The 41,136-nt window shown below is 64.6% G+C and carries 43 protein-coding genes and 1 pseudogene; 17 read left to right on the top strand and 27 right to left on the bottom strand.

What is annotated here, in order from left to right; translation table 11 throughout:
• Positions 1-270 precede the first annotated feature (270 nt).
• The 5 genes and pseudogenes from Q7T45_RS12785 to Q7T45_RS12805 form a co-directional block, all read right to left on the bottom strand.
• Positions 271-1,179: pseudogene (locus tag Q7T45_RS12785) on the bottom strand (YifB family Mg chelatase-like AAA ATPase); the annotation flags it as partial.
• A gap of 232 nt (positions 1,180-1,411) precedes the next feature.
• The gene (locus Q7T45_RS12790; RefSeq protein WP_304871264.1) at positions 1,412-1,924 is read right to left on the bottom strand and encodes a DUF2442 domain-containing protein; all 513 of its coding nucleotides are present in this window, start codon (positions 1,922-1,924) and stop codon (positions 1,412-1,414) included.
• Complete coding sequence (locus Q7T45_RS12795; protein WP_304871266.1) at positions 1,911-2,153, bottom strand: DUF4160 domain-containing protein; 243 nt, start codon at positions 2,151-2,153, stop codon at positions 1,911-1,913. The genes Q7T45_RS12790 and Q7T45_RS12795 overlap by 14 nt, the downstream gene beginning before the upstream one ends.
• A 179-nt stretch (positions 2,154-2,332) precedes the next feature.
• The gene (locus Q7T45_RS12800; protein WP_304871268.1) at positions 2,333-2,671 is read right to left on the bottom strand and encodes a KTSC domain-containing protein; all 339 of its coding nucleotides are present in this window, start codon (positions 2,669-2,671) and stop codon (positions 2,333-2,335) included.
• Positions 2,672-2,748: 77 nt separating this feature from the next.
• Complete coding sequence (locus tag Q7T45_RS12805; protein ID WP_304871270.1) at positions 2,749-3,720, bottom strand: MBL fold metallo-hydrolase; 972 nt, start codon at positions 3,718-3,720, stop codon at positions 2,749-2,751.
• A 228-nt stretch (positions 3,721-3,948) separates the two neighbouring features.
• On the opposite strand from Q7T45_RS12805, the gene Q7T45_RS12810 reads away from it, so the two are divergent.
• On the top strand, positions 3,949-4,356 hold the full coding sequence (locus Q7T45_RS12810) for a hypothetical protein (protein WP_304871272.1): 408 nt from the start codon (positions 3,949-3,951) through the stop codon (positions 4,354-4,356).
• A 44-nt stretch (positions 4,357-4,400) separates the two neighbouring features.
• On the opposite strand, the gene Q7T45_RS12815 is transcribed toward Q7T45_RS12810, so the two are convergent.
• The 4 genes from Q7T45_RS12815 to rsmI form a co-directional block, all read right to left on the bottom strand.
• Entirely contained in the window at positions 4,401-4,715 is a 315-nt protein-coding gene (locus tag Q7T45_RS12815; protein ID WP_304871273.1) for a hypothetical protein, read from the bottom strand.
• A gap of 68 nt (positions 4,716-4,783) precedes the next feature.
• A complete protein-coding gene (gene gshB / locus Q7T45_RS12820; RefSeq protein WP_304871274.1) occupies positions 4,784-5,725 on the bottom strand; it encodes a glutathione synthase in 942 nt (313 codons plus the stop codon).
• Between the two features lie 47 nt (positions 5,726-5,772).
• Positions 5,773-6,186 (bottom strand): YraN family protein, encoded by a 414-nt coding sequence (locus Q7T45_RS12825; RefSeq protein ID WP_304871275.1) that lies wholly within the window; start codon positions 6,184-6,186, stop codon positions 5,773-5,775.
• Entirely contained in the window at positions 6,173-7,138 is a 966-nt protein-coding gene (gene rsmI / locus Q7T45_RS12830) for a 16S rRNA (cytidine(1402)-2'-O)-methyltransferase (protein WP_304871276.1), read from the bottom strand. The genes Q7T45_RS12825 and rsmI overlap by 14 nt, the downstream gene beginning before the upstream one ends.
• Positions 7,139-7,376: 238 nt before the next feature.
• Here rsmI and Q7T45_RS12835 point away from each other — a divergent pair, with 238 nt between their 5' ends.
• Complete coding sequence (locus tag Q7T45_RS12835; RefSeq protein WP_304871277.1) at positions 7,377-8,588, top strand: penicillin-binding protein activator; 1,212 nt, start codon at positions 7,377-7,379, stop codon at positions 8,586-8,588.
• 156 nt (positions 8,589-8,744) lie between these two features.
• Here the strand turns inward: Q7T45_RS12835 and hemW are convergent, their stop codons facing one another.
• From hemW to rph, 3 genes are read right to left on the bottom strand one after another with little or no spacing between them, the layout of a single operon-like run.
• Complete coding sequence (gene hemW / locus Q7T45_RS12840) at positions 8,745-9,905, bottom strand: radical SAM family heme chaperone HemW (protein ID WP_304871278.1); 1,161 nt, start codon at positions 9,903-9,905, stop codon at positions 8,745-8,747.
• A complete protein-coding gene (gene rdgB / locus Q7T45_RS12845; protein WP_304871279.1) occupies positions 9,898-10,527 on the bottom strand; it encodes an RdgB/HAM1 family non-canonical purine NTP pyrophosphatase in 630 nt (209 codons plus the stop codon). Before rdgB ends, hemW begins: the two co-directional genes overlap by 8 nt.
• Positions 10,528-10,562: 35 nt before the next feature.
• The gene (gene rph / locus Q7T45_RS12850) at positions 10,563-11,276 is read right to left on the bottom strand and encodes a ribonuclease PH (protein ID WP_304871281.1); all 714 of its coding nucleotides are present in this window, start codon (positions 11,274-11,276) and stop codon (positions 10,563-10,565) included.
• A 167-nt stretch (positions 11,277-11,443) separates the two neighbouring features.
• On the opposite strand from rph, the gene hrcA reads away from it, so the two are divergent.
• Positions 11,444-12,532, top strand: a complete 1,089-nt coding sequence (gene hrcA / locus Q7T45_RS12855; protein WP_304871282.1) for a heat-inducible transcriptional repressor HrcA — start codon at positions 11,444-11,446, stop codon at positions 12,530-12,532.
• A 167-nt stretch (positions 12,533-12,699) separates the two neighbouring features.
• Positions 12,700-13,305, top strand: coding sequence for a nucleotide exchange factor GrpE (gene grpE / locus Q7T45_RS12860; RefSeq protein ID WP_304871283.1), 606 nt, complete (start codon positions 12,700-12,702; stop codon positions 13,303-13,305).
• Positions 13,306-13,551: 246 nt separating this feature from the next.
• Here grpE and Q7T45_RS12865 read toward each other — a convergent pair whose 3' ends face one another.
• The 5 genes from Q7T45_RS12865 to Q7T45_RS12885 all read right to left on the bottom strand — a co-directional run bounded on the left by Q7T45_RS12865 (position 13,552) and on the right by Q7T45_RS12885 (position 19,314).
• A complete protein-coding gene (locus Q7T45_RS12865) occupies positions 13,552-15,627 on the bottom strand; it encodes a hypothetical protein (protein ID WP_304871284.1) in 2,076 nt (691 codons plus the stop codon).
• Between the two features lie 540 nt (positions 15,628-16,167).
• Positions 16,168-16,605, bottom strand: a complete 438-nt coding sequence (locus Q7T45_RS12870) for a VOC family protein (RefSeq protein ID WP_304871285.1) — start codon at positions 16,603-16,605, stop codon at positions 16,168-16,170.
• A gap of 71 nt (positions 16,606-16,676) precedes the next feature.
• Complete coding sequence (locus tag Q7T45_RS12875) at positions 16,677-17,531, bottom strand: AraC family transcriptional regulator (protein WP_304871286.1); 855 nt, start codon at positions 17,529-17,531, stop codon at positions 16,677-16,679.
• 8 nt (positions 17,532-17,539) lie between these two features.
• Positions 17,540-18,268 carry a bifunctional nicotinamidase/pyrazinamidase gene (gene pncA / locus Q7T45_RS12880; RefSeq protein WP_304871287.1) on the bottom strand — a complete coding sequence of 243 codons (729 nt, stop codon included), beginning with the start codon at positions 18,266-18,268 and terminating at the stop codon, positions 17,540-17,542.
• Positions 18,269-18,378: 110 nt separating this feature from the next.
• Positions 18,379-19,314 (bottom strand): hypothetical protein, encoded by a 936-nt coding sequence (locus Q7T45_RS12885; RefSeq protein WP_304871289.1) that lies wholly within the window; start codon positions 19,312-19,314, stop codon positions 18,379-18,381.
• A gap of 412 nt (positions 19,315-19,726) precedes the next feature.
• Here Q7T45_RS12885 and dnaK point away from each other — a divergent pair, with 412 nt between their 5' ends.
• The 7 genes from dnaK to dapB all read left to right on the top strand — a co-directional run bounded on the left by dnaK (position 19,727) and on the right by dapB (position 26,162).
• Entirely contained in the window at positions 19,727-21,628 is a 1,902-nt protein-coding gene (gene dnaK / locus Q7T45_RS12890) for a molecular chaperone DnaK (protein ID WP_304871291.1), read from the top strand.
• Positions 21,629-21,775: 147 nt separating this feature from the next.
• On the top strand, positions 21,776-22,909 hold the full coding sequence (gene dnaJ, locus Q7T45_RS12895; RefSeq protein ID WP_304871293.1) for a molecular chaperone DnaJ: 1,134 nt from the start codon (positions 21,776-21,778) through the stop codon (positions 22,907-22,909).
• A gap of 96 nt (positions 22,910-23,005) precedes the next feature.
• Positions 23,006-23,608, top strand: coding sequence for a class I SAM-dependent methyltransferase (locus tag Q7T45_RS12900; protein ID WP_304871294.1), 603 nt, complete (start codon positions 23,006-23,008; stop codon positions 23,606-23,608).
• A 49-nt stretch (positions 23,609-23,657) separates the two neighbouring features.
• The gene (locus Q7T45_RS12905) at positions 23,658-24,236 is read left to right on the top strand and encodes an NADPH-dependent FMN reductase (protein WP_304871295.1); all 579 of its coding nucleotides are present in this window, start codon (positions 23,658-23,660) and stop codon (positions 24,234-24,236) included.
• A 6-nt stretch (positions 24,237-24,242) separates the two neighbouring features.
• Positions 24,243-24,953 (top strand): orotidine-5'-phosphate decarboxylase, encoded by a 711-nt coding sequence (gene pyrF, locus Q7T45_RS12910; RefSeq protein WP_304871296.1) that lies wholly within the window; start codon positions 24,243-24,245, stop codon positions 24,951-24,953.
• Positions 24,954-24,977: 24 nt separating this feature from the next.
• Positions 24,978-25,280, top strand: coding sequence for a DUF1330 domain-containing protein (locus Q7T45_RS12915; RefSeq protein WP_304871297.1), 303 nt, complete (start codon positions 24,978-24,980; stop codon positions 25,278-25,280).
• A gap of 66 nt (positions 25,281-25,346) precedes the next feature.
• Positions 25,347-26,162 (top strand): 4-hydroxy-tetrahydrodipicolinate reductase, encoded by an 816-nt coding sequence (gene dapB / locus Q7T45_RS12920; protein WP_304871298.1) that lies wholly within the window; start codon positions 25,347-25,349, stop codon positions 26,160-26,162.
• Between the two features lie 52 nt (positions 26,163-26,214).
• On the opposite strand, the gene gpmI is transcribed toward dapB, so the two are convergent.
• From gpmI to Q7T45_RS12935, 3 genes are all read right to left on the bottom strand, one after another.
• Positions 26,215-27,744, bottom strand: a complete 1,530-nt coding sequence (gpmI, locus tag Q7T45_RS12925; RefSeq protein WP_304871299.1) for a 2,3-bisphosphoglycerate-independent phosphoglycerate mutase — start codon at positions 27,742-27,744, stop codon at positions 26,215-26,217.
• 204 nt (positions 27,745-27,948) lie between these two features.
• Positions 27,949-28,830 carry a methylated-DNA--[protein]-cysteine S-methyltransferase gene (locus tag Q7T45_RS12930; RefSeq protein ID WP_370691263.1) on the bottom strand — a complete coding sequence of 294 codons (882 nt, stop codon included), beginning with the start codon at positions 28,828-28,830 and terminating at the stop codon, positions 27,949-27,951.
• A 69-nt stretch (positions 28,831-28,899) separates the two neighbouring features.
• Positions 28,900-29,412, bottom strand: coding sequence for a DUF2244 domain-containing protein (locus Q7T45_RS12935; protein ID WP_304871300.1), 513 nt, complete (start codon positions 29,410-29,412; stop codon positions 28,900-28,902).
• Between the two features lie 22 nt (positions 29,413-29,434).
• Here Q7T45_RS12935 and nth point away from each other — a divergent pair, with 22 nt between their 5' ends.
• Positions 29,435-30,250 carry an endonuclease III gene (gene nth / locus Q7T45_RS12940; RefSeq protein WP_304871315.1) on the top strand — a complete coding sequence of 272 codons (816 nt, stop codon included), beginning with the start codon at positions 29,435-29,437 and terminating at the stop codon, positions 30,248-30,250.
• A 186-nt stretch (positions 30,251-30,436) separates the two neighbouring features.
• Here the strand turns inward: nth and Q7T45_RS12945 are convergent, their stop codons facing one another.
• On the bottom strand, positions 30,437-31,189 hold the full coding sequence (locus tag Q7T45_RS12945) for a sulfate transporter family protein (RefSeq protein ID WP_304871301.1): 753 nt from the start codon (positions 31,187-31,189) through the stop codon (positions 30,437-30,439).
• Between the two features lie 162 nt (positions 31,190-31,351).
• Between Q7T45_RS12945 and Q7T45_RS12950 the strand changes: the two genes are divergently transcribed.
• Both Q7T45_RS12950 and Q7T45_RS12955 read left to right on the top strand, forming a co-directional pair.
• Positions 31,352-32,299 carry a hydroxymethylglutaryl-CoA lyase gene (locus Q7T45_RS12950; RefSeq protein WP_304871302.1) on the top strand — a complete coding sequence of 316 codons (948 nt, stop codon included), beginning with the start codon at positions 31,352-31,354 and terminating at the stop codon, positions 32,297-32,299.
• A 99-nt stretch (positions 32,300-32,398) separates the two neighbouring features.
• A complete protein-coding gene (locus Q7T45_RS12955) occupies positions 32,399-32,674 on the top strand; it encodes a hypothetical protein (protein WP_304871303.1) in 276 nt (91 codons plus the stop codon).
• A gap of 311 nt (positions 32,675-32,985) precedes the next feature.
• On the opposite strand, the gene Q7T45_RS12960 is transcribed toward Q7T45_RS12955, so the two are convergent.
• From Q7T45_RS12960 to Q7T45_RS12970, 3 genes are read right to left on the bottom strand one after another with little or no spacing between them, the layout of a single operon-like run.
• Positions 32,986-33,189 (bottom strand): DUF2892 domain-containing protein, encoded by a 204-nt coding sequence (locus Q7T45_RS12960; protein WP_304871304.1) that lies wholly within the window; start codon positions 33,187-33,189, stop codon positions 32,986-32,988.
• Positions 33,190-33,220: 31 nt separating this feature from the next.
• Positions 33,221-33,664 carry a thioredoxin TrxC gene (trxC, locus tag Q7T45_RS12965; RefSeq protein ID WP_304871305.1) on the bottom strand — a complete coding sequence of 148 codons (444 nt, stop codon included), beginning with the start codon at positions 33,662-33,664 and terminating at the stop codon, positions 33,221-33,223.
• On the bottom strand, positions 33,661-34,947 hold the full coding sequence (locus tag Q7T45_RS12970; protein WP_304871306.1) for an NAD(P)/FAD-dependent oxidoreductase: 1,287 nt from the start codon (positions 34,945-34,947) through the stop codon (positions 33,661-33,663). The genes trxC and Q7T45_RS12970 overlap by 4 nt, the downstream gene beginning before the upstream one ends.
• A gap of 128 nt (positions 34,948-35,075) precedes the next feature.
• Between Q7T45_RS12970 and Q7T45_RS12975 the strand changes: the two genes are divergently transcribed.
• From Q7T45_RS12975 to Q7T45_RS12985, 3 genes are all read left to right on the top strand, one after another.
• Positions 35,076-35,387 carry a helix-turn-helix transcriptional regulator gene (locus Q7T45_RS12975; protein WP_304871307.1) on the top strand — a complete coding sequence of 104 codons (312 nt, stop codon included), beginning with the start codon at positions 35,076-35,078 and terminating at the stop codon, positions 35,385-35,387.
• Between the two features lie 112 nt (positions 35,388-35,499).
• A complete protein-coding gene (locus Q7T45_RS12980) occupies positions 35,500-36,489 on the top strand; it encodes an efflux RND transporter periplasmic adaptor subunit (protein ID WP_304871308.1) in 990 nt (329 codons plus the stop codon).
• The gene (locus Q7T45_RS12985; RefSeq protein ID WP_304871309.1) at positions 36,486-39,716 is read left to right on the top strand and encodes an efflux RND transporter permease subunit; all 3,231 of its coding nucleotides are present in this window, start codon (positions 36,486-36,488) and stop codon (positions 39,714-39,716) included. The genes Q7T45_RS12980 and Q7T45_RS12985 overlap by 4 nt, the downstream gene beginning before the upstream one ends.
• 5 nt (positions 39,717-39,721) lie before the next feature.
• Here the strand turns inward: Q7T45_RS12985 and Q7T45_RS12990 are convergent, their stop codons facing one another.
• From Q7T45_RS12990 to Q7T45_RS13000, 3 genes are all read right to left on the bottom strand, one after another.
• Positions 39,722-40,177: a YeeE/YedE family protein gene (locus tag Q7T45_RS12990; protein WP_304871310.1), complete on the bottom strand. Its 456-nt coding sequence runs from the start codon at positions 40,175-40,177 to the stop codon at positions 39,722-39,724.
• A 3-nt stretch (positions 40,178-40,180) separates the two neighbouring features.
• Positions 40,181-40,606: a YeeE/YedE family protein gene (locus tag Q7T45_RS12995; protein WP_304871311.1), complete on the bottom strand. Its 426-nt coding sequence runs from the start codon at positions 40,604-40,606 to the stop codon at positions 40,181-40,183.
• Between the two features lie 53 nt (positions 40,607-40,659).
• A partial coding sequence (locus Q7T45_RS13000; RefSeq protein WP_304871312.1) for an HAD-IC family P-type ATPase occupies positions 40,660-41,136 on the bottom strand: 477 nt, incomplete at its 5' end.

Here is a 41,136-nt window from a genome sequence, read left to right on the forward strand (position 1 = left end):
CCGTTCGTCCGCGCGCCGGAAAATCGCTCACGGAGATCAATCCGCCCTGCGGTCCCTTGCGCGCCCGACGCTGTCGCGTCCATCGCATCCCACCGCGCGTTCGTGACGTGCGCAACGCCCCTTGTCGGGTGAGACGGGCGAATCACTAAAGGTGATTTGCCCGACGTGTTAAGCGAAATATTTTTGCTTTGAGGGCTTGACACGACTTCTGAAAATCAGAAGTGATTTGCCCGTCGGGTAGATCGGGGCGGCCGAATTGCCTTCCCGATGTCACGCCGCGCTGCGCAGATCCTCCGCCAGCGCCCGGTACGACAGCGCTTCGGCCAGATGCAGCCGGCCGATCTTGTCTGACCCGTCGAGATCGGCCAGCGTGCGCGCGACGCGCAGCACGCGGTGATAGCCGCGCGCCGACAGCCGCATGGTTTCGGACGCATCGCGCAGCAGCTTTGTGCCTTGCGCGTCCGGCTGCGCGATTTGCTCCAGCACCGAGGCCGGGGCTTCGGCATTGGTGCGGACGTTCGGCAGGCCGGCGGCGGCATAGCGCGCCAGCTGAATGTCGCGCGCGGCGGCGACGCGTGCCGCCACTTCCGCCGAGCCTTCCGCCGGCGGCGGCAGGATCAAATCGGCGGCGGTCACCTGGGGCACCTCGATGCGCAGGTCGATGCGGTCCATCAGCGGGCCGGAGATGCGTGCCTGGTAGTCGGACGTGCAGCGGTCGACGCGTCCGCGCTTGCAGGCGTAACCGGGTTCATAGGCGTGGCCGCAGCGGCACGGGTTCATCGCGGCGATCAGCATGAAGCGCGCGGGGTAAGTGACGCGGTGATTGGCGCGCGACACCGCGACCTCGCCGTTCTCCAGGGGTTGGCGCAGCGAATCCAGCACGCGGGCGTCGAACTCCGGCAACTCGTCGAGGAACAGCACGCCCTGATGCGCCAGCGAGATCTCGCCGGGTTTTGCGCGGATGCCGCCGCCGGTCAGCGCCGCCATGCTAGCGGAATGATGCGGAGATCGAAACGGCCGTCGCGCGGTCAGCGCACCGTCGCGGATTTCGCCGGCCACCGAGGCGATCATGGATACTTCCAACAGCTCGGACGGCGACAGCGGCGGCAGGATCGAGGGCAGCCGCGCCGCCAGCATTGACTTGCCGGCGCCGGGCGAGCCGATCATCAGGATAGTATGTACAATTAACCCAATGCATTGTGGTTAATTGTCTACAATACCAAAATGATATGTACAATTAACCTCCGCAAGGGTATGGGTTTCCTGTGAAGCCTACACGCCTGAACCCGCTGGACCATGTCTCATCCTCTGGCAACGCAGGGTAGCGGAAAGGTAGAGACTCATCAAGAACATTAAGGGAACACGAGCGGTGGCTCGTCGGGAAGCCAGTGGGATGGCTTTGCTGGACCACTCAGGCGGCGGCAACCCCACCCTCGGCGGCGGGGTCCTTGGCAATGGTCGCATCGCGCTGGCGTGCTTCGAATCCGTAGCAGGCCAGCGCGACAACACGCGGTATCGGGCCGACCGACACATAATTCGCGATCTGTCTGCGGCTCCTGCCAAGAACGGCCGCCGCAGCTTCCTGCGTCAGCCTGTTTTTCGCCAGGAATAGGGAAAAGTCTTTCGGCGTCATGGCCTGTTCGGCCAGCGATTGAATCATGTCCGCCGACATTTCAAGGTCCTCGCCATCCCAGGCCACGGCATCGCCGTCATCCGCCAGACGTCCGGTGGCGAACAGGGCTTCGTCTCTCAGCGGCTTATAGATTTTGTAGCTGTAGATGACCGACCGAAGGTCGACCAAATCCTCCCGGCCCGCGCGACGACCTTCGGCCCACTCGACCCGAAGCGTGAACGGGGGAAGAGGCTCGACGGCTGCCATCCGGGGCAACTCGATGCCGCTATCAATGATCTCATTCTCGCTCATTGAGCCTTCTCCACTCTGATACCAGCAACGCCAGATTTTCTTCTTTACGGGCCCATTCCCGGGCTTCCTCCAGATCCTTCTTCGATGCCTTTCCGGCAATAACCTCCAGCGTGACGATCGCCACCAGCGCCCTTGAATCGGGGCCCCTGAGATGAAAGTGCGGAGGGTTGTGATCTCCCGGATAGATGTAAATTTTACAGTTGCTTAGCGAGGCCTTCAGACTTGCCATGCAGCCCTCGACAACAAATTTAGTGCAATGGTTGCACAATTTCAATAAGGCAATGTGAAGCCATTGCACAAATCCATGGACTCCGAATGCGGTACGAGGGTAACGGAACCCGGAGACAAGATCGCGAACATCCCGGGAACATTGGTGGGGCGCTGTGTCGTGTGCAACCCGGCTCCACCTTATTTGTTCGGCGCTGGCCCGAACCGGCAGCCATAGCGGCTGTCCGCACCGCCCGCAAAATTCCGCTTGAAAAACTGTCCCATCGACGGCGCGGCCATCAGGCCCGCGAACGTCGCCGGCGGCAGATCGCAATACTGGAAGTAGGCGCCCTTGACGCTGACGATCATGCTGGCCTGCGCGGGATCGTAACAGGCGCGCTGGATCAGCGTGCTGCGCGGCGTGTCCCGGCATTCGTAGCTCGTGAGATCGACGGAGCCGCGATCCCTGACCTCGACCGTCTCGGAACCGAATTCGGCCGTCAGCAGCAGTGCGATGACGGTGGTGGCTGCTCCGATCATGTCGCGCGCCTGGTCTTCGTTGGTTGCGCCACGCGGGGGTCGGCCATTGGCCCACCCCCGCACGCACTGCGCATGGTTCAGAGCTGCATGTTCATCGCTTCGGGGTAGTAATGAAATCCCTCTGCGGTCTTGGCGATGTGGCCGAAGCCGGGCCAGGCGAAGTGATAGGACATCACGGGGATCTTGTTGGTGGCGATCATGTCCAGCAACTTCACCCGCGTTTCCGCGGCCTGTTTCGGGTCGGTGTCGTAGGAGAATTGCATCCGCGGCTTCTCCAAGAGCAGGATCGGATGGTGGGTGAGGTCGCCGAGGAAACAGAAGGATTTGCCGTTCGAGGTCACCATGAAGATGGTATGGCCGACGGTATGTCCCGGCGCCGCGATCGCCTGCACACCGGGCAGGAATTCCTGGCCGTCCTTGAAGAACACCAGCCGGTCCTTGACCGGCAACAGGTTCTTGCGGGCGTGGATCACGAAGTCCTTCAGCGGGCCTCCGAGCTTGCCTTCATCGGTCCAGAAATCGAAATCGCTCTGGGCGATGTAGACCTGCGCATTGGGGAACAGCGGCTTGCCGTCTTCACCGACGATGCCGCCGATATGATCGATATGGGCGTGCGAGCAGACCACCGCGTCGATGTCGCCGGGCTTGATGCCGGCCTCCGCCATGCTCTTCTGCTGCCGGCCGGTGGTCGGGCCGAACGCCTTCGAGGTGCCCATGCCGGTGTCGAACAGCACGAGCTTGTCGCCCATGTTGACGATCGGCGAGTTCTGTTCGAGCACGACATTGTCCGGCGAGAGGAAATTGTCGCTCAGCATCTTCTTCACTTCTTCATCAGGCACGCCGATGAAGGTGCCCTTGGGAGGGCCGAGCGGCAGCGGGCCGTCGGACACCACGCTGACTTCGGCGTTGCCTAAATTGAAGCGGTAGAAATATTGCGACTGGGTGCCGAGCTTCGGCGCTTTTGCGAGCGCGCTGCCGCCGAGCATGGCCGATGCGCCCAAGCCGGCGCCGAGTGCGAGCAGGGAGCGTCGCGAAACATCCTGTGTCATGCGTTGTCCTCCGTTTGTTTTTATGGAAATTGTGCGTTGCAGCCCCGGACTGACCTGTCCGCTTGATGGAGCGGGCATCTGCTTAAGTTGCACCCGCTGTCAAAGGCTGGCAAGGGGGCTGGTCTTTTGTAAGGCGAGCTGTCGGCGGGTGACGAAGCGAGAATCATTGTGCAAAGCCCGCATGACAAACCAGCCTGGCGACGCCTTTGCCGGACATCAGGAGTTGGCTTGATATCGTTCCTGAAGCGATGGACCAGAGCCAACCTCTCCGTTCGCGCAGACGACAGCGCCGTCGGCCAGGAGATCATTGCCGAGATACAGGTCCTGTATCGAGCGGCGATCGACGAGGAGGCCGCGCTTGCGTTGGCTCACCAATCGGATCCGTATTACACTTCCTGGCGCGGCCACAATGTCGGCCAGGATGAAATGGTCGCGGCGACCTACGCGGAGCGAGTCATCCTGGCGCCGAGCGTGGCCGAACGCGGGGATCCCGCCGCCTATGTCCGTCGCCTGCTCGACAATCTTGAATCCATCAAGGCGGATTATCGGATATCCGAGGACGATCCGGACGGCTACGGCATCGGATCGTTGCACAGTATTTCGAGGAAGCTGGAATCGTTCACGCGGCGGCTTTAGGGCTCTCGGACCAGAAGCGAGCAACGCGCCGACCGGCGTTGCGCTCAATTCATCCTGGAGGCCGCCACCGGATCGGGTTGCGGCTGCGGCGCTTCCAGCATTTTCAGCGCGGCATCGATCGCGTTGCGCAGATTGGCGGCGGCGGTCGGACTGCAGCGCAACCGCCCCGACGACAGGAATTTGACGTCGGTGAGGCCGTTGGCCGTGGGAACGAGAATGCGGGTCGCGAGCTCGATCTCGACCGTGCCGTTCATGATGCCATAGGCGCCGACGATATCGAAATAGACCAGCGCGGCCGCAGCGCCGGTGTCCTCGTAAGCGAGAGCGGCGGGCGGTTGCGGATTGTCCTGGTCAGCCATGCGGCCTCTCCTCGCGTGATTCGATCGCCCGCAAGGTAGGCTGATCGGCGTATCAGCAACAGCGCTGATTACCCGCGCTTCTTCTCGATCACGTCCCAGATCTTCGCCGCCACATCCGGCCCGCCCAGCCGCGCGATGGCGCGGATGCCGGTGGGCGAGGTGACGTTGATCTCGGTCAGAAAGCCGTCGATGACGTCGATGCCGACGAACAGCAGGCCGCGCTCGCGCAGTTTGGGGCCGAGCGTCGCGCAGATTTCGCGCTCGCGCGGGGTGAGGTCGGTGGCCTTTGCGGCGCCGCCGCGCACCATGTTGGAGCGCAGATCGTCGGCCGCCGGCACGCGGTTGACGGCGCCGGCGAATTCGCCGTCGACCAGGATGATGCGCTTGTCGCCGTGCTCGACCTCGGGCAGGAAGCGCTGGATCACCCAGGGCTCCCGGAACGTCACCGAAAACATGTCGAACAGCGAGCCGAAATTCATGTCCTGCGGCATGACGCGAAACACCGCGGCGCCGCCATGGCCGTGCAGCGGCTTCATCACCACGGCGCCGTGCTCGGCGCGGAAGGCGTTGATCTCGTCGAGGTTGCGCGAGATCAGCGTCGGCGGCATCAACTGCGGAAAATCCATCACGAAGACTTTTTCCGGCGCGTTGCGCACGCTGGCGGGATCGTTCACCACCAGCGTCCTGGGATGGATCCGCTCCAGCAAATGCGTCGAGGTGATGTAGGCGAGGTCGAACGGCGGGTCCTGGCGCAGCAGCACGACGTCGAAGCCCGCCAGCGGCTGTCGCTTCGGCTCGCCGAGGGTGCAGTGATCGCCGACCTCGTCGCGCACGGTGAGCGCTTGCACCGGGGCTATCACCTCCTCGCCGCGCAGCGAGATCTTGTCGGGCGTGTAATAGGACAGCGCATGGCCGCGCTTCTGCGCCTCCAGCAGCAGCGCAAAGGTCGAATCGCCACGGATGTTGATGCGCTCGATGGGGTCCATCTGGACGGCGACGTTCAATTTCATGTAAGGGGTCCGCAAGTTGGTGGGGTGTCGGTGACGGGTCGGAAGGATCAGGTACTGGCGTCGAACGCCGCTAACAGATGGCGCGGCAGGCGCCTCGGCGCAATCAGCACGGCGTCGAAACGCAGCTCGAATTCCGCATGCTCGGGATGCGCCATCAGCCAGGCTTCGGCTGCGGCGATGATGCGCGCCTGCTGCCGCGGCGTCACCGCATAGGCGGCCTCATCCAGGCTGGCGCGTGCCTTGACCTCGACGAACGCCACCAGATTGCGCTTGCGCGCCACCAGGTCGATCTCGCCATGCGGCGTGCGAAACCGTTTTGCCAGGATGCGATAGCCCTTCGCCATCAGATAAGCACCGGCGCGGGCTTCCGCCGACAGCCCGGTGCGAAACGCCGCGACCCGTTCGGGCGAGGCGATCTTTGCCGTTCTGTCGGGCGGCGCTGCGCCGTCAGTCTTCGCCATCGCCGTCCGTTGCTTGCTGGTGCGTCTCTTTGGCGAGTTTGAGCGCGCGGGCATAGATCTCGCGGCGCGGCCGGCCTGATAGTTCGACCGCATGCGCCACCGCATCCTTGACGCTGTCGCGCTGCAGCGAGCTGCGCAACAGATCATCCAGCGCCTGCTCGGTCATCGCCAAAGCGCGGGCCGCCGGCGGGCCGATCACCAGCACGAATTCGCCGCGGGTCTCCAGCGTGTCGGCTTTGGCGGCGAGTTCGGCGACCGGCCCGCGCAAAATCTCTTCATGCAGCTTGGTCATTTCGCGACAGATCGCGGCATCGCGCGTGCCCATGATGCCGGCGAGATCGGCCAGCGTGTCCTGCACGCGGTTGCCGGAGTCGAACATGACCAGCGTGGCGTCGATCCGCGACAGCTCGGTCAGCCGCGCGCGGCGCGCGGTGCCGCGCGACGGCAAAAAACCTTCGAAGAAAAACCGGTCGGTCGGGAGTGCCGCCACGCACAGCGCGGCCAGCACCGAGGAGGGGCCCGGCAGCGCGATCACGGCATGGCCGGCGGCGCAGACCTCGCGCACCAGCTTGAAGCCGGGATCGGAAATCAAGGGGGTGCCGGCATCCGAGACCAGCGCGATCGAGGCGCCCTGCGCCAGCTTTTGCAGGATGACGGGGCGGGCCTGCGCGGCGTTGTGCTCGTGGTAGGGTTTCAGCAGCGCCGAAATCCCGTAGCGCTCGGTCAGCCGGCGGGTCATGCGGGTGTCTTCGCAGGCGATGATGTCGACGCCGGCCAGGGTTTCCAGCGCGCGGATCGTAATGTCGCCGAGATTGCCGATCGGGGTGGCCACCAGATGCAGGCCCGGAACCGCCTTCGGCGCGGTCAGGACGTGGCCGCCCAACGAAAATGTGCGGCTGGCGGGATCCGCGGGGCCATCAGATGTATTTATGGAAGCTGCTTTTGGGCGCATAATGCCAATCTAGAGGGGACGGGGCGCGGACGCCACAAGGCTGGCGCAAGGCGGCTGCCGGAGGGTATGTCGCGGCGCGCGGGAAGGAAGCAGGGGCCTGCAACCGGCGGCCGGGCGGCGCCGCCACAATCCTTTTGATTTGGTTAACTATTCGTCGACAATATGCCTGAATCCACCCCCCTGATCACTGGGAGGTCGAAGTGCCGGCCGCAACAGGCCGGTCAAGAGAAGAGATGCGATGCTGGGGCCACTCGAACCCAAATCTTGGCCTTTCAAGCCGCCGTCGGGGGCCACCCGGCGCACAGCACTCGGCCTGATTCTGGGCGCGCCGCTGCTCGGGGCCTGCGCGGGCGGCTCGATTTCAAATCCGTTCAGTTCGGGACCCGATGCCGGTCCGGCGGGACCGCCGCAGCAGCCGCAGGCCGTCGGCACCGGCGGGGTCAAGGTCGGGCTGGTGCTGCCGCTGTCAGCGTCCGGCAATGCCGGCGTCGCGGCGCAGTCGATGAAGAATGCCGCCGAGATGGCGCTGGCGGAATTCCAGAACCCCAATATCCAGCTCCTGATCAAGGATGACGCCGGCTCCCCGCAGGGCGCGAGCCAGGGAACCCAGCAGGCGCTCGACGAAGGCGCGGAGATTATTCTCGGTCCGCTGTTTGCGGCGTCGGTGCCGTCGACGGCCGCGCTGACCCGCGCCCGCGGCGTCTCCGTGATAGCGTTCTCGACCGATTCGAGCGTCGCCGGCCGCGGCGTCTACCTGCTCAGCTTCCTGCCCGAGTCCGACGTCAACCGGATCATCGAATACGCCGCCAGCACCGGCAAGCGATCATTCGCGGCGCTGCTGCCCGACAATGCCTATGGCAACGTCGTCGAAGCCGCGTTCAAGCAGGCAGTCGGCCGCAAGAACGGGCGCATTGTCGCGTTCGAAAAATACGGCGCCGACCGCGCCACCGCGGCGCGCACCGTGGCGCAGGCGCTGGGTTCGGCCGATGCGCTGTTCATCGCCGACGACGGCGACTCCGTGGTTCAGGTCGCCGACGCGCTGACCGCGGCGGGCGCGAATCTGAAGAACATCCAGCTGCTCGGCACCGGTCTGTGGGACAATCCGCGGGTGTTCGCGAGCCCGGCGCTGCAAGGCGGGCTCTATGCCGCGCCGGATCCGTCCGGCTTCCGCGCATTCTCCGGCCGCTACCGGGCCAAGTTCGGCGCCGATCCGGTGCGCACCGCCACCTTGGCCTATGACGCGGTGGCGCTGGTCGCCGCCCTGGCGCGTACGCAAGGCGGCGCGCGGTTCTCGCCGGAAGTGCTGACCAATCCGTCGGGCTTTGCCGGCATCGATGGCCTGTTCCGGTTCCGCGCCGACGGCACCAACGAACGCGGCCTCGCCGTCATGAAGGTGGGATCGGGCGGCGGCACGCCGGTCGCGGGCTCGCCGAAGAGTTTTGGGGCGTAGCATCGTCGTGCCTGCGAACGCAGGCACCCATACGCCGCGGCGGTTATTATTGAAAAGAGCCGTCTGACGTTTTGCCTTAACGATAGGCTGCGGCGTATGGGTCCCGGATCGGCGCTCGCGTTGCTCGCTTGTCCGGGACGACAGCGCAGAAAAATCTTACGCCGCCAAATCCGCCACCACGGCGTCGAGCACCGGAAATCCGGCCTGCGTCACCCGCAGCCGGCCGTTGGCGTCGACGGTGATGGCGCCTTCTTCGCGCAGGATGGCGATGCGGCCGGGATCGAGCGTGCGGCCGGACAGCGCCGCGTAGCGCTGCGGGTCGATGCCCTCGGTGAGCCGCAGGCCCATCAACAAGAATTCATCGGCGCGCTCTTCGCTGTTGAGATGGTCGTCGACCACGACGCCATGGCCATTGGCCTCGACGCGCATCAGCCACGCCTCGGGGCGCTTTTCGGTGGCGATGGCGTGCCTGGTGCCATCGATATCGAGCCGGCCGTGGGCGCCGGGACCGATGCCGGCATATTCCTCGCCGCGCCAGTAGACGAGGTTATGTTTGCACTCGGCGCCTGATCGCGCGTGGTTGGAAATCTCGTAGGACGGCAATCCGTGTTGGGCGCAGACTTCCTGGGTGACGTCGTAGAGCGCGCGCGCCACCGCTTCGTCCGGCGTCTTCAGCTTGCCGGCGGCGTGCAGGCCGAAGAACGGCGTGCCCTCTTCGATGGTGAGTTGATAGAGCGACAGATGCTCGGCGGCTTCCGAGATCGCGAGCTTGAGTTCATCCGCCCACATCTGCGGGGTCTGGTCGGGGCGGGCATAAATCAGATCGAACGAATAGCGGTCGAACGCGGTGCGCGCGATCGCGACCGCGTCCAGCGCCTCGCGCGCGGTATGCAGCCGGCCGAGCGCTTTCAGCGAGGCATCGTCGAGCGCCTGCACGCCGAGCGAAACCCGGTTGACGCCGGCTGCGCGGTAGCCGCGAAACCGCGTTGCCTCGACGCTGGTCGGGTTGGCCTCCAGCGTGACCTCGGCATCGGGCGCGACGCGCCAGTGTTTGCCGATCGCATCGAGAATGGCGCCGACGGTCTTCGGCTGCATCAGTGACGGCGTACCGCCGCCGAGAAAGATCGAGGAGACCTCGCGGCCCGGTGCGCGCGCGGCGGTGGTTTCGATCTCGCGGGCAAAGGCCTTGGCAAACCGTTCTTCGTCGATCGGCGCATGCCGGACATGGCTGTTGAAATCGCAATACGGGCATTTCGACAGGCAGAACGGCCAGTGCACGTAGACGCCGAACGCTTTTTCTCTGTCAGCGCTAGTCAAGGCAGATCTCCGCGAGTTTGACGAAGGCGCGGGCGCGGTGCGACAGGCCGAGCCCGAGCGGCGGCAGGCCGTGCTTTTCGAGGCTGGTCATCTCGCCGAAAGTGCGCGTGTGTCCATCGGGCAGAAACGCCGGGTCGTAGCCGAACCCGGCGCTACCGCGCGGCGGCCAAACCAGCGTGCCGTCGGCGCGCGCCTCGACCTCCTCGAGGTGGCCGTCGGGCCAGGCCACGCACAGCGCGGAAACGAAATGCGCTGTGCGCCGGTCCGGCGTGGTGGCGCCGCGCTCCTGCAGCAGGCGCTCGATCCGCGCCATCGCGGCGGTGAAATCCTTGTTCGGTCCGGCCCAGCGCGCCGAGAGAATGCCGGGGGCGCCGTCGAGCGCGTCGACCACCAATCCCGAATCGTCGGCGAAGGCCGGCAATTGCGCGGCGCGGGCCGCCGCCACCGCCTTGATCACCGCATTGGCGCGAAACGTATCGCCGGTTTCGTCGGGCTCGCCGAGGCCGAGTTCGCCGGCCGAGATCGCCTCGACGCCGTGCGGCGCCAGCAGTTCGCGCATCTCGGCGAGCTTGCCGGGATTGTGGGTCGCGATCACGAGCTTGCCGGTGATTCGACGATGCATGGTGCCAGTCTACGCCAGTCGGTCCGCGATCTGAATCACGCCACCGCCATTTTCTGCAGGTCCACCAGCCGCGCCACGCCTTTGCGCGCGAGATCCATCAGCGCCAGGAACTCATCTTGCGAGAACGGCGTCTTCTCGGCCGTGCCCTGCACCTCGATGATGCGACCATCCCCGGTCATCACGAAATTGGCGTCGGTGTCGGCCTCGGAATCCTCGGCGTAATCGAGATCGAGCACCGGGGTGCCGTTGTAGATGCCGCAGGAGATCGCCGCCACATTGTCGCGCAGCGGGTTGGTCTTGATCATGTTGCGCGTCTTCATCCAGGAGATGCAGTCGGCCAGCGCCACCCAGGCGCCGGTGATCGAGGCGGTGCGGGTGCCGCCATCGGCCTGGATGACGTCGCAATCCACCGTGATCTGGCGCTCGCCGAGGGCTTCCAGGTCGACAGCCGCGCGCAAACTGCGGCCGATCAGGCGCTGGATTTCGACGGTGCGGCCGCCCTGCTTGCCGGCGGCGGCCTCGCGGCGGGTACGTTCCAGCGTGGCGCGCGGCAGCATGCCGTATTCGGCGGTGACCCAGCCCCGGCCCTGGCCCTTCAGCCATGGCGGCAGCCGCTCTTCCAGGGTGGCCGTGACAAGCACATGAGTGTCGCCAAATTTGACCATGCAGGAACCCTCGGCGTATTTGACCACACCCCGTTCCAGTGACACGGCGCGCAGTTCATCGGGCGCACGGCGGCTTGGCCGCATGAGAAATCCTCCGAAAAATCAATAAAGACAGGTTCGCGGTGCTTGTAGGAGGGGGAAGCGGCAGCGGCAAGGCTTTTGGGCCTCCGATGCCCGCCTATGGGGACTAATACCTGCTTGTCTCCGGTCGCTGTGATAGACAGATTAGGCTGAGTTCAGGGGAGTATTCTGTGGCCCACCACGATCCGATCGGCCTGATCGCGCCGCATGCCGGGCTTGCCCAGCTCAATGAGCGTTCGCGGGATATTTTCCGTCAAATCGTCGAGAGTTACCTCGCCACCGGCGAACCCGTCGGTTCCCGCAACATTTCGCGCCTGATCGCGACGCCGCTGTCGCCGGCCTCGGTGCGCAACGTGATGTCCGACCTCGAACATCTCGGGCTGATCTATGCGCCGCATACCTCGGCCGGCCGACTGCCGACCGAGCTCGGCCTGCGGTTTTTCGTCGACGCCCTGATGCAGGTCGGCGACCTCACCGAGCCGGAGCGGGAGTCGATCCAGAACCAGCTCGCCTCCGTCGGCAAGGCGCAATCGGTCGAGGCGGCGCTGGGCGAAGCCCTGACCCGGCTGTCCGGCCTGACCCGGGCCGCGGCCGTGGTGCTGACCGCCAAATCCAATTCGCGGCTGAAACACATCGAATTCGTGCGGCTGGAGCCGGAACGGGCGCTGGTGGTGCTGGTCGGCGAGGACGGCCAGGTCGAGAACCGGGTGCTGACGCTGCCGCCGGGCGTTCCCTCCTCGGCGCTGATCGAAGCCACCAATTTTCTCAATGCGCGGATCAGGGGGCGGACGCTGGCCGAGGCCCGGCTGGAGCTGGAAACCGCGCTGACGGAAAGCCGGACCGAACTCGATGCGCTGACGCAGAAGGTGATATCAGCGGGGATCGCGAGCTGGTCCGGCGGCACCAGCGACGACCGGCAATTGATCGTGCGCGGTCACGCCAATCTGCTGGAAGACCTTCACGCGCTGGAAGATCTGGAGCGGGTGAAATCGCTGTTCGACGATCTCGAGACCAAGCGCGGCGTGATCGACCTGTTGGGCCGCGCCGAGCGCGCCGAAGGCGTGCGGATCTTCATCGGTTCGGAGAACAAGCTGTTTTCGCTGTCCGGCTCGTCCACCATCATCGCGCCCTATAGCGATGCCGCAGGGCACATTGTCGGCGTTCTCGGCGTGATCGGGCCGACCCGGCTCAACTATGCCCGCGTGATCCCGACGGTGGACTATGCGGCGCGCATCGTCAGCCGGATGCTGGGCGGCTGATCCGGCCGAAATGGTTGTTTTTTGACGCGTTTTCTTCACGCGAACCGGTACCCGCTTCGCTCGAAAATGCTATGTCGCGCTTGATTTTCCCCGCCTAAAGCACGATATCCGGGCCAGCAAATCCCCCATTGCCCCGGTTCCAAGCGATTTTTTCGAGAAGGCAAGCCATGACTGATCCCAACTGGCAGAAGGACAATCCGGCCGATCCGGCGAAGGCCGCCGAGCCCGTGGTTTCCAAGCCATACATCATGCCCGACGATCCCGAGGAAGGCTCGGTCGAAGCCCTGACCAGGGAAATCGCCGAAACGCGCGACAAGATGCTGCGCACGCTGGCGGAAATGGAAAACCTGCGCAAGCGCACCGCGAAGGAAGTGGCCGACGCGCGGGCCTATGGCATCACCGGTTTCGCGCGCGACGTGCTCGATATCGCCGACAATCTGCAGCGCGCGCTCGATGCGGTTCCGGCCGAGGCCAAGGCCAATGCCGATCCCGGCCTGAAATCGCTGATCGAGGGTGTCGAGCTGACCGAGCGCTCGCTGCTCAACACGCTGGAGAAAAACGGCGTCAAGAAATTCGATCCCGCGGGCGAGAAGTTCGATCCGAATTTCCAGCAGGCGATGTACGAGGTCCCCGACACGTCGGTGCCGGCGGGCACCGTGGTGCAGGTCGTGCAGGCCGGCTACACCATCGGCGAGCGCGTGCTGCGCCCGGCGCTGGTCGCGGTCTCCAAGGGCGGCGCGAAGGCGGCGCCGACACCGAGCGAGCAAGCCTAGAAAAGTTCGGAGCTTGGGCTTCATCCTTCGAGACGCCGCGCGAAGAGCGCGCGGCTCCTCAGGATGAGGACCTACTACTCTCTCATGGTGAGGAGGCGCTTCTTCAGCGCCGTCTCGAACCATCTGGCACCCTGATCGCTCAGGGCACGCCGCTCTATCCCGCCAGCGCATTCTCGGTGACCTTCGGCCAGGAGGTGCCAAAACTCCAGAGATTGCCTTCGGGATCGCGGCAGGCGAAGTCGCGGGTCAACCCAGAAATTCGCGCAGCTTGGCCACGACGCGGCGGTCGACCCAATAGTTCGTGTGCCCATTCGGTGAAACAGGAAATTCTCGGGGCCACGCGCCCTTGCCGATGTGTGTGCCGACGAAATCGTCGATACGGAAGATGTTCAGCCAATCGCGTAGCAGGCCACCATCTTTCTTGTTCGCCAGATTCGGGCGGTTCCCGACCCGCCGAAATGACGACGGGAAATAGTTGCCGTAGAGATGCGTGTAGGGCGAGCCCATCGTTACCAGCCCTATGCCGCCGCTTCCTGCGGGTAGTCCCTTCAGCCACTGCTCGCCCCGAAGGTCGATGAGATCGATCGCAATCATCGTTCCCTGGGAATGCGACACGATGTCGAGCCGGTCAGGCTTCTCGTCGCGGATCAGGTCTCGAATGAGCACGCCCAGCCGGTCGTGGATACGACGACGCAGCCAGTAGCCGCGCGGACTTGCTTTGAATGGAAGGCTGGATTTGTTTTCGAAGAGCAATCCTTCCAGCCATGTTTGCCGCGGCGGCTCGTTGCTCTTGTAGGGATCGTCGGCATTGCCGGACATCCAGGAACCGTTGTTCAGATAGGCCAACACATCGGCGAGGATGCCGAGCCCGGCGGCAAACTCCGCTCTGAAAGAATAGACGAACGCCGAACCGGCGGCCAGAATTGCGAAGATGATCGTGATGGTCCAGTTTTCCAGCAATGCCTTGATCTTGCCGACCCAGGCGACTTCGGGTGAAAAAGAGACGAGCGCGAAAGTTGCAAAGACGAGGGGCAGGAAGATGCTCAGCGCCGTCAGCATCTTCGATGCGATCAACAATCTATAGCGGTTGGCATATTCGTCGGCACTTGCCCCGCTATTCTCCATATAGAACGCCGGCTCTGCAAATTGCCCTCGCGTAAGTTCCAACTTGCGACGGAAAACCAAGGCCGCCACCACGGCGAGCCAGACAAGCACGATGACGGCCGCACCGATTGCAACTAACGCCGCTGCGACAGCTTCCGTTCTGAGACCGAGGTTGTAGGAAGTTGGCAATTTGAGAACGGCGGCCCACAATGCCGCAATCAGGAGGAACCAGAGCAGGGACATCAGGCCGAGCGCAGGAACGATCAGATTCGGCGCCTGCGGCTTCTTACGCCGAATAAACCCGAGAACCCAAACCAGGAGTACTTGGACAAACACCAGGAGCCATGACAGTGACATGAGTGCGAGCATGCGCCAGCCAATGCCAAGCAGGCCGGGATAGATGCGTTTGAAGTCTTCCAAACGCATGCCGGACTCGAGCTTGACCAGCAGGGTTTCGATGGGTGCCACGGCCTTGCTGAAGCCTAGCAGCTCCGGCGATCCGAGCAGGAGAAATGCCACGCCGCACAGCGCAATCCAGCTGAACAGGTGCCGGTAAAGAAAAGCGCCGCGGCCTTGCCGCAGCACAAACCATCCGGCGCCAATGGCGGCCAGCCCGACCGCGATGATTTGCACACGCAACAGAATGACAGCCGCCGGCTTGTCCAGAGCGAATGCCTCCTCGCCAAACACGGCAAAAGCCGCAACCTGCAGCGCCGCTGCAAGCAGTAGTCCCAGCAGCATCACGATGTTCAGTGCAATGATGGGCCCATGGATTGTCAACGCGGCGCCGCGCGCGAACCGGCCGATCCAGCGGTCCTGCCAGTTTTCATCCGGATAGGCGTCCTTCGCGTTCTCGCGGATGGCGTGCGACAGGCCCATTGCCACTTTGAAATAGGCGAGCACGACATCCACGACGCCTGATCCGAACGCCGTCACGTCGCCCCAGAAGAAGTCGGCGATGACGCGCTCCTGCTCCACGGTTGCATCTTGTTTATAGGAACGGTAGCGCCGCACGCGCGCCGGAAACGTGCTCGCTTTGCCCGACGAGTCGTAGGTTTCGGATTCAAGCAGCACAAAGTCGTCGCTGGAGTGCGGCGGCAAGCGCGTCTTTTCGTTCTTGCCATCATCGTCCTGCAACGCCGCCGCAAGCAAATCGGAACTCACCCCTGCCTGTTTCACGCCCACGCCGTGGACGACTACGATGACCTGCTTGGCCATAACATGCTTCCCCCACCTGATGTTTTCAATGCGTCGTCGGCGATGCTTGCCTCCGCCCTGGCGCGGAAAGGCCCTGCAATGACTTGCGCTGCAGAAAAAATGTCCTAACGGAGATCTGCATGCGGTAATGCACCCTATAGTAGAAATACTTTTCTTGGAAGCTCTCGCTTTTCGTGCTTCGACACCAGCCGCAGCGGAGCTGTCTGGCGTCGGTACAGCCTGTCGGCCGCCATTTCGCGACAGGCCGTCATCTCACAGATCAGCCCGACGCGTGCTGCGGCCGGCGCCGGTCGCGGTTTCAAAGGGTGGCGCGAAGGCGGCGGCGACGCCGAGCGAGCAAGCCTGAAAGGCTCGGCGCATTCGCTTCATCCCTCGAAACGCCAAGGTGCCTGATGGTTCGAGACGCGCACCGGACAGCGCATTGGCGCTGCCGGATGTGCTCCTCACCATGAGGGAGCGGGGGGACCTTCAGGCTGCCTCATGGTGAGGAGGCGCTTCTTCAGCGCCGTCTCGAACCATCGGGCACCTTATCGCCCAGGCTTATCCCGGCAGCGGCTTCTCGGTCACCTTCGGCCAGTAGGTGCCAAAACTCCAGAGATTGCCTTCCGGATCGCGGCAGGCGAAATCGCGGCTGCCGTAGTCGGTGTCATGCAACTGCATCTCGATCTTGGCGCCGGCGGCCCTGGCTTTGGCGTGCAGCGCGTCCGGATCGGTGACGGCGACATAAAGCGAATCGGTGCGGCGGCCGCCGATATCGCCGACCAGCCGGCCATATTCGTCGTCGCGGCATTGGCCCAGCATCAGCAGCGAGGAGCCGTAGGCGAGCTCGGCATGCTGTACCACGCCGTCGTCGCTGCGATAGACGACGTATTCGGTGAAGCCGATGATGTCCTTCAACCAGCGCATCATCGCTTCGGCATCCCTGCAGCGCAGCGTGGGATAGAGGCGTGGCGCTTCGATGGTGCTTTTGTCGGTCACGGAAAGCTCCTGCTCGGTTTGCTGTCGACGTGATGATGCGCCAAGCCGGGCGGTGTCGGCTTGAAGATTTGTTACCCCTCGGAAACTGCGGCTTGCGGGCGTGTCAGCCGGCTGTCGGTCAGCGCCAGCCGTCGCGCCCAGGTCGTCGGCGGCTCGCCGGCCAGCGAAACGAATTCGCGGACCAGATGGGCCTGATCGGAAAAGCCGCTATCCGCCGCGATCCCGGCCCAGCCGGTGGATGTTCCGGTCCGTGCCAGGCCGCAGGCGCGATGGAAGCGCATCATGCGCGCCAGCGGTTTTGGGGCGAGACCTAATTCGGACCTGAAGCGATCGACCAGATGCTTGCGGCTCCAGCCGATCTCCTCGGCGAGCGCAGCGATCCGGATGCGGCCGCCGCTGCGGGACAGTTGGTGGTAGGCGAATTCCAGTTCCGGCGACGGCAGGTGGTTGGCGCGATTCGTGACAAAATCCTCGACGATATCGAAACGGCGCTGCCAGCCAGAGGTAGCGCCTAGCCGCTCGCGCAGTTGCGCGCCGTCGCTGCCGAGCACGTCATCGATGCCGATCATGCGCGCGGCGAGGTCGACGATTGCGCCGCCGAAAAAGCGGTAGGCGCCGAGCGGCGTGAAATCCACCTGCACGCATTCGGCGCCGCCGTCGGACTCGATGTACACCGCGCCGGCATACAGTCCCGCGGCGAAGCTGGCATAGCGGTCGGCCGCATCGGGTTCGCGGCCGAGCGCGATTCCGAATGGCGTACCGAAACTGATGATCAGCGGTATGGCCAGCGGTGCGGCCTCGCGCTGGGAAAACCGGCCACGCGCCGTCTCGCGATAACCGGTCATGCCCGAGATCAGGCCGGCGGTCCGTTGCGACGGCGGCCGGCGGACCATCTCGAACGCCACTGGGGCGGCGGGATCCGACATGCTGCCTTCTAGGCGACGATATCGCCTGACTGGATGCGCTTGACCCCGGCCTTGGTCATGTCCGCCCAGGCTTTTGCGAGCGAGCCCTGGGTGTCGATGCCGCGGCAGGCGTCTTCGATCACGTAGGTTTCGAATCCGGCCTTGCGCGCGTCCAGCGCGCTCCAGGCGACGCAGAAATCGGTTGCCAATCCGGCCATGAACAGGCGCTTCACCTTGCGCGCCTTTAGGTAAGCGGCGAGCCCGGTCGTGGTCTTGCCATCGGCCTCGGTGAAGGCGGAGTAGCTGTCGACTTCCTTGTGGAATCCCTTGCGGACGATCAGCGCGGCCTGCGGAATCGCCAGCTCCTTCGACAACGCCGCACCTTCGGTGCCCTGCACGCAGTGATCGGGCCACAGCACCTGCTTGCCGTATTTGAGGTCGACGGTCTCGAACGGCTTCTTGCCGCCGTGGCTGGTTGCGAACGAGACATGGCCGGACGTGTGCCAGTCCTGCGTCAGCACCACATTGGCGAACCCCTTGGCGATGCGATTGATCACGGGAACGACCTGATCGCCGTCTTTGACGGCAAGGCTGCCGCCGGGCAGGAAGCAGTTCTGCACATCGATCACCAGCAGCGCCGAGGCCTCATCGGGCTTGATCGAGGCCGCTGCCCAAAGCCGGTTTGCAGGGATGGTGGCGATCGCCGCCGTGCCCAGACCTGTACCTAAGCCTGCGAGAACTTGCCTTCGGTCCAACATGCTGCACCTCCCTGTAAGATACGCTGTCGCCAGCAAATCACCTCGCTTGGGGAGCGTAAAGCAGGTTTAGGCGCCGGCGGGCGCACGAATCTTCGGCAGATCGCGCGGCTTCAGCGCGGCTGGATGCCGTCGCGCACGGCCCGGAAGCGCGGGAACGCCTTGGCCCATTCCTCGCGCGGCGCGCTGCCGATGATGCGCAGCGAGCTGCCGCCACCGAAGCGCAGCCACTGCACCACGGTGACGGGGGTATTGTCCTTGCCGCTCACCGCGTCGATGCGGGTTTCATAGCCCGGCATGCCGTCGATGCGCAGCGGCTCCGACATCGTGATCCGGGCCTCGCGCACGCCGGGAATGGTGGTTGCGGCCTGCTGGGCAAAACGTCCGCGATCCTCCGGCTGGGTCGGCGTCGCCCCGACAAGGCCGACCACCATGAAGGGCGCCGCCTCGAAACCCTTGGTCTCGTCGCCGTCGGCGATGACGATGGCCCCGCCAACCGCCAGCGTGCGGACATTCTTGAAACCGCTCAATTCGCCGACCTTGAAGGGCATCTGGGCAAGCTGCTCCTCGACCGGAACTTCCTTGCGGACCGCCGCCGAGGCAAACATCTGCCGGATGGCATCGTCAGTATAGATTTTGGAAGCATTTTCCGGGACCTGCACGGCGATATAGCCGGAGAAGGCGCCGCCCGGCAGGATCATCGAATAGCGTCGCACATTGGTCGCGCCATCCTTGCCGGTTTCGATGGTGTAGTAGGCAAGGCCGGCCGCGGTCTCGATGCTCTCCGGCTTGACGCCGCCGACGCCCGCCGGACTGTTCTTGAAGGCGTTCATGACCTCGGTGTAGGCGTCGGCCGGAAGCTCCGCCATCAACACCTTGACGCCCTGATCCTCGGTCTCGAATCCGACGAAGGCTTTGGCGCGGTTGAGCCCGACCAGCGGCGTGACGCCGACCCTGACGCCCGGCGGAAAAACCGGGTCTGCGGCAAGCGCGGGGGCTATGGCTGATATCAGCAAGGCAATCGCGAAGATCGGTCGGATGAGCATCATGAAAGGTCTACTGGGTTTGCATTGAGGCCGTTCAATGGTCGGCCGGTGCGACCCTTTGCCGGGGCCGCGAATGATCCGCTTTTAGCGGTTTTGACGGTCCGGCAACAGGGCGGGCCGCGATTCCGTTCCCGGTCAGCGGCCGAAATCGCGCTTTTCCGCCCCGGCCCTCGCGGCCCGGTGGCTGCCATGGCCGCACAACCCGGCCCGGTCGGCTTGATACACGGGGAGACACAATCTTCCAAAGGCCAGTCTTTTCAGCCCTCAAGGTTGCGCCCGGTCCTTGCAGGCCCCACCCCCCCTCCTATATGAGGCTCACCGTCGCAATATCGCGAGTAATTGATCGTTTGGGGGTTTGGATTGGTGCGCCGTCAGGGCCCAGCCAACCTGCCGCAAAAAGAAGGATATGAGGACCATGGGAAAGGTCATTGGGATCGATCTCGGCACCACGAATTCGTGCGTCGCCGTAATGGATGGCAAGACTGCGAAAGTCATCGAGAACGCCGAGGGTATGCGAACGACCCCGTCGATCGTCGCTTTCAGCGATGATGGCGAGCGCCTCGTCGGACAGCCCGCCAAGCGCCAGGCGGTGACCAATCCCGAGCGCACCTTCTTCGCGGTCAAGCGCCTCGTCGGCCGTCGCTATGACGATCCGATGGTCGAGAAGGACAAGAAGCTCGTCCCCTACAAGATCGTCAAGGCATCCAACGGCGACGCCTGGGTCGAAGCCGATGCCAAGACCTATTCGCCCTCGCAGGTCTCGGCTTTCATTCTGCAGAAGATGAAAGAGACCGCGGAAGCCCATCTCGGCTCGAAGGTCGAGCAGGCCGTCATCACCGTTCCCGCCTATTTCAACGACGCGCAACGTCAGGCCACCAAGGACGCCGGCAAGATCGCCGGCCTTGAAGTGCTGCGCATCATCAACGAGCCGACCGCTGCAGCGCTCGCCTACGGCCTCGACAAGACCAAGACCGGCACCATCGCGGTGTACGACCTCGGCGGCGGCACCTTCGACGTGTCGGTGCTCGAGATCGGCGACGGCGTGTTCGAGGTGAAGTCGACCAACGGCGATACGTTCCTCGGCGGCGAAGTCTTCGTCATGCGCCTCGTCAGCTATCTGGCGGACGAATTCCAGAAGGAGCAGGGCATCAACCTGCGCAACGACAAGCTTGCCTTGCAGCGCCTGAAGGAGGCCGCCGAAAAGGCCAAGATCGAATTGTCCTCGACCACCCAGACCGAAATCAATCTGCCCTTCATCACGGCGGACGCGTCGGGTCCGAAGCATCTGACGATGAAGCTGACGCGCGCCAAGTTCGAGGCGCTGGTCGACGATCTCATCCAGAAGACCATCGAGCCCTGCCGCAAGGCGCTGAAGGATGCCGGCCTCACCGCCGGTGAAATCGGCGAAGTGGTGCTGGTCGGCGGCATGACCCGCATGCCGAAGGTCCAGGAAGTGGTGAAGCAGCTGTTCGGCAAGGAGCCGCACAAGGGCGTCAACCCGGACGAAGTCGTGGCCATCGGCGCCGCGATCCAGGCCGGCGTGCTGCAGGGCGACGTCAAGGACGTGCTGCTGCTCGACGTCACCCCGCTGTCGCTCGGCATCGAGACGCTGGGTGGCGTGTTCACCCGCATCATCGACCGCAACACCACGATCCCGACCAAGAAGAGCCAGGTGTTCTCGACCGCCGAGGACAACCAGAACGCCGTCACCATTCGCGTGTTCCAGGGCGAGCGCGAAATGGCCGCCGACAACAAGGTACTGGGCCAGTTCGACCTGATGGGGATTCCGCCGTCACCGCGCGGCATGCCCCAGATCGAGGTCACCTTCGACATCGACGCCAACGGCATCGTCAACGTCTCGGCCAAGGACAAGGCGACCGGCAAGGAGCAGCAGATCCGGATCCAGGCATCCGGCGGCCTGTCCGAAGCCGACATCCAGAAGATGGTCAAGGACGCCGAGGCCAATGCCGCCGAGGACAAGAAGCGCCGTGCCGCGGTCGACGCCAAGAACCATGCCGACGCGATGGTGCACTCCACCGAGAAGGCTTTGGCCGAACACGGCTCCAAGGTCGAGGAGAGCGAGCGCCGCGCCATCGAGGACGCCGTCAGCGATCTGAAGGAAGCGCTGAAGGGCGACGATGCCGAGGCGATCACCGCCAAGACCAACACGCTGGCGCAGGCTTCGATGAAGCTCGGCGAGGCCATGTACAAGCAACAGGCCGAAAGCGATGCGGCCAAGGATGCCGCCAAGGACGACGTGGTCGACGCGGAATTCACCGAGGTCGACGACGACAAGAACAACAAGAAGTCTGCTTAAATACGGCTGGTACCATGACCCTCATTCCAAAGAGCACGCGGGTTGCGTCTCCTTAGGATGGGGGTCATTTTTCTTTAAGCCGGAGGCTGCATTCTCTGAGGAAGCATGCCTGCGGACCAAGAACAGAATTTCGGGCGGATTTGACGGATGTCGACCACCAAGCGCTGCTACTACGAAACTCTTGAAGTCGAGCGGAACGCGGACGAGTCCGGGCTCAAGGCGGCCTTCCGCAAGCTGGCGATGAAATGGCATCCGGACAAGAATCCGGGCGATGCCTCCAGCGAAATCCGCTTCAAGGAAATCAACGAAGCCTATGAAGTCCTGAAAGACGGCGACAAGCGCGCCGCCTATGACCGGTTCGGCCATGCGGCGTTCGAGCAGGGCCATGGCGGCGGTGGCCCCGGTTTCGGCGCCGGCTTCGCCTCGTCCTTCTCCGACATTTTCGAAGACCTGTTCGGCATGGCCGGACAGCGCGGGCGCGGCGGACGCGAGCGCGGCCAGGACCTGCGCTACAACATGGAAATCACGCTGGAGGAGGCCTTCCTCGGCAAGACCGCGCAGATCGAGATCCCGGTCTCGGTGACCTGCGAAGCCTGTTCGGGCATCGGCGCCAAGGCCGGCACCAAGCCGAAGACCTGCTCGACCTGCGGCGGCGCGGGAAGGGTGCGGCAGGCGCAGGGCTTCTTCACGCTGGAGCGAACCTGTCCCGGCTGCCAGGGCCGCGGCCAGATGATCGAGGACCCCTGTCCGTCCTGCACCGGTTTGGGCCGGGTGACGCGCGAGCGCAACCTGTCGGTCAACATTCCCCAAGGCGTCGAAGACGGCACCCGGATCCGGCTGGCCGGCGAGGGCGAGGCCGGCGTCCGCGGCGGGCCGCCGGGCGACCTCTACATCTTCCTGTCGCTGGCGACCCACGAATTCTTCCAGCGCGATGGCGCCGATTTGCATTGCCGCGTGCCGATCTCGATGGTGGCGGCGGCGTTGGGCGGCGAATTCGAGGTCCCGACCATCGACAAGGGCAAGACCAAGGTGAAAGTGCCCTCCGGAACCCAGTCCGGCCGGCGCTTTCGCATTGCATCAAAAGGCATGCCGGTGCTGCGTTCGCGCCAGACCGGCGACATGTACGTCCAGGTCGTGGTCGAAACGCCCCAGAATCTCACCAAGAAGCAGCAGGAGCTGCTGGCCGAGTTCGAAAAACTGTCGTCCGGCGCAACCCAGCCGGAAGCGGCGGGTTTCTTCACTAAGGTCAAGGACTTCTTCGGCAATCGCGCCAGCCCTTAACGACTCTTCGGCTTGACCGTATCGGCCGCTACCTATACGTCTTTGTGACGATATTCTGACACTTCCGCCCAGCGTCGGGTCCCGTCCGGTAGCGACATGCCATTGCAATCGTCTGTGCGTGCGTTGAAGAAGCCCCCTCGTCTTGACGATGAGGTCCGCTTCCTTCGTTCATGGATCGAAAAGCCGCTGCGGATGGGCGCGGTGATGCCTTCGGGCAAGGTTCTCGCCCGCACCATGGCGCAGTATGTCGATGTCAATTCCACAGCGCCGGTGGTCGAATTGGGACCGGGGACCGGGGCGATCACCAACGCGCTGATCGAGCATGGCGTCGATCAGAAGCGGCTCGTGCTGGTCGAATATAATCCGGGCTTCTGCGCGCTGCTGCGCGACCGCTATCCGCAGGCCACGGTCGTGCAGGGCGACGCCTATGCGCTGCGCGAATCGCTCGGCGACGTGCTTGATGTGTCGGCATCCGCGGTGGTGTCCGGCCTGCCGCTGGTGACACAACCGATGCTGAAGCGCCTGAAGCTGATCCGCGACGCCTTCGCGGCGCTGGCGCCGGGTGCGCCCTTCGTGCAGTTCACCTATTCGGTGGCGCCGCCGATTCCGAAATCGCTGCCGGGCGTTTCCACCGAAGCCTCCGAGCGCATCTGGATGAATCTTCCGCCAGCCCGCGTCTGGGTGTATCGCAAGGGCTGATCCTTTTCCGGCGCTTTCGCGCCGGTTAGCCCTGTCTTGCGATTGGTTCATGGCCGCGCTGAAAATCCTCGTCATCCCCGGCTCGCTGCGGTCCGGCTCGCACAATGCGAAGCTGGCTTCTGCAGCTGCGCATGAGTTCGCGCTGGCCGGCGCCGAAGTCACCCGCATCTCGCTGGCCGATTTTCCGCTGCCGATCTATGACGGCGACCTGCAGAACAAATCCGGCGTGCCGAAACATGCTGTGAACCTGAAGCGGATGATGGGCGCGCATCACGGCGTCCTCTTGGTTTCGCCGGAATACAATGCGTCGGTCTCGCCGCTGCTGAAGAACGCCATCGACTGGGTCAGCCGGGTGCAGGATCCGCACGAGACCCGCGGCCAGGTGTTTCGCGAGCGGCCCTTCGCGATCGCCGCGGCTTCGGAAAGCCGGCTCGGCGGAACGCGCGGCCTGGCCGCGCTGCGGCTGATCCTGACCGCCTGCCATGCGTCGGTCGTTCCCAGCCAGCTCGCGCTGTCGTTCGCCAACGAGGCCTATGATGATATGGACAGGCTGAAGCATCCGGCCGATAGCGAGGCGCTGAGCGCGCTGGTGCGACAGCTGATCGACATTTCCCAGCGCATGATGTGAGGTGACATGCAACCTTCCAAGATCGCTCCCCGCGACCGCCTGATTGTTGCGCTCGATCTGCCCGGCGTCCCCGCCGCGGAGGCGATGATTGCCCGGCTCGGCGACAGCGTGACGTTCTACAAGATCGGCTATCAGCTCGCCTATGCGGGGGGACTGCCGCTGGTCCGCCAGCTCGCGGACCAGGGCAAGAAGGTGTTCATCGATCTCAAGCTGCACGATATCGGCAATACCGTGGCGCGCGGCGTCGAGAGCATCGCCAAGCTGGGCGCGACGTTCCTGACCGTGCACGCCTATCCGCAGACCATGAAGGCCGCGGTCGAGGCGCGCGCCGGCACTGACCTGAAAATTCTCGCGGTCACCGTGCTGACCTCCTATGACGACGGCGACCTTCACGCCGCGGGCTTTCGGCTCGGCGTGTCCGATCTGGTCGAGGCCCGCGCCCAGCAGGCCCAGGTGCTCGGCGTCGATGGCCTGGTCTGTTCGCCGGAGGAAGCCGCGCATCTGCGCAAGGTGGTGGGTCACCAGATGAACCTGGTCACCCCCGGCATCCGGCCCGCGGGTGCGGCTGTCGGCGACCAGAAGCGCATCATGACGCCGGCGCGCGCCATTGCCGCCGGCGCGGATTATCTGGTGGTCGGACGTCCCGTGATGGAAGCCGCCGACCCCAGGGAAGCGGCGGAGGCCATCCAGGCCGAGATCAAGCAGGCGCTGGGCTGAACAACAACAAAAGGGAGAATGCAAATGGCAAAGGGCTACTGGATCGGTCGCGTCGACGTTCACAGCGACGAAGGCTACAAGGCCTACGCCGCCGCCAACCCGGCCATCTTCAAGAAATTCGGCGGGCGCTATGTCGTGCGCGGCGGCAAGTTCGAGGGCGTGGAGGGCGCAAGCCGCTCGCGCAACGTCGTGATCGAATTCGCCGATTACGAGACGGCGCTGGCCTGCTACCGCTCGCCGGAATACCAGGCAAACATCAAGCTGCGGCAGCCGCATTCGATTGCCGAACTGATCGTCATCGAAGGCTATGACGGCCCGCAGCCCTGATCCATCAGGCCGGATCGGTTGCCCGGAAAGCCTGCGCCCGCTATAGGGGCGGAGAGAGGTAGCGCCATGGCCGACATGCGTTTGATCGTTGCGGGGGCTGGCGGCCGGATGGGCCGCGCGCTGACGCGCGTCATCTCGGAAACGCCGGGCGCCGTGCTCACGGGCGCGCTGGAAGCTCCGGGTTCCGCGCTACTGGGCAAGGATGCCGGCGTGCTCGCCGGCCTGCCCGAAAATGGCGTGAAACTCTCGGGCGATTTGTGGTCGCTGTCGGCCAATGCCGACGGCATCGTCGATTTCACCGTGCCCGCCGCCACCATCGCCAACGTCGCGATCGCCGCCGAGCGCGGCCTGGTCCACATCATCGGCACCACGGGTCTGTCGTCGTCCGACGACGCCGTGATCAAGAGCGTCACCGGGCGCGCCATTGTCGTTAAGTCGGGCAATATGAGCCTCGGCGTCAATTTGCTGGCCGCGCTGGTCAAGCGGGTGGCGCAGTCGCTCGACCAGGGTTTCGATATCGAAATCCTCGAAATGCATCACCGCGCCAAGATCGACGCGCCCTCGGGCACAGCGCTGATGCTCGGCGAGGCCGCCGCCGCCGGCCGCGGCGTCGACCTCGACAGCCATTCGGCGCGCGGCCGCGACGGCATCACCGGCGCGCGGCGGCCGGGCGATATCGGATTTGCGTCGCTGCGCGGCGGCACTGTCACCGGCGATCACAGCGTGATCTTCGCCGGCGCCATGGAACGCATCACGCTGTCGCATCACGCCGAGGACCGGATGATGTTCGCGCAGGGCGCCATCAAGGCAGCACTTTGGGCGCGCCAGCAGAAGCCCGGCCTGTATTCGATGGCCGACGTGCTCGGGCTCGGCGATTTCTGATGCTCTTCTCCCCTCCCCACCGCTTCGCGGGAGGAGGGGAGAAGAAAGCGAACTAACGCGTCTTCGGCTGCCGCAACGATTTGCCGGTCATCTCGGCAGGCTGCGGCAATTCCATCAGGTCGAGCAGCGTCGGCGCGAGATCCGCCAGCCGGCCATCGGACAATGAGACGTCGCCGCCGCCGAACAGCAAGACCGGCACCGGATTGGTGGTGTGAGCCGTATGCGGACCGCCGGTGACGGGATCGCGCATCATTTCGCAGTTGCCGTGGTCGGCCGTCACCAGCCGCGCGCCGCCGGATTTTTCGATCGCGTCCACGATTTGGCCGAGCCCGCGGTCCACCGTTTCCACCGCCTTGATCGCGGCCGCGAGGTTTCCGGAGTGGCCCACCATGTCCGGATTGGCATAGTTCAGGACGATCAGGTCGTACTTGCCGGACCGGATTGCCTCCACCGCTTTCGCCGTCAATTCGGGCGCCGACATTTCCGGCTGCAGGTCGTAGGTCGCGACCTTGGGCGACGGCACCATGATGCGATCCTCACCGGCGAAAGGCTCTTCCCGTCCGCCGTTGAGAAAGTAAGTGACGTGGGGATATTTCTCGGTTTCCGCCATGCGCAACTGCGTGCGGTTCGCGGCAGCCGTGACCTCTCCCAGGATGTTCGGATAGGTCTGCGGCGGAAATATCGTCTGCATCAGCTGGTCCAGATGCTCGCTGTATTGCGTCATGCCAACCGCGGCGGCGAAGCGGACGGCGCGCTTGCGCGGGAAACCGGCAAACGCCGGATCGAGCATGGCGCCGAGAATCTCGCGCACGCGATCGGCGCGAAAGTTGAAGCAGAGCACGCCGTCGCCGTCCTTGATGCCGGCGTAGCCGCCGATCACGGAGGGTTCGACGAATTCGTCGGTGTGTTCGTGCGCATAGGCGTCTGATATCGCCGACTGGGCGTCGGGAAATCGCGGGGCCTCGGCCTCGACGATGGCATGATAGGCTTTGGCGACGCGTTCCCAGCGATTGTCGCGGTCCATCGCGTAGTATCGCCCGATCACGGTGGCCACCGGCACCGCCGGCGGCAGTGCGGCCTGCAGCCGCTTCAAATCATCGGCCGCCGATTTCGGCGGCGTATCGCGTCCATCGGTGAGGGCGTGTACCACCGCGGGCACGCCGCTCTCGGCGAGAATGCCGGCCAGCGCCGCCGCCTGGTCCTGATGCGAATGCACCCCGCCCGGGGAAACCAGGCCGATCAGATGGCAGGTGCCGCCGCTCGCTTTCAGCGCCTGGATCAGGCTGCGGAACGCTTCGGCGGATTTGATGCTGCCGGAGGCAATCGCGTCGTTGATCCGCGGCAGATCCTGCATCACCACGCGGCCTGCGCCGATGTTGAAGTGTCCGACCTCGGAATTACCCATCTGACCGCCGGGAAGGCCGACATCTAAACCCGACGTGTTCAGGAAGGCGTGCGGCCCGGTGCTCCACAGCCGATCGAAATTAGGTGTGTCGGCCTGAAGAACGGCATTGTCCGCCGGATCTTCGCGCCAGCCCCAGCCATCCAATATGGCCAGCATGACAGGACGACGTTTTTGCATGGATCCACCTTTTATGGCTGCTTACCAAGGTGGTTGTGAGCGATCGGTTTGCGGCCGTCAATCGCCGAAAGCCGGCAGATTCGTAGGGTGGGCAGAGGCGCGCTCTTCGCGCCGTGCCCACCATTCAAGTCCATGATCGGGATAGATGGTGGGCACGGCGCAAGGGCGCCTTTGCCCACCCTACGACCTACGGAACCGCCGGCTCTAATGCACCCCGACCTGCCCGGCTTCCCAGCCCAGCATCGCCTGCTTGCGGGTGATGCCCCAGTGATAGCCGGTCAGCGCGCCGCTCTTGCCGAGCGCGCGGTGGCACGGCACTACGAACGAGATCGGGTTCCTGCCGACCGCGGCGCCGACCGCGCGCGACGCCTTCGGCTTCTCGATGTTGGTCGCGATGTCGGAGTAGCAGACCGCGCGGCCCATCGGGATTTTCAGCAGCGTTTCCCAAACGCGAACCTCGAAATCGGTGCCGATCAGCACCACGCGCAGCGGCTGGTCGGCGCGCCACATTTTCTTGTCGAACACGCGCTGCGCCAGGTCGGCGGTGCCGGCGCGGTCCTCGACATAGGTCGCGCGCGGCCAGCGCCGCTGCATGTCGGCGAGTGCTGCCGGCTCCTCGCCTGGATCGGCGAAGGCAAGGCCCGCAAGGCCGCGGCCGCTGGCGATCACGATGGCGGTGCCGAACGGCGAGGGATGGAAGCCGTAACGCAGCGTCATGCCGGCGCCGCCGTTCTTCCATTCGCCCGGCGACATCGCCTCATGGGTGACGAACAGGTCGTGCAGCCGTCCCGGGCCTGAAAGACCAGAGTCGAGGGCTGCGTCGAGCACGCTGGCGGAATCGCGCAGCAGGCCCTTGGCGTGGTCGAGCGTCAGCGCCTGCATGAAGGCTTTTGGCGTCAGGCCTGCCCAGCGGCGGAACAGATGGTGCAACTCATCCGGCGTCACGGAGGCGGCGTCCGCCATCGCTTCGATAGTCGGCTGCGCCCGCCATTGCTCCGAGATGAAGGCGATGGCGCGGCGCACCGAATCATAGTCGCGCAGCGCTGCGCTCTGGGGTCCCGGTTTGGTGAGGCGGTGCTCATTCATGGCGAGGTTCATCATGGTTCTGATGTAGGCCGCGCCAGCGGCGCAAACCACCCGATTCCCGATCAGTGTTCATGAGATCGGATTATAGGTCGGGCCGCGCTTGGCAGCCTGCAACGCTGCCAATAAAGCCTTGGCAAAGCTGGCTTTTTCGTCGGGTCCCAGAAAGCTTGCGATGGAGACGCGGCGCCCGCGCGAGACCAGATAAAGCTTTTCGATGCCGAATTCGGCATGGGTCTGCTGGTCGAGCTGCACCCACAGCGGATTGAGCACCCATTCGACCACGTGGCCGCGGTGGCTGACCCGGCGCACCCGCAGTTCCGACGGTGTGATCCGGATCTCCTCGGTGGCGGCGGCGCGGCGGAAATTGATCCGGAACGCCCACCAGATCACCAGGATATCGAGGCCGAAAAAGCCGAACACTGGCCACGCGCCCATCAGCAGGAATGCCAGGCCGGTGGCAAAACTGACCACGCTGAGAAACACCATCAGCACGATGAAGCCGGTGCGGTTCAGCGAGCGGTGCGGCGTCAGCAGCGCTGAAAACAATTCCGGCTGCGGATCATAATCGTTGCCTGCGGTCATCGTGGATCAGTATACCCCGATCATGGCGAAAATCACCCGCGTCCTTCCGGCCAAATCCAGACCCCCGGCGGCAAAACCGATCAAGAAAGCGGCAGCCAAACCGGCGCCCGCGCGCGCCGCGAAGAAGCCGGCCGGGATAAAGCCTTCCAAGCCAAAACCTTTGAAGACAAAACCTTCCAAGACAAAATCCTTGAAGACAAAACCCTGGACTGCCGCCGAGGTGTACGAGGCGTTCAGCCGCTTCCGCAACGCCAATCCCGAGCCGAAGGGCGAGCTCGAACACCTCAACGCCTACACCCTGCTGGTCGCGGTGGTGCTGTCGGCGCAGGCGACCGACGCCGGCGTCAACAAGGCGACGCGCGCGCTGTTCGCGGTGGCCGACACGCCGGAAAAAATGCTCGCGCTCGGCGAGGATAAGGTGCGCGACTACGTCAAGACCATCGGGCTCTATCGCAACAAGGCGAAGAACGTCATCGCGCTGTCGCAAAAGCTGATCGCCGAATTCGGCGGCGAGGTGCCGCGCACCCGCGCCGAGATCGAAACGCTGCCCGGCGCCGGCCGCAAGACCGCCAACGTCGTGCTCAACATGGCCTATGGCGAACACACCATGGCGGTCGACACCCACGTGTTCCGCATCGGCAACCGCACGGGCTTGGCGCCCGGCAACAACCCGCTCGAAGTCGAGCTCGGCCTCGTGAAGGTGATCCCGCCGGAGTTCATGCTGCACGGCCACCACTGGCTGATCCTGCACGGCCGCTACATCTGCCTCGCGCGCAAGCCGCGCTGCGATGTGTGCATCATCAATGATCTGTGCCGGTGGCCGGAAAAGACGGTGTAGGTTTTTCTCCCCTCCTCCCGCGAAGCGGTGGGGAGGGGTCGGGGGTGGGGGTGGGGGGTGTTTCAGCGTACACAACTGTTAGCGAATTTGCTGAGACGCCCCCCACCCCCGACCCCTCCCCGCCACGCGCAAGAGCGCGTGGGGGGAGGGGAGTGAGAGCATCGCGCCAGACGACGGATCTTTGCTTTACGCCACCGGCACCCGTGTCTTCCGCGCCGGCTCGATCAGCTCCGGCCGGGGGCCGCTGAGGCGCTTGTGCATGTGGACCATGAAGGCCATGCCGAACAGCGGCGTCGCCAGGTTGACGATCGGGATCGACACGAACGCCGCGATGAACAGGCCCGCGGTGAAGACGGTGGCCGCATTCGCCTTGCGCATCGCCTTGGCTTCCGCCGGGCTGCGAAACCGCATCGCCGCCAGTTCGAAATATTCCCGGCCCAACAGCCATGCAGTGGCGATGAAGAACACGATGAAGCCGGCGCCGGCGATCAACACGAAGGGCAGCGCGATCAAATAGACCAGCAGCGTCAACAGCGCGGTCTTGACGCCTTCGGTCATGGCGAGGCCGAACGGCAGCGCAGTGCCGGGGCGCTCCGCCGGATAGTGCTCGAGTTCGACATGGTCGGCGACCTCGTCGACGAACACGCTGGCCACCAGCGAGGTGATCACGGGCATCAGGAACACCGCGCCGAACACGACGCCGAGACCGGCGATGATCGAAACGATCCAGGCCAGCACATTGATCGAGGTCTCGAAGCTGGGCCCGAGCACGCCATCGAGCCAGATTTCGCCCGAGGTGGCAAACCAGCTCAACAGTCGCTGCAGGCCGTACGCCAGCGCCGTGATCAATATCAGCGCCAGCCCGATCGAGCGCCACAGGATCGAGCGCATCGGCGGCGACAGGATTTGCGATAGCGCCTTGACGGCGGCGTCCAGCATGGTGGTTAAGTCCTCTTTCCGAAGGTGCCCTCGCGAGACGTAGACATGCAAGGCCAGTTCGGCAAGGGCCGGCAAAAACGGGCCTGAACCGCGATGGACCTGGGGTCAGAGAGGGTGAATACTGTAAGTTTCTCCACCCGCCAAACCCGCTGTGAGGCTCGCATGACCCGCATCCAAGACGTTTATCCGCAAGACCGTGTCAGCCTGCGCGAAACGGGTCTGCGCGACGGCCTGCAACTCGTGAAGACGTTTCCCTCGACCTCCGCAAAACAGCGCTGGATCCGTGACGAATACGGCGCCGGCGTGCGGCATTTCGAGGTCGGCTCGTTCCTGCCCGCCAGCACATTTCCGCAATTCGTCGACGTCCGCGACATCATCGCGACCATCGCGTCATTGCCGGGCGCGCATGGCGTGGCGCTGGCGCTGAACGAACGCGGCGTCAACGAAGCGCTGGCTTCCGGCGTCGCCGAAATCGCCACGGTGGTCTCGGCCACCGAAGAACACAGCCAGGCCAACGCCAACCGCAGCCGCGAATCCGCCATCGCCAACGTCAGGCGGATGTGCGAGCTGCGCGACGCCAGCGCGCACAAGCCGCTGGTCAATGCCGCGATCTCGATGGCGCTGGGATGTTCGATCACCGGTCCGGTCGACCCAAAGGAAGTCCTGAAGCTGGTCGAAAAATGCCTGGAGGCCGGCGTCGACTTCGTCGCCATCGCCGACACTGTCGGTTATGCCGGCCCGAAACAGGTCGGCGAATTGACCAAAGCCGCGGTGAAACTATCCGGCACAAAACCGGTCTGCGTTCACCTGCACGACACAAGAGGCATGGGCATTGCCAATGCGTCGGCAGCCCTCGATGCCGGCGCGCGCATTCTCGACGGCTCGCTCGGCGGCCTCGGCGGCTGCCCGTTCGCGCCCGGCGCCACCGGCAATGTGGTGTTCGAGGACCTGGCGTTTCTCTGCGAGAGCAAGGGATTTGCCACGGGCATCGATATCGAAAGACTGATCGCGGTGCGCGGGATTTTGCGCTCGGAGATGCCCGGCGAGACGCTCTATGGCGGACTCGCGCGGGCCGGGTTGCCGGGCGGGTCGGCGGCCAGGGCGGCGTGATCTTGCTTCTCGCAGGCGGCCTTACGGCGCTAACCGGAACGTGATTGCCGATTTTTCCTGATAGCGATTACGCTTAGCCGGTCAATTGGAGGATTCCCCATGCGCGCCCTGTTCGCCTCGACGGCCATCGCCCTTCTGTTCGGCTTGTCCCCGGCATCCGCCATGTGCGGCGGTGGCGGGCAGCAGGCAAGCTCTGGCGGCATGTGCGGTGCGTCCGGCGTTTCCAAGCAGATGTCGGATTGGCCGATCGCTCCGCAGGCTCAATCGCAACAGCAGTCGAGCGGCATGGGCATGTGCCCGTGCTGCAAGAACATGGCCAGTATGGGCGGCATGAAGGCGGACGACCCGCACAAGGGTATGGAAATGCCGAAATAGCTCGAGCCCTGCGACGAGGTGACGACGGAGCGCGTGTTGGCGCTCTGACTCCCAGAGTTCGGAGTTTCAATCGTGCCGATGCGCAGCCTTGCGCGCGGCGAGCTTCTTGTCGGGCGCGGTCGGGATCTAGTTCGCTGATCTTCAACGCCCGGGCCGGCTAACCAGCCAGATCGAATATTTTTACACTTCGCGATTGCCGGGCGAGCCGGTCGACGGTGTCGCCGACCGGCATGTCCATCCCGCCGAACCGCTGGCGGTTCGCCTGACATTGGCCGGGAGGTTTTGATCCGGTCAGGGCAAGGCAACGGCCGTTACGAAAACGCGTTGCCGCCGCGCAGGCCGAGCTTCTTGAAGATCATCGCCGCCGGGCAGAAGCCGGTGAACGCTGCCTGCAGCATGTTGAGCCCGGCGAAGGCCGTCAGCAGGAACCAGTAGGGACTGACGAGCCAGCCCAGCGCGAGGCTGAGAAGCACCATGCATCCGGCGAAAGCGAGCACTGCCTTATCGATATTCATGACGTATTTCCTTTGATTGAGTTTGAAGTGATCAGGGCCGGGCAAGCCCGGCCGTCGTCCATGCCACGATGTTCCTGGTGTCCATCGCGCCCGAGGTTCGCGCAATCTCCCGGCCATTGCGCATCAGCAGCAGGGTCGGGATGCCGCTGATGCCGAGGCGAGAGGACACCGCGGGCGCCTTGTCCGAGTTCAGTTTCAACAGCCGCACTGCGGGTTCGAGCTGCTGCGCCGCGCGTTCGAACATCGGCGCCATCGAACGGCAGGGACCGCACCAGGGCGCCCAGACATCGACCAGCACGGGAATCTCGTTGTGCGCGAGGTGGCGGTCGAACGCCTGCTCGTCCACTTCGACGGGATGGCCGCTGAAGATCGGCTGATGACAGGATCCGCAGCGGGCATTCGTCGCGGTCCGTTCGGCCGGTAGCCGGTTGATCTTGCCGCAATGCCCGCAGACGACCTGGTGACTTGCACTCATGTTCCGGTCTTGACCTCCTTGATCTTGGCGATGTTCAGCTTGTCGAGCAGGAAGCGCTCGTAGAACGGCTCGCTCTCGCCGCGCCGGATCTTGCGCAGGAAGTATTTCTCGAACGCGACCTTGGCGAGATGGACCCATTCTCCCTTGGCCGACCAGTTGACGTTGCGCGGAGGAATTTGCGGCTGCGCCAGGAAGGCGACGCCGGTGTCGCCGAAATCGGCGAGGCAGATCGCATTCCAGGTCGGTTGCGCTACCGGCTCCTTGCCCTTCAGCAGCGCGCCGATATTCATCGCCGTGGCGGTGACCATCGATTCGATCATGAAGCCGGTTTTCGGCACGCCGACGGGGACCGGGGTGGCGCCGACCGGCGCGATCGCCACGCAGACGCCGATCGCGAAGACGTTCGGAAACGCCGGATTGCGCTGATGCTTGTCGACGATGACAAAGCCGCGGGGATTGGTCAGCTTCTCGATGCCCCTGACGGCGCCGACGCCGCGGAACGCCGGCAGCATCATCGAATAGGAAAACGGCAGTTCGTGGGTCTTGCGGACCGAACCGTCGTCGGCGACTTCTTCGACGGTCATCTTGCCTTGCTCGACGCCCTTCACCCGGGCGTTGGTGATCCATTTGACGTGCTTCTCGCGCATTTCACTTTCGAGCAGGCCCTTGGTGTCGCCGACTCCGTCGAGGCCGAGATGGCCGACATAGGGCTCCGAGGTGACGAAGGTCATCGGCACGCGATCGCGCAGCTTGCGGCGGCGCAGCTCGGTTTCCAGGATGAACAGGAATTCGTAGGCCGGACCGAAGCAGGAGGCGCCCTGCACGGCGCCGATCACCACCGGCCCCGGGTTTGCCGCGAGCTTCTCGAAGGCGTCCTTGGCGTGGGTAGCGTGGTCGACATGGCAGATCGACTGGGTGTGGCCGTCCGGCCCGAGCCCGGGAATCTCGTCGAATGCCAGCTCCGGCCCGGTGGCCACCACCAGGTAATCGTAATCGATCGAAACGCCGTCCGAGAGCTCGATCCGGTTTTCCGTGGGATGCACGCGCTGCGCGCCCTGCGTCAGGAGCCGCACGCCCTTGCGCTTCATGATGTCGACGAGGTCGATCTCGATGTCGGCGCGCTTGCGCCAGCCGATCGCGACCCAGGGATTGGAAGGGACGAAGTGATAGACCGGCCCCTGGGAAACCACGGTCAGGCGGTCGTCCTTCCCCAGCTGCGGCAACAGTTCATAGGCCATCAGCGTTCCGCTGAGGCCGGCTCCGATAACGACAACTTCCGACATGATCGTCTCCGTTGGCTGCATTCCCCTGTGGACGGCTGCGCCGGTTTTGTCCGGTCCGTTGGCCGCGTCGCTTGACTATATATTCGAACTCTCGTATATACGCAAGTATGAAAATAGATAGTGCGATCATGGAATCCGCCGCCGATCAGGCCAGCGACCTGTTGAAGGCGCTGTCCAACCGGCATCGGCTGCTGATGATCTGCCAGCTGATCGACGGCGAGCGCTCGGTGGGCGATCTCGCGGAGTTCCTGAGTCTGCGCGATTCCACGGTGTCCCAGCATCTCGCGCTGCTCCGCAAGGACGGCCTGGTGGCGTCGCGGCGCGACGCCCAGACGATCTACTATTCGATCGCCAGCGACCCCGCGCGCGAGATCCTGAAGACGCTCTATCAGGTCTATTGCGCGCCTCCGAAAGCCCGGAAGGCGAAAGCCAGACTATAGGCGCGCGCCGGCGTCGCCTTGAGGCAGGTCAACGTCGTCACGGTGGAATTCAATGAGATGCCAACAACCGCAACTGCGCGGAAAGGCGATTGCCATGAGATGCGAGCGGACGATGCCTAGACTGATTGCATTTAGCATTCTGGCCGCGGCGGCATTCGCCGCCAATGCCGTCGCCGGGGAAACCCATGTTGTCGCCCTGCGGCCGGTCGCGGACGAGAAGGCGGTGTTCGCCACCGTCGAGAGCATCAGCGTGGTTCCGGCCCGCGGGCGGATCGGCGGCACCATCGTTCAACTCAACGTCCGCGAAGGCGATCCGGTGACGCGCGGCCAGGCGATCGCAACGATCGGCGACGACAAGCTTGCGCTGCAGATGAAATCGCTGGATGCGCAGATCGACGCCCTGCAGGCGCAGGCGAGCCAGGCGCAGATCGATTTTACCCGGATCGAGGGACTGGTGGAGCGTGGCACGCTACCGCGGATCAGGCTCGACGAGGCGCGCACCGCGCTCAATGTGGCGGATAACGGCCTGCGGGCGAAGACCGCCGAGCGCGCGGTGGTGCAGCAGCAGTTCAACGAGGGTCAGGTGCTGGCGCCCGCCGCCGGCCGGGTGCTGAAGAAGCAGGTCGCCGTGGGCTCCGTGGTATTGCCGGGCGATCCGGTGGCGATGATTGCGCAGCAGAATTTCAAATTGAGGCTGCGGGTGCCGGAGCGGCACGCCCGCTTCCTGAAGGCCGGCGACAGGATCAGGGTCGACGGCGCCGAATTCGGCGACCAGAGCCCTAAATCAGGGGTGATCGATCTGGTCTATCCGCAGATCGAGGACGGCCGCGTGATCGCCGACGCCACCGTGGAAAATCTCGGGGAGTATTTCGTCGGCGACCGGCTGCGGGTCTGGATTTCCGGCGGCGAGCGCAAGGCGTTCGTGATTCCTGCGAACTACGTCACCACGCGCTATGGCATCGATTACGTCAGCCTACGCCAGGGCGATCGCACCATCAGCGCGCCGGTGCAGCGCGGACGCCAACTGGCCAGCCCCGAGCTGCCCAATGGTCTTGAAATCCTGTCCGGCATTCGCCCCGGCGACCAGCTGGTGCAGCCGTGAATCTAGGACTTTCAGGCCGCCTGACCCGCGCCACCATCGGTTCGCCGCTGACGCCGCTGTTCCTGCTGGCGTCGCTGGTCGTCGGCCTGATCGCCGTGGTCGTGATTCCGCGCGAGGAAGAGCCGCAGATCAGCGTCCCCATGGTCGACATCCGCGTCAATGCGGACGGACTGCGCGGCCCGGATGCGGTCGAACTGGTCACCAAGCCGCTCGAATCGATCGTCAAGGGCATCGACGGCGTCGAGCACGTCTACAGCCAGACCGAGGACGACCGCGTCCTGGTCACCGCGCGCTTTCTGGTCGGAACCAAGTCCGAGGACGCCATCCTGCGCGTTCACGAGAAAATCCGCGCCAATCTCGACCGCATCCCGGTCGGCATCCCCGAGCCCCTGATCGTCGGCCGCGGCATCAACGACGTCGCCGTGACCGTGCTGACGCTTGCGCCGAAGCCGGAGGCCGCCGACCGGTGGACCGACAAGGACCTTTACGAACTCGCCGACAAGCTGCGCTCGGAATTGATGAAGGTCGACAGCATCGGCCTGACCTACATTTCCGGCGGCGGCGCCCAGCAAATCCGGGTCGAGCCCGATCCGGAGAAACTGTCGCTGTTCGGCGTCACGCTGCAGCAACTCGTCGCCAAGGTGAAGGACGCCAACCGCTCGTTCCTGGCCGGACAGGTCCGCGACGCCGGCACGGTCCGCAGCGTCTCGGCGGGCCAGACCCTGGCCGGCATTCCCGACATCGGGCTGTTGCTGATTTCAACGCGGGACGGACGCCCGGTCTACGTCAAGGACGTCGCCAGCGTCGTCATCGGGCCCAATGCGACCGAGCATCGCGTCTGGAACGACGCGCGCGACGGCAAGGGCAAGTGGGAACGTGTGCCCGCGGTGAGCTTGGCGCTGGCCAAGCGCGCCGGCGCCAACGCGGTGGTGGTTTCCGAGGAAATCACGCACCGGCTCGAGGGGCTGAAATCGCGCCTGATCCCCGACGATGTCGTCGTCACGGTCACCCGGGACTATGGCGAGACCGCGAACGAAAAGGCCAACGAACTGCTGTTTCATCTTGGTCTCGCGACCATCTCGATCGTCATCCTGATCGCGATCGCGATCGGTTGGCGCGAGGCGCTGGTCACGCTGGTGGTGATTCCGACCACCATCCTGCTGACGATGTTTGCCGCCAATCTGATGGGCTACACCATCAACCGCGTCAGCCTGTTCGCCTTGATTTTCTCGATCGGCATCCTGGTCGACGACGCCATCGTGGTGGTCGAGAACATCGCCCGCCACTGGGCGATGCGGGACGGGCGGCCACGGCTGCAGGCCACCATCGAGGCCGTCGCCGAGGTCGGCAATCCGACCGTGGTGGCGACCCTGACCGTGGTTGCCGCGCTGCTGCCGATGCTGTTCGTGTCGGGGCTGATGGGCCCGTATATGGCGCCGATTCCGGCCAATGCGTCCGCCGCGATGCTGTTCTCGTTCTTCGTGGCGATGGTGGTGGCGCCCTGGCTGATGCTGCGGCTGGCGCCGAAAGAGGGCGCCGTCGGCGCGGCGCATGCCGCGCATGACGAGGGCGCGCTCGGACGCATTTATCGCCGCTTCGCAACCCCTGTTGTCGCGAGCAAGCGTTCGGCCTGGATATTTTTGATCGGCGTCGGGGTCGCGACCCTGCTGTCGATGACCCTGTTTGCCACCAAGTCGGTGACGGTCAAGCTGCTGCCGTTCGACAACAAGTCCGAGATCGCTGTCGTCGTCGATCTCCCCGAAGGGGCGAGTCTCGAAGACACCGAGCGGACCCTGTTTGCCGCCGCCGACATCGCCCGCGGCCTGCCCGAGATCACGTCAGTGCAGTCCTATGCCGGCACGCCGGCGCCGTTCAACTTCAACGGGCTGGTGCGGCACTATTATCTGCGCGAGCGGCCGGAACTGGGTGAACTGCAGGTCAATCTTGCCGCGCGCTCCGATCGCAAACGCGCGAGCCATGATATCGCGCTCGACCTGCGGCAGCGCCTGAAGGCCGTCAGCGTTCCCGCCGGCACCAGCATCAAGGTGGTCGAAGTGCCGCCGGGACCGCCGGTGCTGGCGACGCTGCTGGCCGAGATCTACGGGCCGGATGCTGCAACCCGCCGGGCGGTGACCGGCGAGCTGAAGAAAATCTTCGCCGAAGTGCCGTTCATCGTCGATATCGACGATTCGATCGGGCAGAAGCGGCCGCGGCTGCGGCTTTCGATCGACCAGGACCGGCTCGAATTCTTCGGTGTCGAGCAGCGCGACGTCTACGATACCATCCAGACGCTGTTCGGCGGCGTGTCGGTGGGCTATTCGCACCGCGGTGAAGACCGCAATCCGATCGAGATCGCGGTCCGGCTGCCGAAACGCGACCTTGCCTGGACCGAAGCGCTGGCCTCCACGCCGGTGCCGGCCAACACGCTGCCCGGCAGCAAGACCGTGGTCGAACTCGGCCAGCTGGTGAAGGCAACCATGGAGGAAGGCTCGCCGCAAATTTTCCGCCGCGACGGCCGGTTCGCCGACATGGTGATGGCCGAGCTGGCGGGCCGCTTCGAGGCGCCGCTCTACGGCATGCTGGCGGTCGCCGACCGCATCGACGCGCATGATTGGGGCAAGCTGCAGAAGCCCATCATCGGCCTGCATGGCCAGCCGTCCGACGAGTCCCGTCCGACGCTGCTGTGGGACGGCGAATGGGAGATCACCTATGTCACCTTCCGCGACATGGGCGCGGCGTTCGGCGCCGCCATCCTCGGGATCTATGTGCTGGTCGTGGCCCAGTTCCGCAGCTTCCGCCTGCCGCTGGTGATCCTGACGCCGATTCCGCTGACGCTGATCGGCATCCTGATCGGCCACTGGCTGCTGGGCGCGCCGTTCACCGCGACGTCCATGATCGGGTTCATCGCGCTGGCCGGCATCATCGTTCGCAACTCGATCCTGCTGGTCGACTTCATCCGCCACAGCGGCGGCGAGGGCAGGTCGATGCGCGAAATCGTGCTGGAAGCCGGCGCCGTGCGCTTCAAACCAATCCTGCTCACCGCGCTGGCCGCCATGATTGGCGCCGCGACGATCCTGCTCGATCCGATCTTCCAGGGGCTGGCGATTTCGCTGCTGTTCGGGCTGGCTTCGTCGACGCTGCTCACGGTGCTCGTGATTCCCGCCATCTACATCGCGCTGCGGGACACCAAGCCGCAGGCGGCATCCGGCGAAACCGCAGGACAGTGAAGAGGCTAGCTGGGCCGTTGGCCCAGCGCTTCATCCCGCGGCGCTGCGGGCCGCGACTTTTGCCAGAGGTCACGCAGCACCATGCCCGCGGCCATCGCCGCGACGAACACGATGACGCCGGGCGATAGCGTCGCCAGGCTTTCCAAAGCCGGCCCCGGGCAAAATCCAACGAGACCCCAGCCTGCGCCGAACATGGCGGATCCGATGACCAGCGGCCGGTCGATATCGTCCCTGGTCGGCCAGAAGCTTCGAACCGCCAGCAGCGGCCGCGAACGGCCCTTCGCCAGCATGAATCCCGGAGCGGACACCGCGAGTGCCGCGATCATGACCACGGCAAGGCTTGGGTCCCATGCCCCGAAGATATCGAGAAATCCCAGAACTTTCGTCGGCTGCACCATTCCGGAAATCAGCAGGCCGGCGCCGAATATCAAGCCACACAGCAAGGATGCGATGATCGGCATGGCTCAGCCTCCGAACACGTGATGGGTGAGCGCGACGGTCGCGACGGCCACGGCCATGAAGATGACGGTGGCGACGATGGAGCGGGCGGACAACCGCGATATACCGCAAATACCGTGGCCGGAGGTGCAGCCGCCGGCAAGCCTGGTGCCGAAGCCGACCAGCAGTCCTGCCCCCACGATAACGGCCCAGCTCGCCGGCATCTGCGGTGGCTGCATCCCATGGCCGATCAGGCCCGCCAGCAGCGGCGCCAGAATGAGCCCGGCGATAAAGGCGATGCGCCAGCCGATCTCGCCGCTTCTGGGATTCAGCAGGCCGCCGAAAATGCCGCTGATGCCGGCGATCCGGCCAGTCAGCAGCATCAGCAGGACCGAGGAAAGACCGATCAGCGCGCCGCCGACCGCCGCCGATAACGGAGTGAAATTAGCCATGGCATTGCTCCACCAAACGCGGAGATCGAATCTCCTGATGTGCCGTGGCTAGCTTACAGACGCGTCACCCGCAATCGCAAGGCATTGCCGACCACGCTGACCGAAGAAAGCGCCATCGCCGCGGCGGCGATGATCGGATTGAGCAGTCCGAAGGCGGCGATCGGCACGCCGATCGCGTTGTAGATGAAGGCCCAGAACAGGTTGCGCTTGATCGTGCGCATCGTCGCCCGCGAGAGTCGGATGCCGGTCACCACGTCGCGCACGTCGCTGCGCACGAGGATGATGCCCCCAGTTTCCTTGGCGACGTCCGAGCCCGACCCGATCGCGATACCGATGTCTGCGGTCGCCAGCGCCGGGGCGTCGTTGACGCCGTCGCCGACCATCGCGACCACCTTGCCCGCCAGCTGCAGTTCCTTGATCACGCGGGCCTTGTCGGAGGGCAACACGTCGGCAATCACCCGGTCGATCTCCAGGGCGCGGGCGATCGCCGCCGCCGTACGGGCGTTATCCCCTGTCAGCATCACCACCTC

It is taken from the genome of Bradyrhizobium sp. (assembly GCF_030646015.1).
In the GTDB taxonomy this organism is placed as follows: Bacteria; Pseudomonadota; Alphaproteobacteria; order Rhizobiales; family Xanthobacteraceae; genus Bradyrhizobium.

Excerpts from the sequence above, each read along its gene's own strand:
- rph (WP_304871281.1), bottom strand. The coding sequence starts at position 11,276 with ATGCGGCCAAGCCGCCGTGCGCCCGATGAACTGCGCGCCGTGTCACTG.
- Q7T45_RS12955 (WP_304871303.1), top strand. The coding sequence starts at position 32,399 with ATGCGCGCCCTGTTCGCCTCGACGGCCATCGCCCTTCTGTTCGGCTTG.
- Q7T45_RS12815 (WP_304871273.1), bottom strand. The coding sequence starts at position 4,715 with ATGGCTGACCAGGACAATCCGCAACCGCCCGCCGCTCTCGCTTACGAG.
- Q7T45_RS12960 (WP_304871304.1), bottom strand. The coding sequence starts at position 33,189 with ATGAATATCGATAAGGCAGTGCTCGCTTTCGCCGGATGCATGGTGCTT.
- gpmI (WP_304871299.1), bottom strand. The coding sequence starts at position 27,744 with ATGCAAAAACGTCGTCCTGTCATGCTGGCCATATTGGATGGCTGGGGC.
- Q7T45_RS12945 (WP_304871301.1), bottom strand. The coding sequence starts at position 31,189 with ATGCTGGACGCCGCCGTCAAGGCGCTATCGCAAATCCTGTCGCCGCCG.
- Q7T45_RS12915 (WP_304871297.1), top strand. The coding sequence starts at position 24,978 with ATGGCAAAGGGCTACTGGATCGGTCGCGTCGACGTTCACAGCGACGAA.
- Q7T45_RS12865 (WP_304871284.1), bottom strand. The coding sequence starts at position 15,627 with ATGGCCAAGCAGGTCATCGTAGTCGTCCACGGCGTGGGCGTGAAACAG.
- rdgB (WP_304871279.1), bottom strand. The coding sequence starts at position 10,527 with ATGCATCGTCGAATCACCGGCAAGCTCGTGATCGCGACCCACAATCCC.
- Q7T45_RS12970 (WP_304871306.1), bottom strand. The coding sequence starts at position 34,947 with ATGTCGGAAGTTGTCGTTATCGGAGCCGGCCTCAGCGGAACGCTGATG.
- Q7T45_RS12800 (WP_304871268.1), bottom strand. The coding sequence starts at position 2,671 with ATGATCGGAGCAGCCACCACCGTCATCGCACTGCTGCTGACGGCCGAA.
- Q7T45_RS12935 (WP_304871300.1), bottom strand. The coding sequence starts at position 29,412 with ATGACCGCAGGCAACGATTATGATCCGCAGCCGGAATTGTTTTCAGCG.
- pncA (WP_304871287.1), bottom strand. The coding sequence starts at position 18,268 with ATGTTGGACCGAAGGCAAGTTCTCGCAGGCTTAGGTACAGGTCTGGGC.
- gshB (WP_304871274.1), bottom strand. The coding sequence starts at position 5,725 with ATGAAATTGAACGTCGCCGTCCAGATGGACCCCATCGAGCGCATCAAC.
- Q7T45_RS12990 (WP_304871310.1), bottom strand. The coding sequence starts at position 40,177 with ATGCCGATCATCGCATCCTTGCTGTGTGGCTTGATATTCGGCGCCGGC.
- Q7T45_RS12930 (WP_370691263.1), bottom strand. The coding sequence starts at position 28,830 with ATGAATGAGCACCGCCTCACCAAACCGGGACCCCAGAGCGCAGCGCTG.
- Q7T45_RS12795 (WP_304871266.1), bottom strand. The coding sequence starts at position 2,153 with ATGGCAAGTCTGAAGGCCTCGCTAAGCAACTGTAAAATTTACATCTAT.
- trxC (WP_304871305.1), bottom strand. The coding sequence starts at position 33,664 with ATGAGTGCAAGTCACCAGGTCGTCTGCGGGCATTGCGGCAAGATCAAC.
- rsmI (WP_304871276.1), bottom strand. The coding sequence starts at position 7,138 with ATGCGCCCAAAAGCAGCTTCCATAAATACATCTGATGGCCCCGCGGAT.
- Q7T45_RS12950 (WP_304871302.1), top strand. The coding sequence starts at position 31,352 with ATGACCCGCATCCAAGACGTTTATCCGCAAGACCGTGTCAGCCTGCGC.
- Q7T45_RS12980 (WP_304871308.1), top strand. The coding sequence starts at position 35,500 with ATGCCTAGACTGATTGCATTTAGCATTCTGGCCGCGGCGGCATTCGCC.
- grpE (WP_304871283.1), top strand. The coding sequence starts at position 12,700 with ATGACTGATCCCAACTGGCAGAAGGACAATCCGGCCGATCCGGCGAAG.
- Q7T45_RS12790 (WP_304871264.1), bottom strand. The coding sequence starts at position 1,924 with ATGAGCGAGAATGAGATCATTGATAGCGGCATCGAGTTGCCCCGGATG.
- Q7T45_RS12905 (WP_304871295.1), top strand. The coding sequence starts at position 23,658 with ATGGCCGCGCTGAAAATCCTCGTCATCCCCGGCTCGCTGCGGTCCGGC.
- Q7T45_RS12900 (WP_304871294.1), top strand. The coding sequence starts at position 23,006 with ATGCCATTGCAATCGTCTGTGCGTGCGTTGAAGAAGCCCCCTCGTCTT.
- Q7T45_RS12885 (WP_304871289.1), bottom strand. The coding sequence starts at position 19,314 with ATGATGCTCATCCGACCGATCTTCGCGATTGCCTTGCTGATATCAGCC.
- Q7T45_RS12995 (WP_304871311.1), bottom strand. The coding sequence starts at position 40,606 with ATGGCTAATTTCACTCCGTTATCGGCGGCGGTCGGCGGCGCGCTGATC.
- Q7T45_RS12975 (WP_304871307.1), top strand. The coding sequence starts at position 35,076 with ATGGAATCCGCCGCCGATCAGGCCAGCGACCTGTTGAAGGCGCTGTCC.
- dapB (WP_304871298.1), top strand. The coding sequence starts at position 25,347 with ATGGCCGACATGCGTTTGATCGTTGCGGGGGCTGGCGGCCGGATGGGC.
- Q7T45_RS12875 (WP_304871286.1), bottom strand. The coding sequence starts at position 17,531 with ATGTCGGATCCCGCCGCCCCAGTGGCGTTCGAGATGGTCCGCCGGCCG.
- pyrF (WP_304871296.1), top strand. The coding sequence starts at position 24,243 with ATGCAACCTTCCAAGATCGCTCCCCGCGACCGCCTGATTGTTGCGCTC.
- Q7T45_RS12805 (WP_304871270.1), bottom strand. The coding sequence starts at position 3,720 with ATGACACAGGATGTTTCGCGACGCTCCCTGCTCGCACTCGGCGCCGGC.
- dnaJ (WP_304871293.1), top strand. The coding sequence starts at position 21,776 with ATGTCGACCACCAAGCGCTGCTACTACGAAACTCTTGAAGTCGAGCGG.
- dnaK (WP_304871291.1), top strand. The coding sequence starts at position 19,727 with ATGGGAAAGGTCATTGGGATCGATCTCGGCACCACGAATTCGTGCGTC.
- nth (WP_304871315.1), top strand. The coding sequence starts at position 29,435 with ATGGCGAAAATCACCCGCGTCCTTCCGGCCAAATCCAGACCCCCGGCG.
- Q7T45_RS12825 (WP_304871275.1), bottom strand. The coding sequence starts at position 6,186 with ATGGCGAAGACTGACGGCGCAGCGCCGCCCGACAGAACGGCAAAGATC.
- Q7T45_RS12835 (WP_304871277.1), top strand. The coding sequence starts at position 7,377 with ATGCTGGGGCCACTCGAACCCAAATCTTGGCCTTTCAAGCCGCCGTCG.